Origin of the sequence: Cupriavidus sp. U2, from assembly GCF_009663685.2 — a bacterium.
GTDB classification, from domain to species: domain Bacteria; phylum Pseudomonadota; class Gammaproteobacteria; order Burkholderiales; family Burkholderiaceae; genus Cupriavidus; species Cupriavidus necator_C.
Genome location: NZ_RCOG02000037.1, coordinates 56,374 through 114,044 on the forward strand (window position 1 = coordinate 56,374; position 57,671 = coordinate 114,044).

At 67.3% G+C, this 57,671-nt stretch carries 43 protein-coding genes (2 of these 43 only partly in view); 22 read left to right on the forward strand and 21 right to left on the reverse strand.

Features of this window, described 5'->3' with window-relative positions; translation table 11 throughout:
• Positions 1–623, forward strand: partial view of an alpha/beta hydrolase gene (locus tag D9X30_RS29440; RefSeq protein ID WP_153949310.1) — the 3' portion only. The gene continues 262 nt to the left of window position 1, outside the view; only the last 623 of its 885 coding nucleotides appear in the window; its start codon lies beyond the left edge, outside the window; the stop codon is at positions 621–623.
• A 4-nt stretch (positions 624–627) separates the two neighbouring features.
• On the opposite strand, the gene D9X30_RS29445 is transcribed toward D9X30_RS29440, so the two are convergent.
• The 6 genes from D9X30_RS29445 to D9X30_RS29470 form a co-directional block, all read right to left on the reverse strand.
• Positions 628–1,701, reverse strand: a complete 1,074-nt coding sequence (locus D9X30_RS29445; protein WP_153949359.1) for a methyl-accepting chemotaxis protein — start codon at positions 1,699–1,701, stop codon at positions 628–630.
• Positions 1,702–1,800: 99 nt separating this feature from the next.
• A complete protein-coding gene (locus tag D9X30_RS29450; RefSeq protein ID WP_502799702.1) occupies positions 1,801–2,400 on the reverse strand; it encodes a vWA domain-containing protein in 600 nt (199 codons plus the stop codon).
• A gap of 80 nt (positions 2,401–2,480) precedes the next feature.
• Positions 2,481–3,512: a magnesium chelatase ATPase subunit I gene (locus D9X30_RS29455; protein ID WP_228771024.1), complete on the reverse strand. Its 1,032-nt coding sequence runs from the start codon at positions 3,510–3,512 to the stop codon at positions 2,481–2,483.
• The gene (gene cobN, locus D9X30_RS29460) at positions 3,509–7,291 is read right to left on the reverse strand and encodes a cobaltochelatase subunit CobN (RefSeq protein ID WP_153949309.1); all 3,783 of its coding nucleotides are present in this window, start codon (positions 7,289–7,291) and stop codon (positions 3,509–3,511) included. Before cobN ends, D9X30_RS29455 begins: the two co-directional genes overlap by 4 nt.
• Positions 7,292–7,320: 29 nt before the next feature.
• Positions 7,321–8,385 (reverse strand): cobalamin biosynthesis protein CobW, encoded by a 1,065-nt coding sequence (gene cobW / locus D9X30_RS29465; RefSeq protein ID WP_153949308.1) that lies wholly within the window; start codon positions 8,383–8,385, stop codon positions 7,321–7,323.
• A gap of 87 nt (positions 8,386–8,472) precedes the next feature.
• Positions 8,473–12,471, reverse strand: coding sequence for a cobaltochelatase subunit CobN (locus D9X30_RS29470; protein ID WP_153949307.1), 3,999 nt, complete (start codon positions 12,469–12,471; stop codon positions 8,473–8,475).
• Positions 12,472–12,963: 492 nt separating this feature from the next.
• On the opposite strand from D9X30_RS29470, the gene D9X30_RS29475 reads away from it, so the two are divergent.
• The 4 genes from D9X30_RS29475 (at position 12,964) to D9X30_RS29490 (ending at position 15,759) form a co-directional block, all read left to right on the forward strand.
• A complete protein-coding gene (locus D9X30_RS29475) occupies positions 12,964–13,266 on the forward strand; it encodes a hypothetical protein (protein ID WP_153949306.1) in 303 nt (100 codons plus the stop codon).
• Positions 13,267–13,353: 87 nt separating this feature from the next.
• Complete coding sequence (locus tag D9X30_RS29480) at positions 13,354–14,025, forward strand: alpha/beta hydrolase (RefSeq protein ID WP_153949305.1); 672 nt, start codon at positions 13,354–13,356, stop codon at positions 14,023–14,025.
• A gap of 94 nt (positions 14,026–14,119) precedes the next feature.
• Complete coding sequence (locus D9X30_RS29485; RefSeq protein ID WP_153949304.1) at positions 14,120–14,491, forward strand: hypothetical protein; 372 nt, start codon at positions 14,120–14,122, stop codon at positions 14,489–14,491.
• Between the two features lie 101 nt (positions 14,492–14,592).
• Positions 14,593–15,759 (forward strand): AAA family ATPase, encoded by a 1,167-nt coding sequence (locus D9X30_RS29490; RefSeq protein WP_153949303.1) that lies wholly within the window; start codon positions 14,593–14,595, stop codon positions 15,757–15,759.
• Between the two features lie 16 nt (positions 15,760–15,775).
• Here D9X30_RS29490 and mdtD read toward each other — a convergent pair whose 3' ends face one another.
• Positions 15,776–17,188, reverse strand: coding sequence for a multidrug transporter subunit MdtD (mdtD, locus tag D9X30_RS29495; protein WP_153949302.1), 1,413 nt, complete (start codon positions 17,186–17,188; stop codon positions 15,776–15,778).
• A 131-nt stretch (positions 17,189–17,319) separates the two neighbouring features.
• Here mdtD and D9X30_RS29500 point away from each other — a divergent pair, with 131 nt between their 5' ends.
• On the forward strand, positions 17,320–18,174 hold the full coding sequence (locus D9X30_RS29500; RefSeq protein WP_153949301.1) for a LysR family transcriptional regulator: 855 nt from the start codon (positions 17,320–17,322) through the stop codon (positions 18,172–18,174).
• A 57-nt stretch (positions 18,175–18,231) separates the two neighbouring features.
• Here D9X30_RS29500 and D9X30_RS29505 read toward each other — a convergent pair whose 3' ends face one another.
• On the reverse strand, positions 18,232–19,353 hold the full coding sequence (locus tag D9X30_RS29505) for an AGE family epimerase/isomerase (protein ID WP_153949300.1): 1,122 nt from the start codon (positions 19,351–19,353) through the stop codon (positions 18,232–18,234).
• 212 nt (positions 19,354–19,565) lie between these two features.
• On the opposite strand from D9X30_RS29505, the gene D9X30_RS29510 reads away from it, so the two are divergent.
• The 4 genes from D9X30_RS29510 to D9X30_RS29525 all read left to right on the forward strand — a co-directional run bounded on the left by D9X30_RS29510 (position 19,566) and on the right by D9X30_RS29525 (position 22,547).
• Positions 19,566–19,805 carry a hypothetical protein gene (locus D9X30_RS29510; protein WP_502799703.1) on the forward strand — a complete coding sequence of 80 codons (240 nt, stop codon included), beginning with the start codon at positions 19,566–19,568 and terminating at the stop codon, positions 19,803–19,805.
• 140 nt (positions 19,806–19,945) lie between these two features.
• Positions 19,946–20,221, forward strand: coding sequence for a hypothetical protein (locus tag D9X30_RS29515; RefSeq protein WP_153949298.1), 276 nt, complete (start codon positions 19,946–19,948; stop codon positions 20,219–20,221).
• A 314-nt stretch (positions 20,222–20,535) separates the two neighbouring features.
• Entirely contained in the window at positions 20,536–21,396 is an 861-nt protein-coding gene (locus tag D9X30_RS29520) for a ferritin-like domain-containing protein (RefSeq protein WP_194946577.1), read from the forward strand.
• A gap of 5 nt (positions 21,397–21,401) precedes the next feature.
• Entirely contained in the window at positions 21,402–22,547 is a 1,146-nt protein-coding gene (locus D9X30_RS29525) for a glycosyltransferase (RefSeq protein ID WP_194946575.1), read from the forward strand.
• Positions 22,548–22,579: 32 nt separating this feature from the next.
• Here D9X30_RS29525 and hpnA read toward each other — a convergent pair whose 3' ends face one another.
• Positions 22,580–23,560: a hopanoid-associated sugar epimerase gene (gene hpnA / locus D9X30_RS29530; protein ID WP_502799705.1), complete on the reverse strand. Its 981-nt coding sequence runs from the start codon at positions 23,558–23,560 to the stop codon at positions 22,580–22,582.
• Positions 23,561–23,799: 239 nt separating this feature from the next.
• On the opposite strand from hpnA, the gene ispH reads away from it, so the two are divergent.
• The gene (gene ispH, locus D9X30_RS29535; protein ID WP_153949296.1) at positions 23,800–24,798 is read left to right on the forward strand and encodes a 4-hydroxy-3-methylbut-2-enyl diphosphate reductase; all 999 of its coding nucleotides are present in this window, start codon (positions 23,800–23,802) and stop codon (positions 24,796–24,798) included.
• A gap of 33 nt (positions 24,799–24,831) precedes the next feature.
• The gene (hpnH, locus tag D9X30_RS29540) at positions 24,832–25,998 is read left to right on the forward strand and encodes an adenosyl-hopene transferase HpnH (RefSeq protein ID WP_092597627.1); all 1,167 of its coding nucleotides are present in this window, start codon (positions 24,832–24,834) and stop codon (positions 25,996–25,998) included.
• Positions 25,999–26,107: 109 nt separating this feature from the next.
• On the opposite strand, the gene D9X30_RS29545 is transcribed toward hpnH, so the two are convergent.
• Complete coding sequence (locus tag D9X30_RS29545; RefSeq protein WP_153949295.1) at positions 26,108–26,737, reverse strand: MlaC/ttg2D family ABC transporter substrate-binding protein; 630 nt, start codon at positions 26,735–26,737, stop codon at positions 26,108–26,110.
• A gap of 176 nt (positions 26,738–26,913) precedes the next feature.
• Between D9X30_RS29545 and hpnN the strand changes: the two genes are divergently transcribed.
• Both hpnN and D9X30_RS29555 read left to right on the forward strand, forming a co-directional pair.
• Positions 26,914–29,640: a hopanoid transporter HpnN gene (gene hpnN / locus D9X30_RS29550; RefSeq protein WP_153949294.1), complete on the forward strand. Its 2,727-nt coding sequence runs from the start codon at positions 26,914–26,916 to the stop codon at positions 29,638–29,640.
• A 96-nt stretch (positions 29,641–29,736) separates the two neighbouring features.
• Entirely contained in the window at positions 29,737–30,615 is an 879-nt protein-coding gene (locus tag D9X30_RS29555; RefSeq protein ID WP_153949293.1) for an MlaA family lipoprotein, read from the forward strand.
• 160 nt (positions 30,616–30,775) lie between these two features.
• Here D9X30_RS29555 and D9X30_RS29560 read toward each other — a convergent pair whose 3' ends face one another.
• From D9X30_RS29560 to D9X30_RS29600, 9 genes are all read right to left on the reverse strand, one after another.
• Positions 30,776–33,205 carry a CHASE2 domain-containing protein gene (locus D9X30_RS29560; RefSeq protein ID WP_249641126.1) on the reverse strand — a complete coding sequence of 810 codons (2,430 nt, stop codon included), beginning with the start codon at positions 33,203–33,205 and terminating at the stop codon, positions 30,776–30,778.
• Positions 33,206–33,291: 86 nt separating this feature from the next.
• Positions 33,292–33,993 carry a response regulator transcription factor gene (locus D9X30_RS29565; RefSeq protein WP_153949291.1) on the reverse strand — a complete coding sequence of 234 codons (702 nt, stop codon included), beginning with the start codon at positions 33,991–33,993 and terminating at the stop codon, positions 33,292–33,294.
• A 239-nt stretch (positions 33,994–34,232) separates the two neighbouring features.
• Positions 34,233–35,603, reverse strand: a complete 1,371-nt coding sequence (pelG, locus tag D9X30_RS29570; protein WP_153949290.1) for an exopolysaccharide Pel transporter PelG — start codon at positions 35,601–35,603, stop codon at positions 34,233–34,235.
• A gap of 1 nt (position 35,604) precedes the next feature.
• On the reverse strand, positions 35,605–37,206 hold the full coding sequence (gene pelF, locus D9X30_RS29575) for a GT4 family glycosyltransferase PelF (protein WP_153949289.1): 1,602 nt from the start codon (positions 37,204–37,206) through the stop codon (positions 35,605–35,607).
• Entirely contained in the window at positions 37,203–38,189 is a 987-nt protein-coding gene (locus D9X30_RS29580) for a tetratricopeptide repeat protein (protein ID WP_153949288.1), read from the reverse strand. Before D9X30_RS29580 ends, pelF begins: the two co-directional genes overlap by 4 nt.
• Positions 38,190–38,192: 3 nt before the next feature.
• Positions 38,193–39,701, reverse strand: a complete 1,509-nt coding sequence (locus D9X30_RS29585) for a PelD GGDEF domain-containing protein (RefSeq protein WP_249641127.1) — start codon at positions 39,699–39,701, stop codon at positions 38,193–38,195.
• A gap of 26 nt (positions 39,702–39,727) precedes the next feature.
• On the reverse strand, positions 39,728–40,276 hold the full coding sequence (locus D9X30_RS29590; protein WP_153949287.1) for an LpoB-related protein: 549 nt from the start codon (positions 40,274–40,276) through the stop codon (positions 39,728–39,730).
• Positions 40,277–40,318: 42 nt separating this feature from the next.
• A complete protein-coding gene (locus D9X30_RS29595; RefSeq protein ID WP_153949286.1) occupies positions 40,319–44,503 on the reverse strand; it encodes a tetratricopeptide repeat protein in 4,185 nt (1,394 codons plus the stop codon).
• The gene (locus D9X30_RS29600) at positions 44,466–47,387 is read right to left on the reverse strand and encodes a bifunctional glycoside hydrolase/polysaccharide deacetylase family protein (RefSeq protein ID WP_153949285.1); all 2,922 of its coding nucleotides are present in this window, start codon (positions 47,385–47,387) and stop codon (positions 44,466–44,468) included. Before D9X30_RS29600 ends, D9X30_RS29595 begins: the two co-directional genes overlap by 38 nt.
• 944 nt (positions 47,388–48,331) lie before the next feature.
• Here D9X30_RS29600 and D9X30_RS29605 point away from each other — a divergent pair.
• The 5 genes from D9X30_RS29605 to D9X30_RS29625 all read left to right on the forward strand — a co-directional run bounded on the left by D9X30_RS29605 (position 48,332) and on the right by D9X30_RS29625 (position 52,899).
• A complete protein-coding gene (locus D9X30_RS29605) occupies positions 48,332–48,535 on the forward strand; it encodes a cold-shock protein (protein WP_008650922.1) in 204 nt (67 codons plus the stop codon).
• Positions 48,536–48,783: 248 nt separating this feature from the next.
• Positions 48,784–49,197, forward strand: a complete 414-nt coding sequence (locus D9X30_RS29610; RefSeq protein WP_502799704.1) for a BON domain-containing protein — start codon at positions 48,784–48,786, stop codon at positions 49,195–49,197.
• Positions 49,198–49,283: 86 nt separating this feature from the next.
• The gene (gene hpnD / locus D9X30_RS29615; protein WP_249641128.1) at positions 49,284–50,132 is read left to right on the forward strand and encodes a presqualene diphosphate synthase HpnD; all 849 of its coding nucleotides are present in this window, start codon (positions 49,284–49,286) and stop codon (positions 50,130–50,132) included.
• A 74-nt stretch (positions 50,133–50,206) separates the two neighbouring features.
• On the forward strand, positions 50,207–52,207 hold the full coding sequence (gene shc / locus D9X30_RS29620; RefSeq protein ID WP_153949283.1) for a squalene--hopene cyclase: 2,001 nt from the start codon (positions 50,207–50,209) through the stop codon (positions 52,205–52,207).
• Positions 52,208–52,212: 5 nt separating this feature from the next.
• Positions 52,213–52,899, forward strand: a complete 687-nt coding sequence (locus D9X30_RS29625; RefSeq protein WP_283781027.1) for a phosphorylase — start codon at positions 52,213–52,215, stop codon at positions 52,897–52,899.
• 87 nt (positions 52,900–52,986) lie between these two features.
• Here D9X30_RS29625 and D9X30_RS29630 read toward each other — a convergent pair whose 3' ends face one another.
• Positions 52,987–53,652 carry a hypothetical protein gene (locus tag D9X30_RS29630; protein WP_153949282.1) on the reverse strand — a complete coding sequence of 222 codons (666 nt, stop codon included), beginning with the start codon at positions 53,650–53,652 and terminating at the stop codon, positions 52,987–52,989.
• A gap of 238 nt (positions 53,653–53,890) precedes the next feature.
• Between D9X30_RS29630 and D9X30_RS29635 the strand changes: the two genes are divergently transcribed.
• The 3 genes from D9X30_RS29635 to D9X30_RS29645 are packed head-to-tail and all read left to right on the forward strand — an operon-like array spanning position 53,891 to position 56,962.
• Positions 53,891–54,880 (forward strand): Bug family tripartite tricarboxylate transporter substrate binding protein, encoded by a 990-nt coding sequence (locus D9X30_RS29635; RefSeq protein WP_153949281.1) that lies wholly within the window; start codon positions 53,891–53,893, stop codon positions 54,878–54,880.
• A gap of 34 nt (positions 54,881–54,914) precedes the next feature.
• The gene (locus D9X30_RS29640) at positions 54,915–56,114 is read left to right on the forward strand and encodes a CaiB/BaiF CoA transferase family protein (protein ID WP_153949280.1); all 1,200 of its coding nucleotides are present in this window, start codon (positions 54,915–54,917) and stop codon (positions 56,112–56,114) included.
• A complete protein-coding gene (locus D9X30_RS29645; protein WP_153949279.1) occupies positions 56,111–56,962 on the forward strand; it encodes a citryl-CoA lyase in 852 nt (283 codons plus the stop codon). Before D9X30_RS29640 ends, D9X30_RS29645 begins: the two co-directional genes overlap by 4 nt.
• A gap of 28 nt (positions 56,963–56,990) precedes the next feature.
• Here the strand turns inward: D9X30_RS29645 and D9X30_RS29650 are convergent, their stop codons facing one another.
• A protein-coding gene (locus D9X30_RS29650; RefSeq protein ID WP_153949278.1) for an ImcF-related family protein crosses the window boundary here: on the reverse strand, positions 56,991–57,671 show its 3' end. It continues 2,838 nt past the right edge of the window; only the last 681 of its 3,519 coding nucleotides appear in the window; the start codon falls outside the window, past its right edge; it ends in the stop codon at positions 56,991–56,993.

The following is a 57,671-nucleotide window of genomic DNA, read 5'->3' on the forward strand; positions in this document are numbered from 1 at the left end:
CCCCGGCACTGGCCGTCTTCCATGGCGACGAGGAATGCCTGGCCGACTGGGCGCCCGTGCAGGCGTTGCTGCACGGGGCGGGCATCAGTTCGTTCGTGTTCGATTACAGCGGATACGGCGCCAGCACCGGCACGCCAAGCGTGAGCCACCTGCGGGAAGATGCGCTGGCCGCCTTCGCGCAGTTCCGCGCGACCGCCCCGCTGGCGGCGCGGCACTATGTCATGGGATATTCGCTGGGCAGCGGCGTGCTGCTCGATGTACTGGACGGTCTACGACCATTGCCCGACGGGCTGGTGATCGGTGCGGGCTTCTCCTCGGCCCGGGCGGCGGCCGTGGCCACCGGGCTGGTCCCGGGCTGGCTGGCCTGGGCGCTGCCGAACCCGTGGAACAACATCGCCCGGCTGCGGGCGTCGAAACTGCCCGTGATGCTGATTCACAGCCGGCGCGACGAGACCATCCCGTTCCGCCAGGCCGAGCACCTGGCCCGCGCGGCGCATGGCCCGAGCCGGCTGGTGGTCTTCGAAGACCTGCCACACAACGCCGCCATCGAAACGCCGTTCATGAAGACGTTCTGGGCGCCCGTCATCGCATGGCTGCAGGGCGGCCGGCTGCAGGACGATTGAGCCGTTACAGCTTGAACTCGCCCACCACCTTCTGCAGTTCCTGGGCCTGATCGGCCAGTGCCGCCGAGGCGGCCGCGGCCTGCTCCACCAGCGCGGCGTTCTGCTGCGTCACGTCATCCATCTGCGTGACGGCCACATTCACCTGCTCGATCCCTTCGCTCTGATGCTCCGACGCCACGGCGATCTCGCTCAGGATCTGGGTCACGCGCCGCACGGCCTGGACGATCTCCTCCATGGTCTGCCCGGCCTGGCCCACCAGCGCCGAGCCGCTTTCCACCTGGCGCGCCGAATCGCTGATCAGCACGTTGATTTCCTTGGCCGCCGCCGCGCTACGCTGCGCCAGCGTGCGCACCTCGCCCGCCACCACGGCGAAGCCACGTCCCTGCTCGCCGGCGCGCGCCGCTTCCACCGCCGCGTTCAGTGCCAGGATGTTGGTCTGGAATGCAATGCCCTCGATCACGGCAATAATGTCGGTCACTTTGCGCGAACTGACGCTGATGGCGTCCATCGTCTGCACCACGTCGCTGACGATGGAACCGCCGCGTTCGGCAATGCCCGACGCCGACGCCGCCAGCCCGTTGGCCGTGCGCGCGCGTTCGGTGTTCTGCTTCACCATGGCGGTCAGTTCGCCCATGCTCGACGCGGTTTCCTGCAGCGTGGCGGCCTGCTCCTCGGTGCGCTGCGACAGATCCGTATTGCCCACCGCGATCTGTTGCGAGGCCGACGAGATCGAATCGCTGGCACCCTTGATGCGCGTGACCAAGTCGGTGAGCATGTCCTCCATCTCGCCCAGGCCGCCCAGCAGCCGGCCGAAGTCGCCGCCGCGCTCGGTCTCGAAATCCTTGCTCAGGTCGCCCGCCGCCACGGTTTCGGCGATGAATTCGGCCTCCCTGAGCGGTTCCTCGATGGCCCGGGCCAGCCGGAACCAGCAAATCACGCTGAAGACCGGCACGGCAATGGCCAGCGTCCACAGCCAGCTGCGCGTGCTGCCATCGGCCACCTGGCCCAGCGCCAGCACCAGCATGGCTGCCACCAGCAGCACGATTACCCCAAATGCCGCACCCAACCGGGTGCGCATACTCAAGTTGTCCCAGGCCATGATCGGTTCCGCTCCTCGATATTTGCCCCAAGTTGCCCGGGGCTATCGATGGACTAACGGCTGGCCTGCGGCAAAACTTTAGGCCCGGATCTGCAGCGAACCGGCGGTCTGGAGATCGGCGCCCCAGGCTTGCGCAAGTTGCCGGCAGCGCCCCAGCGGCAGCGCCTGCCGCTCGACATCGACCACCACCACGTGGTCGGCCCAGGCAGGACGCGCCGGCGATTCCGTGCTGCGCCCATCGGTCAGCAGCCACAGCCAGCGTTGCTGGGCGGGCCGGCGCCGGGCCTGCCACGCCAGCAACTGGTCGGCGCGCGCCGTCCCCAGCGACAGTGGCGTGCCGCCGCCGCCCGCAATGGGCCGGATCCAGTCGTCATTCCACGGCCGGGCACGTGCCGGCGCCAGGCGCACTTCGGCGTGCTGCCCCGCAAAGCAGACCAGCGCGACATCGGCGCGCGCCTGATAGGCCCGCTCCACCAGCCGCGCCAGCACGCCCTTGGCCAGGGCCAGCGGCTCGCCGTGGGCCATCGAGCCGGAACAGTCGAGCACGAAACAATGCAGCACCCCGGCGCGCGCATCGGCACGCCGGAAGCGCAGGTGCGCGGCATCCAGCATCGCGCGGCGCTTGGCGGCCAGCGTGCGTGGCCAGTGAATACGTGCCCCGGACGTGCCGCCGTGCACGGTCTGCCGTGGGGATGACGGACGGATGGGTTGCCACCGATGGCCGCCGGTCCGGTCGGGCCCGGACGGCCGCCGGTGGCTCAGGCTTTTTTTGGTGGCAGCTTCCCGAACGGCTTCAGCGGCTTGACCTCGGCCATGCCGGCCGCTTGCGGCGGCGGCAAAGCGCCCCAGGGGTTGGCTTGATCCGTGGCCTGGGACTGAGGTTGCACAGCCGGTGTCTGGCCCGGCTGCGGCGGCGCGCCAGCATGGCGGCGGTGATGGAGCACAAGCTCGGCCACGGCATCCACATGGCCGATGTCGATATCCGCGGCGCCCTGCCATGCGGCCAGTGCACGCGCCGCGCGCAGCATCACCAGGTCGGCGCGCACGCCGTCCACGGCAGCCGCCAGGCACAGCGCGCTGACGCGGTCATGCACGGCGTCGCCGAACGGCAGCCCACCAAGCGCCGCGCGGGCACGCACGACCTGGCTGGCCAGCGCCTGCTGGCGCTGCGCCACCCGCGCGCGGAAGCCATCGGGATCGGCATCGAACGCCAGCCGGGCGCGCACGATCGCCTGGCGCGCGGCCGGGTCCTCGTAGTTCGAGAGGGCCAGCGCCAGCCCGAAGCGGTCCAGCAGTTGCGGCCGCAGTTCGCCTTCCTCGGGATTCATCGTGCCAACCAGCACGAAGCGCGCCGGATGCTGGTGCGAGACGCCATCGCGCTCCACCACGTTGACGCCGCTGGCCGCCACGTCGAGCAACTGGTCCACCAGCGGATCGGGCAGCAGGTTCACCTCGTCGACATACAGCACGCCGTCGTGCGCCCGTGCCAGCAGGCCAGGCTGGAACCGCACCTCGCCCTGCTGCAGCACGTGCCCCAGGTCCAGCGTGCCGGTCAGCTGCTCTTCGCTGGCGCCCAGCGGCAGCGTCACGAACTGGCCGTGCGGCAGCAATTCGGCCAGCGCCCGCGCCGCCGTGGACTTGGCGGTGCCGCGCGGTCCGGTGACCAGCACACCGCCGATGCCGGGGTCCACGGCGGCCAGCAGCAGTGCCTGTTGCAGGGATTCCTGCCCCACCAGGGCGCTGAACGGAAAGATCGGGCGCATGGCCGCGCCATCGGCAGTGTGGGTCATTGCATCCCTTCCAGACGCTGTTCGTTGTCGAGCAGATGATGGGCGATGCGCTCGCGCTGGTCGCCCGGTTCCTGCCAAAGTCCGCGCTCCATGGCTTCCAGCAGGCGCTCGCATATGCCCTGCAGGGCGCGCGGATTGTGCCGCGCCAGGAAATCGCGCGTGGCGTCGTCATGCACGTAGGCGTCGGCCACCAGCGCGTATTGGTGATCGCCCACCACGCGGGCGGTGGCGTCGTAGCCGAACAGGTAGTCCACCGTGGCGGCCATTTCGAACGCCCCCTTGTAGCCGTGCCGCTTCACACCATCGATCCACTTCGGATTGACCACGCGCGAGCGGATCACCCGGGCGATCTCCTCGCCCAGCGTCCGCACGCGCGGAGCCGCCGGGTTGGCGTGGTCGCCATGATAGATGGCCGGCTGCGTGCCGCCCAGATGGCGCACGGCCGCCACCATGCCGCCCTGGAACTGGTAGTAGTCGTTGGCGTCCAGGATGTCGTGCTCGCGATTGTCCTGGTTTTGCAGCACCACGTCGATCTCTGCCAGCCGCGCGGCAAACGTGTCGCGGGCCTCCACGCCATCGGCCTGCTGGCCGTAGGCATAACCGCCTGCGTGCAGGTAGGCGTGCGCCAGGTCGCCATCGGTCTGCCAGCGCCGCCCATCGATCAGCGCCTGCAGGCCCGTGCCATAGTCGCCAGGCCGCGCGCCGAATACGCGCCAGCTGGCGCGTTCCAGCGCGGCGTCGGCGTCCACGCCCTGCGCCGTCAGCGCAAGCTGTTCGGCCAGCACGCGGGCGCGGATCGGGTTGATGTCCTCGGGCTCGTCCAGCGCCGCCACCGCCCGCACGGCGGCATCGAAAATCGCCACCAGGTTGGCGAATGCATCGCGGAAAAATCCGGACACCCGCAGCGTCACGTCCACGCGCGGGCGGTTGAAGATCGCCATCGGCAGGATCTCGAAATCGACCACGCGATGGCTGCCATGCGCCCATTTGGGCCGTACGCCCAGCAGCGCCATGGCCTGCGCGATATCGTCGCCGCCGGTGCGCATGGTGGCCGTGCCCCAGACCGACAAGCCCACCGCACGCGGATACTCGCCGTGCTCCTGCAGGTGCCGCTCGATCAGCTGGTCGGCCGCGCGCAGGCCCAGCGTCCAGGCGGTGCGCGTAGGCACGGCGCGCGTGTCGACCGAATAGAAGTTGCGTCCGGTGGGCAGCACGTCTGGACGGCCGCGCGACGGCGCGCCGCTGGGCCCGGCGGGTACGAAGCGGCCCGCCAGCCCGCGCGCCAGTTGCAGCAGCTCCTGCGGCCCGCAGGCATCGAGCCGCGGGGCCACCTGCTCGCGCAGGCGCGCCAGCACGGCCGCCGATCGCGGCCCGACCGGCACGTCGTCGTCCAGCAGGCGCAATGCCAGCATTTCCAGCCGCTCACGCGTATCGCCGTGATGGCGCCACGGCGCGGCATCCACGGCGGCCAGCGCCTCGGGGCGGGGTCCGGTCCAGGGCGCGGCCCAGTCGGCGTCGAGCGGATCGAAGCCGTCGCCCAGTGACAGGTCCGCCGCCAGCGCGCCCAGCAGGCTGGCCCGTCCATCGCGCCCATCCCCCACCGGAAAGCGCGCCAGCGCAGCCAGCGTATCGCGGCGCTGGCGGCCCTGCGGCGATTGCCCGAACACATGCAGGCCGTCGCGAATCTGGGACTCCTTCAGTTCGCACAGCCAGGCATCGGTACGATTCAGCAGCGCGTCTTCCTCGTCGCCACTGGCCGGGGCGTCGATGCCGAGTTCACGATGCAGCTGCTGGCCGACGATCGATTTCAGGATCTCGCGGCGCAGCAGCTTCGCGCGGCGCGGGTCCACGGTCAGCGCCTCGTGGTATTCGTCCACCTGGCGCTCCAGGTCCTGCAGCGGGCCGTAGTTCTCGGCGCGCGTAAGCGGCGGCATCAGGTGATCGATGATCACGGCCTGGGTGCGCCGCTTGGCCTGCGCGCCCTCGCCCGGGTCATTGACGATAAACGGATACAGGTGCGGCAGCGGGCCCAGGATCGCATCGGGCCAGCAGGCCTCCGACAGCGCCACGCTCTTGCCGGGTAGCCATTCCAGGTTGCCATGCTTGCCGACATGCACCACGGCATCGATGCCGAAGGTGTGCCGCAGCCAGAAATAGAACGCCAGGTAGCCGTGCGGCGGCACCAGTTCGGCATCGTGATAGCTGGCGTAGTCGTCCACGCCATATGCCCGCGCGGGCTGGATGCCGACAAACACGTTGCCGGTGCGCACGCCGGCGATCATGAAGCGGCCATCTCGCACCATCGGATCGGCATCGGGGCTGCCCCAGCGGGCGGCGATGGCGTCCTGGTTGGCCTGCGGCAGCTGCGCCAGCCACGCCAGGTAGTCAGCCATCGCCACGCTCTGGAACGCCGGGCGCCACGCATGCTGCGCCACATCGTTGGTCACGCCGCGCATCAGGCCCTGCATCAGCGCGTCGCCATCGGCGGGCAGCGGCCCCACGGCATAGCCGGCAGCCTTCAGCATGGCCAGAATCTGCACGACCGACGCCGGCGTGTCGAGCCCGACACCATTGCCGATGCGTCCTTCGCTGGCCGGGTAGTTGGCCAGGATCAGCGCCAGGCGCTTTTCGGCGGCTGGCAGCGTGCGCAGCCGGCACCAGCGGCGCGCCAGTTCGGCGACGAAACCCCCGCGTTCGGCGTCGGGCCGATAGCGCACCACATCGACTTCGGTATGCGGGCACCGATACGCCAGCCCCTTGAAGCTCACCGCGCGCGTGATGATGCGGCCATCGACCTCGGGCATCGCCACGTGCATCGCCACGTCGCGCGTGCCCAGGCCCTGGCTGTCGGCCAGCCAGTCCTCGCGATTGCCGCCACTCAGGATCACCTGCAGCACCGGCGCGTCGTTGGCCAGCGGACTATCGGCTTCGCCAGCCGTGTCGAGCGACGCCACCGAAAACGCCGTGGTATTGAGCACCAGCGAGACGCCGTGCGCGTCGCACAGCCGCTGCAGCACCTCGCGGCAGATCGGCTCCTTGAGCGAGCTGACGGCCAGCGGCAGCGGACACAGGCCGGCATCGAGCAACGCCTGGGCCATCGCATCGAACACGTCGGTATTGCCGGCCTGCAGGTGCGACCGGTAGAACAGCAGCGCCACCACGGGCGCACCGGCCAGCCCGCGCGCCGCCCATTCGCGCTGCCAGTCTTGCACTGTGGCCACGCCATGATCGCGATGGTAAAGCGCCGCCTGCGGCAGCACCTGTGCCGGCAGCACCGGCGCCGTGTGCCCATAGGCATGCTGGCCCAGGCAGCGGAAGAACTGCTCGGCATTGGCCGCCCCGCCCTCGCGCAGATAGCGCCAGAGCTGGTGCGACAGCGCAAGGGGTGCGCTGCCAAGCCGCGCGAGGTTGTCGTCCTCGTCCAGGTCGCCCGACAACATCACCAGCAACTGGCCGCGTGCGCGCGCCAGTTCGGGCAGCCGCTGCAGCCCGTAGGCCCAGTCACTGGCTCCGCCCAGGTGGTCCACCACCACCACCCGCGCGTGCTGCAGCACGTCGTCGATATAGAGATCGAGCGACGCCGGCTGGCGCAGGTACATCTGGTTGGCCAGCCGCACGCTCGGATACTCGGCGCCCAGCCGGGGCACGGCGGCGGCCAGCAGCGACAGCGTGGTGTCGGCCGCGCTCAGGATGACGATATCGCCCGGCGTCTGCGCGATGCGCAGCACCACGGCGCTGTCTTCGACAAAGCCGCCGGGCCGGGTGGACAGCAGGTGCATCGCCTGGGTCGCTTCGACTGCGTCAGCGGTCAGCGCGCCAGCGCGGCATCCAGCGACGCCTGCAGCACCGCGCCGTCGAGTTCCTGGCCGATCAGCACCACGCGCGTGCCCTGCGGCTCGCCGGCACGCCACGCGCGGTCGAAATAGCTGTCAAAACGCTGGCCCACGCCATGCAGCACCAGCCGCATGGCCTTGCCCGGCAGCGTGGCAAAGCCCTTTACGCGATAGATCGTATGCGCCGCCACCAGCTTTTGCAGTGCGGCCACCAGTGCATCCCGGTCCACCGTGCCGGCATGGACCACCACCGATTCGAACGCGTCGTGATGGTGATCGGCATGGTCGGGGTCGTCGGCACTGCCATGATGGTCGGGGCGCAGGTGAATCGTATCTTCCGACGCGCGCTGCAGGCCCAGCAGCATGCCGACGTCGAGCTTGCCAGCCTGCGCCGGCACGATCTTGACCTCTGCCGGGATCTCGGGCCGCACCAGCGCTTCCACGCTGGCGATCTGCGCGGCGTCCATCAGGTCGGTCTTGTTCAGGATCACCAGGTCGGCGCTGGCCAGCTGGTCTTCGAACAGTTCATGCAGCGGCGACTCATGGTCCAGGTTCGGATCGGCGCGACGTTGCGCGTCCACCGCCACCGGATTGGCGGCGAACTGGCCGGCCGCCGCGGCCGGCCCATCGACCACCGTGACCACCGAATCCACCGTGAAGGCATTGCGGATGCTGGGCCAGTGGAAGGCCTGCACCAGCGGCTTGGGCAGCGCCAGGCCCGACGTTTCGATCAGCACGTGGTCGATCTGGTCGCGCCGCTCCAGCAGCTGCTCCATGACGGGGAAGAATTCCTCCTGCACGGTGCAGCACAGGCAGCCATTGGCCAGTTCGTACAGCTGGCCCGTGGGCTCGCCCGCGTCGTCGCAGCCAATACCGCAACCTTTCAGGATTTCGCCGTCGATGCCCAGTTCGCCAAATTCGTTGACGATCACCGCGATGCGGCGGCCATTGGCGTGATCGAGGATATGGCGCAGCAGCGTGGTCTTGCCGCTGCCAAGAAAGCCCGTGACGATGGTGGCCGGAATCTTGGAGGTTTGCATGGAGGCTCGGGCGGAATTTGCGAAGGCGATCAGGATACGGAGATCGGAAGGGGCTGTCTATTTGCATGTGAGGACGGGCTGCGGCCGCTAACGCCTGCCTCTGCGCCACGCGGCGATGGCACCGGCGCCGATCGTCAGCGCCGCCAGCATCAGCGCGAACGCCAGGTGCCGCGCGCGTTCGGCGGGCGCTGCCGACACCGGTACGGCCTGTGGCGCCAGCCGCTGGCCGGTCACGTGTTCCGTGTCCGACTGTGCGATGGCCGGCGCGGCAGGCACGACAGAGGTCGCGGGCACCGGATGCACCGGCGCGGCCTTCGTCTCCGATGGCGAAGGCCGCGCCTTGGCGCCCTGCCCGGCCGGCGCCACCACCGCATCGGCAAGTTCCCGGCCCAACGCCCTCATGTCGATCCGCGCGGCCTTGCCCTGCTGGGCGACATGCGCCATCAGCACCGGGTTGCCGCAGGTGTTGGCGGTGCATGACAGCCCATCGCGTTGCACGCTTTCCGCGTACTGGCGCAGCAGTTCGCGGCGCTCGGCATCGGTGAAGCGGTAGCTGCCCTGGCGATCCACTTCCAGCAGGCGCGCCAGAATGCCCTGCCGCGCGTGCGGATTGGCCGCGCGGAAGAACGCGTCCATGCCCATGCCAAGCTTGTCGGCCACATAGACGTCGTAGGTCTGCTGCCAGAATGCGCCCGGCATCTGCTCAGGCACCGTCGCCTGGAAACCGTACAGGTGCTCCACTTCCTTGTACATCTCGCGGGCACCCGCGTAGCCCGACCGCTGCATCGCGGCGATCCACTTCGGATTCCATTGCCGCGCGTTCAACTCGGTGGCCAGCCACGTGCGCGCATCGACGGTCTGCGTCTGCCCTTCCCGGCGCAGATTGTGCAGCCACAGGGGCGGCGCGGTGCCGCTGACCGCGCGCGTGGCGGCCGTCAGCCCGCCCGCGTACTGGTAGGTATCGTCGTTGTCCAGCGCCCCGTAAAGCGTGCTGGTGCGCGAGAACAGCACTGCCTGGTTCGATTTCAGATGGCCGGCCAGCGCCCCCGGTGCCGATTCGCCCCAGCCGTCGGCCGAATACGCGAAGTTCATATAGCGCAGGTACTGGCGGGCCAGGCCATCGGGCGGCCCCTGGGCGTCGCGGCTTTGCTCGACCATCTGCTGCACGCCGATCGCGTAGTTGCCCGGTTTCGCCGCGAATACGCGCGCCCGCGCCAGCCTGCCGGCCTGCTCCGGCCCGATGCCCTGCCGGGCCAGCTCCGCGGCGACGTCCCGGTCATGGCGGCTAATTGCATTATTTCCGGCAGCGGCGGCCAGCCGGGCGGCCTTGTCCAGCAGTGCGATCTTGTCGCCAAACCCGTCGCGGTAAATGCCGGACGTGGTCAGCAGCACGTTCACGCGCGGTCGGCCCAGTTCGGCATCGGGAATCAACCGCACGTCCTCGACATTGCCGCGCGCATTCCACACAGGTTCCACGCCCATCAGGTACAGCGCCTCGGCTTCCATGGCGCCCTGATGGCGTTCGGTCTCGCCATACCAGAGCACCATCGACACCGTTTCGGGCCAGTTGCCGTGTTCGCGCCGGAAGCGTTCCAGCGTCTGCCCGGCCATCGTCTTGCCCAGCGCCCAGGCGGCGCGCGTGGGAATCCGGGCGCCGTCGAAAGCGTGCAGGTTGCGCCCGGTTGGCAGGCTGTCGGCCACGCGCACGGGATCACCCAATGGCCCGCTGGGCAGATAGCGGCCAGACAGCACCGTGATCAGCCCATCCAGTTCGGCCTGGGGCGATGCACGCAAGTCCGCCAGCCATTGCCGGCCAGCGTCCAGCGCACGGCGCGCATCGTCGCCGATGCCCTCCGCCAGGGCCGGTTGGCGGCCTGCCACCAGATCGGCGGCCCAGGCGTGCAAACGCGCCGGATCGGTCCTGGTGCGGGCGCCCAGCATCATCGCCAGCGCGTCGGCCTGATCGGCGGGCGCGGGCATCTGGCCCAGCACGTGGATGCCCAGCGGCATCGGCTCGGCCTCCACCTTGTGCAGGAAGGCATGCACGACCGGCTCGATGGTGTCCCACGGTGCGTTGACGTCCAGCCCCAGTTGGCGGTCCAGCTTCAGTGTCCGGATCTGTTCCAGCGCCTGCTTGCGGTACTGCGCCGACAGATCGGGCGCGCTGTCCTGCGTGGCATCGGCCTGTTCGATGGCTTCGTCCAGCGATGCCAGCACCGGCGGCTGTCCGGCGGCAGCCAGCAGCGGCGCCAGGTGGCTCACCAGTACCGCCGCACTGCGGCGCCTGGCCTGGATGGCCTCGCCGCCGCCATCCTGGATATAGATATAGGCATTCGGCAGGTCGCCCAGCAGGACTTCGGCGGCCTCGTCGCCAGATTGGCCCACCTGCTTGCCCGGCAGCCATTCCAGGGTGCCATGGCGCCCGACATGTACCACGGCGTCGGCGCCAAACGCATGCCGGTACCACAGGTAGGCGGCCACATAGGAATGCGGCGGCGGCGTGATGGTGTCGTGCGCGGCGTCCATCGCCCTGTCGAAGGTCGAACGCAGCGGTTGCGGGCCGACGAACACATTGCCGAAGAACAGACCCGGCACCACGAAGGCCGGCGCCCCGTTGGCATCGTGCGTCCGCATCAACGGGTTGCGTTCGGGCGGCCCCCAGGCGCGCACCACCGCATCGCGGAACCTCGCCGGCAAGGTATCGAACCAGCGGCGGTACTGCGCCAGCGGCACCAGCTTGACGTGCCCGGCGCGCACCATGCGATCGAGTTCGCCGGGCGACCAGGTCTCCACGTTGCGGCCGTTGGCCTCCAGCAGCGCGGTCAGCGTGGCGGTGTCGGGCATGTCGCGCCCGGTGTCGTAGCCGGCGGCCTGCAGCCGCTGCAGGATCTGCGCAAGCGTGGGCAGCGTCGCCAGATAGCTCGCGCCAATGTTGCCGCGTCCCGGCGGATTGTTGTAGTAAAGCACGGCCACATGCTTGCGCGCAGCCGGTTTGTCCTGCAGCGCAATCCAGCGCCGCACGCGCGCGACCACCGCGTCCACGCGCTCCGGCACGGCGGCGCTGGCCTTCGCGCCGTCGTGGTCTTCCTGCGTGGCAAACAGCACCGGCTCGGTGGCACCGCTGCGTTCGGGCGCCCCCAGCAGCAGCGGCAGCCGCTCGCCGGCAATGCCGCGCACGTCGGCATGCCACGCCGCGGCGCTGTCGCGCGTGGCAATCAGGTTGATGGCATGCAGCCCATGGCGCGCCAGCCAGTCCTTGTCTTCGGCGCGCGGAATTGTCAGGTTCAGGGCCAGCAGCGCACGCAGCGGCGTCGTGCCGTCCTGCGTCAGCAAGGCATCCAGGCTCGACAGCGGCCAGCCGAACGCCGGCACGGCACCGATGCCCTGCCGTTCCAGCGCATCGACTAATGCATCGACGTGCGCCAGGTCGCGCTGGCGGTAGTTCGTGGCATAGAACGAGATGCCGACCAGCGGTGCATCATCGCGCACACGCCCCGTCGACCGATACCAGCGCAGGTATGCGGCCAGCGACGCGAACGGCTGCGGTGCGCGCGGATGGTAGATGCCGGCGGCCGGCGCGGGCTTGACCGGCGGCACGGCGATCGCCGTCACGCCGGCGGCACGCTGGTGCGCCGCGACGGCCGCCGCGAGCGCCGCGGCCAGATTGTCGGCACCGCCCGCGTCCCAATAGGGTTGGATCTCGGCATTCAGCGCGGCATCGGTGTGGAGGCGCCAGGCGGCTTCGGCCACGTCGGCGGGCGCGGCCGATACCAGCGCACCGCGCGACTGCGCCCGCTGCACGCCCGGTGCCATCTGCCGCAGCACCGCCGCCGGCACGAACCACGCCTGGATGACGTCGGCCTGCGCCAGGGTGCCGGCATCGGGTGCGGTCGTCGTAAAGGTGAATTCGGCCACGTCATTGCCATGCACGGCACGGAATGTCTCGGCGGCGGCCGGCAGCAGATGCGTTTGCGATGCCACCACCAGCACGCGCACCGGCGCGCCCCATGCCAGCATCGGCAGGATCAGGCACAGGCGTAGAAGGGATGGCAGCAGGCGCCGGCAGGCGGCAGAAAGCGCGGACACGTCGGAAGCGGACTGGGGGCGTGGAGAGGGCTTGAGTGGCGGCGCAAAAAAGGGACGCCGGCGCGGCATTCTACCCGCCAGGCAGTCCTGCCCGTCATACGGCTGTGATGTATCCGCCCCCGGTATCGTGTCGCGTTGCCCGGGCTGTTGCAGCGGGCTGACAGGATGTGGTTTTTTTACCGACGACAGATTTTAGCCATGTCCGACGCGGCTAACGCTCGCAAACGGCAGCTTTCGCCACAATCGGCAAGTTCGCCACCCGGTCGGCTGTAAAAAAGACAACGCCGGGACATGCCCCAAGGCGGCTCCCGGCTGATGGGCGGTAAATCTACCCCACCATCCGGGTGACGGCAATCATTCTTGTGGGGGAGCCCACATGATGCATGGTGACCCATCGTGTACGTTGCGCCGTATCGTCTATATTTGACCGCATGGCGCGCACACAACCGAAACGACTCACACGCCGTACGACAGCCCCGGGAGGTAACTGCCATGCGTTCGCTTGCAAACTTGTTCAGTCCGCCGACGCCAGAGAAGATCGCCGAGAAGGAACTGCAAGACATGAGGCTGACGCTTTTCCAGGCAGAACGTCGCCTGCTTGAAGCGCAGATGCAAGTCGATTATTACCGCAACATGATCGCCTTCCTCGAAGAGGTACACGCCACCGGCGTGGAAGGCGTGGCGGACCGGCGCTTTGCGTCGCCGCCGCAACCCGAAACGCCGCAGTTGCAAGCGGCGCCCCCTCGCAGCACCCCTGGCCTGGCCACGATTCCGATCGTTCCCACGGCCGCCTGACTCCGCCTGGAAGCCTGACAAGCCATCGCACGGACGCTCCGGCGCCCGTGCGATACTGGCCGCTTTCCCGCATCCACAGGAACGGCCATGAGCTTGCTGCCCGCCATTGAAATTGACACCGCACCGAATCCGACCCACGCCGTGATCTGGATGCATGGGCTGGGGGCGGATGGCAGCGACTTCGTACCCGTGGTGCCCGAGCTGGGCCTGCCCGACACGCTGGCCGTGCGCTTTGTCTTTCCGCATGCCCCGGCCATCCCCGTCACCTGCAATGGCGGCTACGTCATGCCCGCGTGGTACGACATCTATTCGCTCGACGAAGCCGGCCGCAAGGCCGACGTGGCGGGCATCGCGCAGTCGCGCGACGCCATCCGTGCCCTGATCGACCGCGAAACCGGGCGTGGCATTCCGGCCGCGAACATCGTGCTGGCCGGATTCTCGCAAGGCGGCGCCATTGCCTACACCACGGCCCTGACGCACCCGCAGACACTGGCCGGCGTGATCGCGCTGTCCACCTACATTCCGTCGCCCGAACTGATCGCGGCCGAAGCCACCCCGGCCAACGCCAACACGCCGGTCTTTGCCGCCCATGGCACGGCCGACGATGTGGTGCCCTTGACGCTGGGCACCCGCGCCCGCGATTTCCTCACCGAACGCGGCCAGCCGGTGACCTGGCATGCGTACGGCAACATGCCCCATTCGGTCTGCCTGGAAGAGATCGCCGATATCGGCACATGGCTGCAGGCGCGCTTGGGCTGACAGGCCTTTCTGGTGCTTCCGTTGCCAGGTGCGCTACCGGGTGCGCTACTGGTTGCGTTACCATCACGCGCCCCGCCTTTCAGGATGTTCGCCAATGATCCCCGCCTCGCCGCCGCCCCGCATCGATTTCAACACCCGCAAGGCGCTGATGTTCGCGCTGATGGCCGAACGGCTATCCGCGTTCTACGAACACGGCCAATGGATGACCGAAGCCCAGGGCGCCACGCTGGCCGGCAACTGGCTGTCGCGCTCGAAGCTGCAGCTGGCGCTGTCCGAGCGCCGCTTGCTGTCGGACCTGAGCGACCAGCTGGCCCGCCAACTGGCCGCCACGCTGTCGCGCGAAGCCGGCCTGTACGCATCGCACGAGATGATGGAAGCCCTGGACCCGAACTATCAGTCAGCCTTCGCCCACGACATGCTGGACGAATGCGACCGGATGCTGCGGGAGAATGGGGTGGAGGATTAATGTCGATTCAGCATCACTTTCTACGCCGCCTGGGGCCGAATTATTGACTTTTATCCCCGTTTCATTAAATTATCCAACTCAGGATAATTAAAGATAAACGGATGCGCTACTTCAGCAGACCGGAGCTTGCCTCCGAGCTCGCCGCCCAGTTGCAGGGCCTTGCGGTATTTGGCGACGCACAGAACGGGCTGTTTCTCGCGGCACCCCGACGCACCGGAAAATCGATGTTCTTGCAGTACGACTTGCGCCCGGCTCTTGAAAAGGCAGACGTACTGGTGATCTACGTCGATCTCTGGTCAGACCAGCGCAAGGACCCCGGCGAGCTGATTGCAGAAGGGATTGCGCATGCACTGGCCGAGAATCAGGGCGTGGTGGCCCGTACTGCGCGCAAGGCACGCCTGGAAAGCGTCACCATCGCGGGCACGCTGAAGATAGACACCTCCCGGGTGGGCAGTATCGACGGCGCGACGTTGCCGCAGGCCCTCCAGGCACTGCACAAGAAAACGGGCAAGCCCATCGCGTTGCTGATCGACGAAGCCCAGCATGCATTGACCAGCGAATCTGGCGAAACCGCCATGGCCGCGCTGAAGTCCGCGCGCGATCAGATGAACACGCCCGAGGCTATCGCGCTAATGCTTGTCATGTCCGGCTCGGACCGCGACAAACTGTTACGGCTGGTCAACTCCACCAGCGCCCCGTTCTACGGCTCGTCCATCCACCAGATGCCCACCCTGGGCAAAAGCTATGTGGCGCACGTCGCGACACTGATCGAGCAGCAACGCAGCGACTTGCGGCCGGTCGATCAGCCGGCGCTGCTCGAAGCGTTCCAGCTTTTCGGATATCGGCCACAGTTCTTCCATGCAGCGATCGGCGAATCGTTGAATCCGCTCGAAGCCGACAACGGCGAGCGGTTCGAACTGCGCGTACTTGCCGCCGCCCGCAGACGGCAGGCACAGGACACGGCACAGATGAAGTCAGACTACCTGGGCCTCAAGCCGCTTGAGCAGGCCGTGCTGGCGCGGATGCTGTCGATCGGCAGCAAGTTTCGGCCTTACGACGCAGAATCGCTGGCGTTCTACCGCCAGCACTGCCCCGGCATGACCGTTTCACCGCAAAAAGTCCAGGCGGCGCTGGAAAGCCTGCGTGACCGATCGCCGGCTCTGGTATGGAAATCGGCCCGCGGCGAATATTCCGTGCAGGATTCCACCATGCACGAATGGTTCAAGGACCTCAGCCAGCGTGACGGCTGGCCGCCGTCCGAAGGCTGAGGCCCCGTCCAGTTGTCTACGGCGCCTGTACCGCCGCCCGTTTTACGCTTTTCGGATTCAGTCGTTCGGCATCGAGCCGGCGGAACACCAGGGCGGAGAACAGCGTGATGATGCCCACCGACAGGAAGGCCAGCCGGTAGGCCGGCGCCGCGACACCGAGTTTCACCGAGAACAGACTGACGAGCCCGCCGCCGATGGTGACGCCCAGGCCGATGGCCAGCATCTGGACCATCGAGAACAGGCTGTTGCCGCTGCCAGCGTCCTCGCGGGTCAAACCCTTCAGTGTCACACTGTTCATCGCCGCGAACTGCATCGAATTGGCGGCGCCGAACGTGGCCAGCTGCAAGATCGACATGGCCAGCGGCCAGCCCGGCGAGATGGCCGAGAACGACGCGATGGATGCGCCGACAATCACCGTATTGACGAGCAGGAACGTGTCGTAGCCAAAGCGATTCACCAGCGGCACGATCCAGCGTTTGGAGATCGTGCCGGCAATGGCCACCGGCAGCAGCATCATGCCGGAGTGCAGCGGCGAATAGCCCAGCTGCAGCTGGAACAGCAGCGGCAGCAGGAACGGCACCGCGCCCGACCCGATCCGGCAGACCAGGTTGCCGATCAGGCCCACGCTGAAGTTGGGCTCGCGGAACAGCGCCAGCCGGAACAGCGGCGTGGCATGCCGGCGCGCATGGGGGATATAGAGCAGCGCGCTGCCGATGCTGATGGCAGCCAGCAAGGCACTCCACGGGCTATGCGCGCCGTTTTCCAGCGCCAGCGAGAACGCGACCATGCATAGCGACACCAGACCGCAGCCAAGCCAGTCGAACGGCGGCGCCACACCGGCTTCGCCCGCGGGCAGGTAGCGGCGCACCGCGAAAAGTCCTACCAGCCCGACCGGCACGTTGATCAGGAAGATCCAGTGCCACGACGCGCTCTGGACCAGCCAGCCGCCCAGCACCGGCCCGAAGATCGGCCCGACCTGCCCGGCAATCGACACGAACGCCAATGCGGCGATGTACTGCTCGCCAGGGATGTTGCGCAGCACGGCCAGCCGGCCGACCGGCAGCAGCATCGAGCCGCCCACACCCTGCAGCACCCGCGCAATCACCAGCTGCGTGAGCGTATGCGCCGTGGCGCAGAACACCGAACCCAGCACGAAGATCAGGATGGCGCTGAAGTAGACGCGGCGCGTGCCGAACCTGTCGGCCAGCCAGCCCGATGCCGGGGTCAGCATCGCCATGGTCAGCGTATAGGCCACCACCACGGGTTTCAGGTCGAGCGGCTTTTCGCCCAGGCTGTGCGCCATCGATGGCAGCGCGGTATTGACGATCGTGGTGTCCAGCGTCTGCATGAAAAAGCCGGCGAAGACAATCCACAGCATGGCCTTATGGGAGACGGCCTGGTTGGCGGCGGGGGCGGGGGCGGTATTCATTGGGAAAATCCTGCTGTCATGCCAGCCCGGGAGAAACCCGGACCGTGCAAGCATGGTACGCACCCGGCACCCCATCGGGAACCCCTCTGGATTTATTGACTGCCATCGGAAAATCCGATGACAATGCGCCGATGCTCAATCCCGTCTGGATTCACACCTTCGCCACGGTGGCCACCGCGCACAGCTTTACCGATGCCGGCCGCCAGCTTGGCCTGTCGCAATCGTCGGTCAGCGACCACATCCGCCGGCTGGAACAGCGCGTCAACCGGCGCCTGTTCGTGCGCGATACCCATTCGCTGGCGCTGACGCCCGATGGCGAGGCGCTGCTGGTACATGCCCGCCTGATCCTGGAATCGCTGGCCCGCGCCGAGCAGCAGTTCAGCGCGCCGCGCCTGCAGGGTCGCGTCCGGCTCGGTTGTTCCGAAGACCTGGCGCAAGGGCCACTGCCCAATGTGCTGGCGGCCTTCCGCGCCACGCACCCGGACGTGGAACTGGAAATCACGATCGGCATGACCAGCAAGCTGTACGAATGGATCGAGGCCGGCACGCTGGACCTGATCATCGGCAAGCGGCGGGAAGGAGAACGGCGTGGCGTGCCGCTGTTTCGCGGCCAGCTCGAGTGGCTGGCGCGGCCCGGCACCGTGGTCGATGTGGGCCAGCCGCTGCCGCTGATCCTGGTCAACGAGCCCAGCGTCACACGATCGGTGGTGCTCGATACCCTGGCCACGGCGGGCTGGCGCTGGCGCGTGGTCTGCACCAGCAGCAGTCACTCGGGCTGCATTGCCGCCGCGCGCGGGGGCCTTGGCATCACGGTACGGGCGCAGAACCTGACGGGCGGCGGACTGGTGCCGCCCGTCAATGTCGATGCCCTGCCCGCCCTGCCCGATGTCGAATTCATCACGCTGGCCGCCGGGCGCCTGTCCCGCCCGGCCGACACCCTGCTGCAGTTGATCCGCAAGAGCGACCTGCGGGCACGCGTGGACTGACGCGCCGATCCCGGCCAGACGGGCCAGAGGGACCAAACGGACCAGTCGGCCGGCGCGTCAGGCCGCCGGAAGCAGCGTGCGCAGCGCCTGCCAGGCCGTCAGCAGGTGGTACGGCGTGGTGGACGGCATTTCGGCCCGGATGACGGCGCCATCCGGCGCCAGGCACTCGTGCCACCCGCGTGCGTGCAGGAAGCGTGCGCGGAACCGGTCGATCCAGGCTTCCAGTTCGGCCAGCGCCGCGGCGTCCTGCTCCACCGATGCCTTGACCATCAACGCGCGAGCGAATTCGGTCTGGGCCCAGATCCGCTCGGTGGGGTCCTGCACCGCGCCGTGGCCGTCGAGCGCGGCGCACACACCCAATGTGGCATCGGCCACGCCATGGCGGCGGGCGAACGCAAACGCCTGCGGCAGCGATGCGGCCAGCGGGCCATCGGCAAACAGCGCCGGGGCCGTCATGACCAGCGAATACCACTCGAACTGATGGCCGGGCTCGATCCGGTTGCCCAGCGTGCCCTGCGGCAGTTCGGCAACGCAACCGTTGGCCGGGTCGACAAACCGGACGTGGACGGCATCGGCCAGCGTCTTCAGCCGCTGGGCCATCCAGGCGTCGCCTGTGATATCCAGCGCCGCCAGGTAGGCCTCGGTCAGGTGCATGATCGGGTTCTGCAGCACACCGCTTTCGTTGGGCCCGAAGTTCTGCGCCAGTGCCGCGTGATAGAGACCGTTGCCGTCGGCAAAGCGCGCCTCGATCACGGCGATGGTGCGTTGCATGGTCTCCAGCGCCGCGGCGTCGCCACTGGCCCGGTGGTAATGCGCGCAGGCGAACACCACGAAAGCGTAGGTATACAGATCGCGCGTGGCGTCGAGCGCCGCACCCTGCGCGTCGATGCTGTAGATCCAGCCCCCGGCGCCATCGCCAAAATGGCGAACCAGCGACTTGAACAGCGTGGCGGCATGCGGCAGATTGCCCATCGTCGCAAAGACATAGAGCTGGCGCGCGCAGGCCATGGCGCGGTAACGCTTGTCGGGCCACGGCTGGCCGGACACGCCGTCCAGCGCCTCGTGCGCGAGCGCCATCGACGGATTCCAGCCCGGCCCGGTCCAGGACGGCAGGACGGCGGTATCGAAATGCGCCAGCAGCGCGGCAATGCGGTCGGTAAGGGTCGTGGAAACAGGCATGGTAGAGGTCCGGTCTGCCGTCCCCGGGCGCGACATGGCCCCAGGAACCCAAGGCCGCACACGATATCAGGACCGATGCCCCCAGCATAGGCCGCGGACGCCGCACTGCGGCATTTCTGCTGGAAATGGCGCGGTGCGGTGCTATGTTGAAAGTCCACCGGGGCTTCTGCCTGGTGGTGAATCAAGGGAGTACCGTTATGCAGACCCATCCGATGTCCCTGTCCGACCAGCGCCGCACCCTGGTCATGCATGTCATGGAAGACCCGCCCGGACGCTACACCTGGCGCATCATCGTCGAGGAAAAATGCGGCGGCGCCGACTGCGACAGCACCATTGAGGCGCAAACCGACTATCCGTCGCACGCCGAAGCCGAAGCTGCCTGCTGGGTCGCCGGCAATGGCATGCTCGACGGCCGACGCACCACGGACGAAGTCGCCGGCACCCGACACTAGCCGAACCGAACGTGGCTGCAATGCGCGAATATGCGTGACATTACGTGACGATGCGACCCAATAGGCGCTTGAAGCGCCGCTGAACCCCTTGAACATGGCCGGTGGCCGCCATAGGCTGGAAGCCCGTAGGGAGAAAAGCGATGGAAAAGCCGACTGTTAGCCCCAACCGCTTTGTCGAAATCCTGAACGAGCGGCTGACCCAGCATCCCCTCTATCGCGAGGGGATGCATGTGTACGCCATTCCGGCCCATTCGGATACCCCGCGCAGCCTTGTCTGCGTCGGCCCACGTGGCACCGAGGGGATTTGCGCCACGATCGAGAACATCGTTCGCGGCGAGTGCGATGTCTTCCCAGATATCGCACAGGAATGGCATCGCCAACCACCGAGGCCGCAACGCGCGCACCACGCGCGCTGAGCGGCGCTGCATCCCAGGCCCATGGCCGGCATTGCGCCGGCCTGGCACACATCGCTTGCCGCCCGACCGCGCCCACTGGCTAGCCGGCTGGACTGTCTTTTTCGACACAATCCTGCACCAACCGCTCCGGCTGGATACAATGACTGCCGCTATCCCTGCCCGGAGCGCCGATGAAGAAAGCATTCGAAATCGAAGGCGCGGTAGACGGCTTGCCCGTTGCCCGCGTCCAGTCGATCCCGGAAACCAGTGAGGCCCGCGCCGCTGCCGTGGCCGCCACCGTGGCCCGCACGGCCATCGATCTGGCGGACCACGCCATGCGCAACTGGACCGACCCGCTGGACGGGCCGGTGCGCATCGGCTCGGCCGAACACCTGCGCATGTTCTGCAACATGTTGCTGCAGACCCACAACCCGTACAAGCCGTCGGTCATCGACTGGCCAAAACTGCCGCCCGACGCGCTCAAGCGCGTGACCTCCCTGCCCATCTGGGATATCGCCGTACAGACCGAAGGGCGCGCCTCGGTACGGGTGCACAGCTTTGCCGCCCGCCAGAAGGATGCCCTGCTGCGCAGCGCGCTGGAAATGGATGCCGACGAGGAAGCGCGCCACAAGGTGGTGCTCTCGAAGCTGGTACAGGCGTACGGCATCACGCTGGCGCCCGAACCCGAATACCTGCCGCCCGCCGACGCCGAATGGGGTTGGCTGGTCACCGGCTACAGCGAGTGCATCGACAGCTTCGCCGCGTTCGGCCTGTTCGCGGCAGCCAAGGATTCGGGTTTCTTTCCGGCCGAACTGGTGGAGACCTTCGAGCCGGTGATCCAGGAAGAAGGCCGCCATATCCTGTTTTTTGCCAACTGGGTGGCGTGGTATCGCAAGAGCCTGCCGTGGTGGCGCCGCCCGGCCTTCGCGCTCAAGGTCGCACGTGTCTGGCTGTTCCTGATCCGCGAGCGCATCGGCCTGGCCAAGGGCATCGACGTCAAGGCTGACGGCACCGCGCAGGATGCCAACTTTCCGATGAACGCCGCCGGATCGCTGGGCCAGACGCTGTCGGCGGGCGCCATGATCGATCTGTGCCTGGCCGAGAACGAACGGCGCATGGCGGGGTATGATGCGCGCCTTGTCCGGCCCACCACCGTGCCCAGGCTGGCCCGCCTGGCGCGGCGATTCATCAAATAAGACCCATGCTGCTGTTCGGATTGTCCCTGCTGACCCTGGTGGTCTGGTGCGTACTGGTATTCGCCCGCGCCGGATTCTGGCGCGTGCGCAAACCCGCTCCCTCCCCTCAACCGGCCCACTGGCCGCCCGTGATCGGCGTGATTCCGGCCCGCAACGAAGCCGATGTGATTGCCCGCGCCGTGACCGGGGTACTGAACCAGCAATATCCCGGCCGCCTGCAGCTCGTCGTGGTGGATGACCACAGCACCGACGGCACGGCCGATATCGCCCGGTCCGCCGCCGTTTCCATCGGCAAGGGCGAAGCGTTGACGGTGATCGGCGCGCGCGACCTGCCGGCCGGCTGGAGCGGCAAGGTCTGGGCGCAGTCCGAGGGGCTGGCCGCTGCCGATCAGCGCATGCCCGACGCCGGGTTCGTGTTCCTGACCGACGCCGACATCTGGCACGGCCCGCACACCGTGCGCGAACTGGTCGCCCGCGCCGAACACGAGCAGCGCGACCTGACGTCCCTGATGGTGCGTCTGCGCTGCGAATCGTGGTGGGAACGCATGATCGTGCCGGCTTTTGTCTTCTACTTCGCCAAACTTTACCCATTCCAGCGCGTGGCCGACCCGCACAGCAAGGTGGCCGGCGCGGCCGGCGGCTGCATGCTGGCACGGCGTTCGGCACTGGCCCGGATCGGCGGCTTTGCGGCGATTCGCGGCGAGCTGATCGACGACTGCAGCCTGGCGGCGAAGATCAAGGCAGGCGGTTCCATCCGGCTGGACTTGGCCGATGACAGCGTGTCGCTGCGCCCGTATGACGACTGGCAAAGCCTTTGGAACATGATTGCGCGCAGTGCCTATACGCAGTTGCACTATTCGCCCGTGATGCTGGCGGGTGCCACGCTGGGCATGATCCTGACCTATCTGGCGCCGCCCGTACTGGCGCTTGCCGGCGGCGCAGCGGCATGGCCGGCCTGGCTGGCCTGGGTCCTGATGGCAATCAGCTACCGTCCGATGCTGCGCGAGTATCGCCAGCCCGCATGGCTGGCACCGCTGCTGCCGCTGACGGCGCTGTTCTATCTGGGCGCCACGCTCGATTCGGCGCGCCGCTTCTATCTGCGCCGGGGCGGTCAGTGGAAGGGCCGCAATCAGGCGCCCGTCCGCTCCTGAGCACCCGGGGCCGTCGGGCCGCGCCTGGCCGGTTATTTCAAGTAACCGTTATCGCGGAACCAGTGCAGCGCATCGCGTAGCGCCTCCTGGTATGGGCGCGCGGTATAGCCCAGTTCGCGCTCGGCCTTGGCCGACGTGAAGAACATCCGGTATTGCGACATCTTCAGGCCGTCAACGGTCACGAACGGCTCTTTTTTTGTGAACTGGGCAACGGCTTCGGCCACCCGGGCAATCGGGTACAGCGGCCAGCGCGGCAGTTCGATGGTCGGCGCCTTGCGCCCGGCCATGCCGGCGATGTCGGCCAGCATCTGCCGCAGCAGCACATCCTGGCCGCCAAGAATGTAGCGTTCGCCGATGCGGCCTTTGTCCAGCGCCAGGAAATGGCCGTTCGCCACATCGTCGACGTGGGCCAGGTTCAGGCCGGTCTCGACGAATGCCGGGATCTTTCCCGTAGCCGCTTCGACGATGATCCGGCCCGTCGGTGTGGGACGCACGTCACGTGGCCCGATCGGTGTGGACGGATTCACGATCACGGCGGGTAGCCCCTCGGCCACCAGCCGCTCCACCTCGCGCTCGGCCAGGACCTTGCTGCGCTTGTAGGCGCCGATGGCCTCGTGGCCCGCCATGGCGGCCGTCTCATCCACGGGACCGGTGGCACCGGCCACCCGCAGCGTGGCGACGCTGCTGGTATAGACAATGCGCTCGACGCCAGCGTCCCGCGCCGCGTTCATCGTCGTGACCGTGCCGTCCACGTTGGCGCGGACGATTTCCTCGGGATCGGGCGCCCACAGGCGGTAGTCGGCCGCCACGTGGAACAGGTAGCGGACGCCGGCCATGGCGCGCGCCATGGCGGCTGGATCGCGCATGTCGCCTTCCACGACCTCTACCGGAAGCCCGGCCAGGTTGGCGCGCGGACTGGTGGCACGGACCAGCACCCGCACCTGGAAGCCGCGTTCCAGCGCCTGGCGCATGACCGAAGAACCCAGGAAGCCCGAAGCCCCTGTCACGAGAATGCAATTGTGAATTTCAAATCCCCTATGGGCGTTGCGGACGCGTTGAACGAGAATCCGCCGTTTATACCAAGACGCAGGGCCGCATTTTCACCGGAATGACCCTGTTGGCAACAGCCAACGCGGCGGCATGAAAATCCGACCCGGTATATAGTACCTACCGTGAACCGGAAAAGTGATGCCGGAATACCAAAATAACTGATGTGTTCGAATCTTCACAAGAGGGTCGGGGGGCCGTCTCCATGCAGGTGATCCTTGCCAAACCCAGGGGCTTTTGCGCGGGCGTGGTCCGTGCGATCGAAATCGTGGACCGTGCCCTGATCAAGCACGGCGCCCCCGTATATGTTCGCCATGAGATCGTCCACAACAAGCATGTGGTGGAATCGTTGCGAAAAAAAGGCGCGCGCTTCGTCGAGGAGCTCGACGAAGTACCGGGTGACGCGGTCACCATCTTCAGCGCCCACGGCGTGGCGCGCAGTGTGATCGCTGAGGCACAACGCCGCGATTTGCACGCAATCGACGCCACCTGCCCGCTGGTGATCAAGGTCCATAACCAGGGCCGCCAGTACGCCGCCGCCGGCCGCCACGTGATCCTGATCGGCCACGCCGGCCACCCTGAGGTCGAAGGCACGATGGGGCAGATTCCGGGCAAGGTGCTGCTGGTCCAGGACGAGGCCGAAGTGGCCGCGCTGGACCTGCCGGCCGACGCACCTGTGGCATATATCACCCAGACCACGTTGTCCGTGGACGACACCCGTAATATCATTGCGGCGCTCCACCGGCGTTTTTCCGATCTGGTGGGGCCCAGCACGCGCGATATCTGCTATGCCACGCAAAATCGGCAAAGTGCGGTACGGGAATTATCCGAGCGCGTGGATGTCATTCTCGTGATCGGGGCCACCAACAGTTCGAATTCGAACCGGCTGCGCGAAATCGGCACGGAAAGTGGCGTGCCGAGTTACCTGATTGCCGACGGCAGCGAACTGGATCCGGCCTGGGTCCGCAACGCCGACGTGGTTGGCATTACCGCGGGTGCTTCGGCACCCGAAGACATGGTGGAAGACGTCATTGCCGCCCTGCGACGCCTTGGTCCGGTCAACGTATCGGTCATGGAAGGCATCGAGGAACATGCCGAATTCCGCCTGCCGGCTGAACTAGCCGATGCAACGCTGGCCCCAGGGGCCAGAAGAACAACTGATATCAGTGACGCCCAGCTTGCCGACCAGACGGCGGCCGGCTGAACCGACACACTGAACCTGACAGGAAGCACCCCCTTGGCCATTCCGTTTCTCCAGGTCGCCCGCGTAGGCGCCTACATCGCACGCAAGCATCTGTCCGGGCAAAAGCGTTACCCGCTGGCCTTGATGCTCGAACCCCTGTTCCGCTGCAACCTGGCCTGCTCCGGCTGCGGCAAGATCGACTATCCGGACCCCATCCTGAACCAGCGCCTGTCGGTACAGGAATGCCTGGAAGCGGTCGACGAATGCGGCGCCCCCGTGGTGTCGATCGCCGGCGGCGAGCCGCTGCTGCACAAGGACATGCCGGAAATCGTGCGTGGCATCATCGCCCGCAAGCGTTTCGTCTACCTGTGCACCAATGCCCTGCTGCTGGAAAAGAAGATCGACCAGTACCAGCCGAGCCCGTATTTCGTGTGGTCGATCCACCTGGACGGCGACCGCGAGATGCACGATCACTCGGTCAACCAGGAAGGCGTGTACGACCGCTGCGTCGAAGCCATCCGCATGGCCAAGGAACGTGGCTTCCGCGTCAACATCAACTGCACGCTGTTCAACGATGCCAAACCGGACCGCGTGGCCCAGTTCTTCGACTCGGTCAAGGCGATGGGCGTGGACGGCATCACGGTGTCGCCGGGCTATGCCTACGAACGCGCGCCGGACCAGCAGCACTTCCTGCACCGCGGCAAGACCAAGCAACTGTTCCGCGACATCCTGGCGCGCGGCAACGCCGGCAAGAAGTGGGCGTTCAGCCAGTCGACGATGTTCCTGGATTTCCTGGCCGGCAACCAGACCTACAAGTGCACGCCGTGGGGCAACCCGGCACGCACCGTGTTCGGCTGGCAGCGTCCGTGCTACCTGGTCGGCGAAGGCTATGTGAAGACCTTCAAGGAACTGATGGAAGGCACCGACTGGGACGCCTACGGCGTTGGCAACTACGAAAAGTGCGCCAACTGCATGGTGCACAGCGGTTTCGAGGCGACGGCCGTGGCCGACACGTTCTCGCACCCGCTCAAGGCGCTGGGCGTGAGCCTGCGCGGCGTGAAGACCGACGGCCCGATGGCCCCGGACATCCCGCTGGACAAGCAGCGCCCCGCCGAATACGTGTTCTCGCGCCACGTGGAGATCAAGCTGGCCGAGATCGGCAACCTGAAGAAGGCGCAGGGCAGCCGCGCCGAGGCCGTGCAGGCCGCGCAGGTTCACTGAGCACCATGAAAAACGGCCGCCCGATCTTCGATCGGCGGCCGCTTGAAGAACGACCGGGACTGGGCGACCAGACCCGGTTTTTTTATGGCGGGTGCCCCGCGCCTGCCGGTTACGCGCGCGCGTTGTGACTGTTCAGGTACTTGATCAGCCCGTCGATGCCGTCGCGCGCCACGATGTCCGCGAATTGCTTGCGATACACCTCGATCAGCCACGCGCCCATCATGTTGATGTCGTAGATCTTCCAGCCGTCGGCGCCCTTCTGCAGGCGGTAGTCGATCAGCATTTCGTCGCCGTTATTCATCACACGCGTCGCCACGACCGCGTCACTGGCGTTATTGCCAGACTTGGCGGGCTTGTACGAGAACTTCGGGCTCTGTTCGCGCAGTTGCGACAGCGACACCGCATAGCTGCGCACCAGCAGTGCCGTGAACTGTTCCTGGAGCGTTTTTTGCTGCTCAGGAGTGGCCTGCTTCCAGGCATTGCCGACCGCCAGCCGCGTGGTGCGGCCAAAGTCGGTGTAGGGCAGGAATTCGCGCTGGACGACGGCGGTAATTTTTGCAAGATCGCCGGCGCGGGTTTCAGGATCGGACTTGATCTTCGTGATCACGCCTTCGACGGCGGACTGCACGAGCTTGTCCGGCGCGGCGCTGGTATTGACCTGTGCCTGCGCGGTAGACACGACGACCACCGCGGCGATCGGCGCGATGATGGCGGCGGGAAGGATTCCGTAACGGTTCATGACTCATCGAAGCAATACGGCCGGGTTGGCCAGTCGGGCCAGTATATAGCGGATCGCGATGTTGCCTCGCTGCCAGGCGCGCGTGGCGGCGGGTGCGGAATGCCCCGCTTCAACCGCTATACTCCGGGTGCCGCCCATGCGCCCCCGCCGCATCGGGCGCTGAAGATACAGGACTCATGATCAGACCGCTGCTGGTTCGCACCGTCAAATTCGCCACCGTTCACGCCTGGCTCGTGATCGGCATCGCCCTGCTGCTCACCCTCGGCAGCGGCGTCTATGTTGCTCGCAATTTTGCCATCAACACCGATATCAGCCGCCTGCTGGAATCGGACGCCCCGTGGGCGAAGAACGACGCCGCGATCAGCGAAGCGTTCCCGCAGCGCGACAAGATGATCCTGGCCGTCGTGCAGGCCCCGGCCAAGGAACTGGCCGACGCCGCCGCCAACGAACTGGCCGACGCGCTGCGCCAGCAGCCCAACCGCTTCAAGGCGGTGGGCCAGCCCGGCTCGGGGCCGTTCTTCGAACGCAATGGCCTGCTGTTTGCCGATACCGCCAGCGTCCAGGACATGGCCGGCAAGCTCGGGCAGGCCCGGCCGCTGCTGAACAACCTGGCGCACGACCCCACGCTGCGCGGCCTGTCCGACCTGCTCACCACCACGCTGAACCTGCCGCTGCAGCTTGGCCAGATCAAGCTGTCCGACATGGACCGGCTGCTGGGCGAAAGCGCCCGCACCATCGACGGCGTGCTGGCCAACAAGCCCGTGGCGCTGTCATGGGCAGGGCTGGTCGACGACAGCCTCAAACCCAATGCCGACGGCCGCGCGTTCAGCTTCGTCACGCTGTCGCCGGTGCTGGACTTCAGCGACCTCAAGGCCGGCTCGGGCGCCAGCGATGCCATCCGCGCCGCCGCCACGCAGCTGAAGCTGACCGAACGCTACAACGCCGTGGTGCGGCTGACCGGCCCGCAGCCGCTGGCCGACGATGAATTCGCCTCGGTCAGCGAAGGCGCCGTGCTCAACGGCGTGCTGACGCTGATCGTGGTGATCGGCATCCTGTGGATGGCACTGCGCTCCGCCCGCCTGATCACGGCCGTGCTGGTGAGCCTGCTTTCGGGCCTGATCATGACCGCCGCGCTGGGCCTGATGATGGTCGGCGCGCTGAACATGATCTCGGTGGCTTTCGCGGTGCTGTTCGTGGGCCTGGGCGTGGACTTCGGCATCCAGTTCGGTGTGCGCTATCGTGCCGAACGGCACGACCACGGCGACCTGGACCAGGCCCTGACGCTGGCCGCCCGCGATGTGGCCGGCCCGTTGACGCTGGCCGCAGCCGCCACGGCGGCCGCCTTCTTCTGCTTCCTGCCCACCGATTACCGCGGGGTGGCCGAACTGGGCAAGATTGCCGGCGTGGGCATGTTCATCGCCTTCGCCACTACGTTCACCATGCTGCCGGCGCTGATCCGCGTGCTGGCGCCGCCCGCCGAGGAAGAAATGCCCGGCTTCGGCTGGCTGGCGCCGGCCGACGCGTTTTTCGAGCGCCATCGCAAGGGCACGCTGGTCGGCGTGCTGGCCGTGCTGATCGGCGGCGCCCCGCTGCTGCCGCACCTGCGCTTCGACTTCGACCCGCTGCACCTGAAGGATCCACATTCGGAATCGATGTCCACGCTGCTGGCGCTGAAGGACGCGCCGCAGGCCGGCACCGACGACATCAAGGTGCTGGCGCCCACGCTGAAAGATGCCGAAGCCACCGCTACGAGGCTCAAGGCGCTGCCCGAGGTGGCGCGCGTGGTCACGCTGAAGACCTTCATTCCCGACGATCAGGCACCCAAGCTGGCCATCATCGCCGGCATGGCAAAGAGCCTGATGCCGGTGCTGACGCAGCCGACCGCCACGCCGGCCACCGACGCGCTGCGCGTGGCGTCGCTGCGCAATGCGTCGCGCCAGCTGTCGCTGGCCGCGCTCGATCACCCGGGCCCGGGCGCCGAATCGGCCGAACATCTGTCGCGCGCCCTCAAGCAGCTGGCTGACGCGACGCCCGCCGTGCGCGACCGCGCCGAGCTGGCCGTGGCGCTGCCGCTGCGCCTGGCGCTGGGCTCGTTGAAGAACGCGCTGCAGCCGGAACCGGTGTCGCAACAGACGCTGCCGCCCGAACTGGCGCGCGACTGGCTCGCGCCGAATGGACAGGCGCTGGTCAATGTGAGCCCGAAGCTGCCACCGCCCGGTGCGAAGAACGAAGCCGCCCGCGAGGCGGCGCTGAGCAAGTTCATTGCCGTGATGGCCCGAGTGCAGCCTGACGCCACGGGCGGCCCCATCGCCATCAAGGGATCGGCCGATACCATCATGAACGCCTTCATCCATGCCGGCATCTGGGCGGTGCTGTCGATCACGGTGCTGCTCTGGATCACCCTGCGCCGCGTGGGCGACGTGCTGCGGACCCTGATCCCGTTGCTGGTGTCTGGGCTGGTCACGCTGGAGCTGTGCGTGGTGCTCGGCATCTCGCTGAACTTTGCCAACATCATCGCCCTGCCGCTGCTGCTGGGCATCGGCGTGGCGTTCAAGATCTACTACGTGATCGCCTGGCGCCACGGCAAGACCAAGCTGCTGCAGTCCAGCCTCACGCACGCGGTGCTGTACAGCGCCGGCACCACGGCCACGGCCTTCGGCAGCCTCTGGCTGTCGCATCACCCCGGCACGGCCAGCATGGGCAAGCTGCTGGCGCTGGCGCTGATCTGCACGCTGGCCGGCGCCGTGTTCTTCCAGCCGATCCTGATGGGCCGCCCGCGCCGCGAACTGAACGGCCGTGCGGAACCCCTGGGACCGTCGCTTCCCCCTCTCACGGTGGCTACGACCATGGCACAATCTGCCGATAAATCTTCAGGGTCGGACGCTGGCAAGTCCCGGCGGTAGCCCGGGGCGCCCACCGGCGCAGTTCGGACGGACGTGTCCCGGCGCAGCCGGGTGCGCCGTCCCCACATCACAAGAAACGAAAAAGACTGTCTCGACATGCTCTCCCGTCTTTCGCTCCTGCGCGCCGCGGCGCCTGCATCGCCCCGGCTTGCCACCGCCCTGGCCGCCGCATCGCTGACCCTGCTGGCCACCGGCTGCGCCACAGGCCCCAATGCCAACCCGGCGGACCCGCTGGAGCCGATGAACCGGGTCGTCTTCACCGTCAACGACAAGGCCGACACCTACGTGGCCCAGCCGCTGGCCAAGGGCTACAAGGCCGTCACGCCGGAACCGGCACGGCTGGCCGTCACCAACTTCTTCAACAACTTCTCGGACGTCGGCAACTTCGCCAACAACGTGCTCCAGGGCAAGCCCGTGGAAGCTGTGGAAACGATGATGCGCGTGGCGGTCAACACGGTGCTGGGTATCGGCGGCCTGATCGACGTCGCCACGGCGGCCGGCATGCCGCGCCATTCCACGGACTTCGGCCTGACGCTGGGCACCTGGGGCGTGCCGACCGGCCCATACCTGGTGCTGCCGCTGTTCGGCCCCAGTTCGATCCGTGACGGCGTGGGCGTGGCGGGCAGCATCTTCCTGGACCCGGCGCACTACTTCGATACGGCCTGGCGCTATTCGATGTTCGGCCTCAACGTCGTGAACACCCGCACCAACATGCTGGGCGCCACCGACCTGCTGTCGCAGGCCGCGCTGGACAAGTACGCCTTCGTGCGCGACGCCTACACGCAGCGCCGCCAGTACCTGCTGACCGGAGGCGGCGACACGCTGCCGACGTATGACGAGGACGAGGAATCGTCGCCGTCCGCACCGGGAGGCAAGGCAGCGCCCAAGGCCCCGGAAGGCGAGGCCAAGCCCGACACGTCGACCAAACCCGAGACCCCGGCCACGCCGGCCCCGGCACCGGGCATGGCCAAGTAGGCGCCGCCTGCCAAAAAAACGCCCACGCCGGGGCACGGCGTGGGCAGCAAGACCACGGATGCGGTGTCCGTGGCCCGACAGATCGTAGGCAATTTCTTCAGAAGGGATTGCCAACAATTGTGTCGGCAAGCATTGCGACTTGATCGCTGGACGATCGCCGTCAGCCGGCGCGCGAGCGCAGCGGCAGCCAGATCGAGAATGTGGCACCCTCGCCCGCCGCACTACGCAGCATCACCCGTCCGCCGTGGCGTTCCGCCACCGTTTTCACGAAGACCAGACCCAGGCCGCTGCCCGACGGGGCATCGCTGGCCGGCGCATGCACGCGGCTGAACGGCCGGAACAGGCGCGCCTGCGCTTCAGGCGCAATGCCAGGGCCCAGATCGGTCACCTCGATGGCCATGTAGGGCCCGAGCCGTCGCAGACCCACCGTGACCGGCGCGCCGTCGGGGCTGAACTTGATGGCATTGCTGACCAGATTGGCGATGGCCCGCACCAGCAGCGCGGGCGCCGCGCGCAACGTCACGCCGTCGCCATCCAGGTCGAGCCGCAGCTCGATGCCGCGGGTCTTGGCCAGCGCCCATAGCTCGTCGGTGGCATCCAGCACCAGCGCCGTCAGGTCCACCTCGGCAAACGCCAGGCTTTGCGATTCGGCCTGCGCCAGCCGGATGAAATCGTCCGCAAGCGCCAGCGTGCGGTGGGCGTGCTCGCCGATGCGGCCCAGCAACTCTTCCTGTGACATCGCCCGCCCGGGCCGCGACTGCAGGTCGATCAGCGCCAGGATCGACGCCTGCGGCGAGCGCATGTCGTGCGACAGGAAGTGCAGCGTCTGCTCGCGCTGACGTTCGGCGCGGCGCACGGTCGTGATGTCGATCAGGCTGACGATGACGCCCGCCGGCCGCCCCGCCTCGCCGTGCAGCGGCGCGCCATGCAGCAGGTAGCGGCGGTCGTCCTCGGTAGCCAGTTCCACGCCATGCGAATCGGATGAAGACATCACGGGCGCGTCGGCATCCAGCGCACCGCACAGCGCATCCCAGTACGCCAGGCCGGGCCCGGGCACCGGGAACAGCGTCTCGATGACGTCCGGCAGCCCCGGGCGGTCGAGTCCGCCGTAGGCATCGGCATAGGCATCGGCGTAGGCATCGGCGGTCGGCAACTCACCCAGCCGGGCTGGCTGCGGGAGGTCGTTGATGCCCTGCAGCACCACCGGCACCAGCGCCACCGCACGGCGATTGGCCACCAGGATGCCCCCGTCGAGGTTGCAGATGACGGTGGCCTCGGGCAGGCTTTCCAGCCCGTCCGACAGAAAACGCCGCATGTCGCGCAGCCGGGCGGTCATGTCGTAGACGGCCTGCATGCGGCCATCGAGCGAATGGTCGACGCGGACCGGGGCGCCCAGCAGGCCAGGCTCGCGCATCAGGCGCGCCAGTTCCTCGGACAGGAACCGCAGCGCCGCCTCCTGGCGCCGCCAGCTCCAGAGCGGATAGACGAGCAGGCAGCCGAATACGGCCGCGGACGGCGCAAACCAGAGCTGCATGCTGCCCACGAGCATGATGCTGCCGCCGATCAGGGCGGCCACCAGCACGGCCACCGCGATCAACGCGTCACGCGGGGTCAGCATCCAGGCCGCCAGCGCGGCCAGCAGCACGGGCAGCAAGGTGGCGAACCATCCGGCCAGGTCAGGCACGCGCACGATGCCCGTGCCGTCGCGCAGCGCCTGCAGCGTGTTGGCCAGGAGCTCCACGCCGCTCATGCCGCGTCGGTCGCGCGACACCGGCGTGGCGACCATGTCGCCAATGCCGGTGGCCATCGCGCCCACGATCACGTCCTTGCCGCGGAAGAAGCCAGCGCCCAACTGGCCGGACAGCACGTCGAGCACCGACACGCGCTCGAAGGTGCCGGGCGGCCCCACGAATGGAATCCGCAGGCGGTCCTGGCTGATCCAACCCGCGCTGTCGATGCGTCGTGCTCGTTCGTGGCGGAACGACTCCGGCGACGGCGGCGACGGCTGCCCGTACGCGGCCATCGCGGCGGCGAAATGCCAGACCGGCGGCGAATCGCCATCGCCCTCGCGCAGATAGACAGAACGGGCCACGCCGTCGGCATCGACGCTCAGGTTGATATGGCCCTTGGTGGCGGCGAACGCTTCGAGCGGATGACGCATGACGGGGCCGGCCACACCCGCTTCCGCCACCACCGGCAGGATCACGTTGCGCGCGCGGGCAATGGCCTGGGCCAGTTCCATGTCGTCGGCCGGATAGCGGATGTCGGGCTCTGACAGCATCACGTCCAGGCCGATTACGCGCGGCTTGTCGGCCGCAATATGGTCGATCAGTGATGCCAGCACCGTGCGGCGCCACGGCCAGCGGCCGATGGCCCCGATGCTGGCATCGTCGATGGCCACCAGCACGATGTCGTTGCGCGGGGCATGGGGCTGGCTGGCGATGGAAAAGTCCAGCAGCGCCAGGTCGGCACGCTCGAACCAGTTGAAACGCGCCACCACCGCCGTGGCCACCACCACGGCGGCCAGCAGCAGCACCCACTCCACGCGGGTGCGACGATGAAAGAAGGCGGCGGCCCGGCTAGCGGACACCCGTCTCGACGCCACGGTTGCAACTGCCAGGCAGAATCAGGCAGGCCATGCTGCCGCACGGCGCCGCACACCCAGGCCATTGCGGGCTACGCATCGGCGGCCCCTGCGGCCTCGAAACGGTAGCCATGCGAATAGACCGACGTCAGCCGCACGCCGTGCTCGGGGCGCAGCGCCAGCTTGATGCGCAGGCGCGAGACGTGGGTATCGAGCGTGCGGGAGCCCGCATCCATGGCGCGGCCCCAGACCGCCTGCTCGATCACCTCGCGCGACAGCAGTCGGCCGATATTGCGGAACAGGAACAGCGCCAGGTCGAATTCGCGCGGCGAGAGATCGGCAATCTGCCCCGCCACCGCGATGCTGCGGCGGCGCGCGTCCACCACGTAGTCGCCCTGGCGGATCCGTTCGTCGTCGTGCACGGTGTCAGGGTAGGCACGGCGCAGCAGCGCACGGACGCGCGCCACGAATTCGGACGGGCGCAGCGGCTTGGCCAGATAATCGTCGGCGCCCGCGCCCAGGCCTGCCACGATATCGGCCTCGTCGATGCGGCTGGTCAGGAACAGGATGGGCGGCAGGCGGCCCGAGTGCTGGCGCACCCAGATGACCAGTTCGTATCCGCTGGTGTCGGGCAACTGCCAGTCCATCAGGATCAGGTCGAACGCCTGATCGCGCAACGCGCGCAGGAAGGCGGAGCCGGTCGGAAAGCTGGTGCAACTGAACCCGGCCTCTTCCAGCAGCAGCCGGATCTGTTCGGCCTGGGCGGCATCGTCCTCTACTGAGGCAATTCTCATTACATCCCTCTGATGACTGCGGCCTGTGTGTCGGGCACGGCGGCGTCATGTTACCGAAACGCGCCATGGCGCGTCGAGGCTACGTTAGAGGGGAGGCACCGCCGGGGGTGTTGCAGGCGCGCCGCAGGTCGTCGCCCTGCCTTGCGGGCGTAATGAAAACGTGGCCGGCCGCGAGGCCAGCGCGGCGGGAAGCAGCCGGGGCACTGCCACGCTGCACGGCGGCCCATGTACATGCCGGCTTACTGCAGCATGTAGGTTTCGTACTCGAGCCGGTCGAGCTTGCGGTCCTGCAGGTACAGCGACAGCGCCACGACGACCAGCAGCGACACCGCGAATCCATAGCCGTACCAGGCCGGCCCGAGCGACAGCGTCAGCCGCGTCAGCACGAAGTTCAGCACCACGAACGTGCCGGTCAGCATCAGCACCTCGCGGCGCCGGTCCAGGTAGAAATAGATGTTCAGCACGCCCAGCAGCACCACCTGCAGGCTGGCGCCGATCACGTCCACATAGAGCAGCGGCAGGTACAGCTCCGAGATGCCCAGCAGCCGCAGCAGCCAGCCCCCCACCACGAACAGCAGCAGCGACGCGATGGCCTGCACCTTGACGATCTCGTACAGGCCCAGGCGGATGGTCTGCACCATCGTATTGCGCATGTCCTCGATGTGCTCCAGCGAACTGCCGCCGCGCACCGCGTTGTAGAACGCGTCGTAGTACTCCACGAAATCGGTCTCGATCCGCACCAGGAACACGGCCATGCCCGGGATGATGGCCAGGTAGGCCAGGAACACCGGGATGTCATAGATGATCGACGCATGCAGCGGGCCGATCACGGGCTGGCCCGTGGACGGCGCGTACCAGAACATGAACTTGTCGATCCAGATGCCCAGGTTGTAGAACAGGCCGATGGCGATCAGGCTCGGGTAGGCAAAGCGGCGCTGGAAGACCTCGAACGACATGAACCGGTGGCTCGTGTAGTTGCGGTAGATCAGCGTGATCATGCCCACCAGCAGGCACAGCTGGCCGAAAACGAAGCCGCCCAGCAGCCCCTCCAACCCGTGCGAACGCAGCGCCAGCGCCGCCAGCACGGTGATCGTGTAGCCGACGAAGAACGTCCACACGATGGCCTTGTACTGCTTCATGCCCGACAGGAAGATGGCCGCGATCCAGATATTGCTCATGATCACGAAGCCGGCCATCATCTGCAGCCGGTACAGCACCGACTGTTCCGGGAACGCCCAGACCGCGCAGGCCAGGCCGATGGCGCCGGCCAGCGCCGTGCAGAGCAGCGCCACGGCGTGATAGTTCGACAGCACCAGGTCGGCGCGCTTCTCGAACAGGCGGTCTGACGTGAAGCGCGTGAACGACAGCTGCATCGGCCCGGTCAGTATCAGGCTGCACGCTATCAGGTACGTCACCGACACCTGGAACTGCGTGATCAGCGCCCCGGGAATCACCCAGCCGATCGACAGCAGGCCGATCAGCAGGATGCCCAGGATCGAGAGCACCCACGGGCCCGAGCTGATCACGCCCGCATACGCATACGCGCTGAGCATGCCCGACAGGCTGTCCCGCCGGAGCATCTTGCGAAGTTCGAATCCAATACCGGCCATCTCAGCGTCCTCCTGCCTGCGCGCCGTGGTGCACCGGGCACTTCGCGGGGCTGGCGCCGCCATGCGCGCGGCGCGTGTTGTCCGGCATCGCCATCAGCCCGGTATAGAGCGTGCGATAGCTGCCCACCATCTGCTCCTGCGTGTAGTACTTTTCCACGCGCGCAATGCCCGAGGCCTGCGCCGCGTGCCAGCGGTCCGGATGCTGCAGCAGGCCTAGCGCGGCGCCAGCCAGCGCGGCCGGGTCGGCAATGCGCACCACGTCGCCCGCGGCGCCCAGCGCGGCGTCGTCGCCGGGCAGGCCGAACACCAGTTCGCTGCACGATCCCACGTCGGTGGTCACGCACGGCACGCCGGCGGCGAAGCCTTCGAGCACCACCAGCGGCAGCGCCTCGGAGATCGAACTCAGCACCAGCACGCCCACCTTCGGCAGCAGTTCGTCGATCTTCTGGAAGCCCAGGAACCTGACCTTGTCTCCCAGGCCCAGGCTTTCGGCCAGGCTGCGGCATTCGCGCGCGTATTCAGGGTCCTCGTCCTCGGGGCCGGCAATCCAGCCTTCGGCCTCGGGGTATTCGCGCACCACGGTCAGCATCGCGCGAATAAAGGTCTTGATGTCCTTGATCGGCACCACGCGGCCGATCAGGCACAGCACCGGCGGCACGCCCGGCGCACGCTTCTCGCGCAGCGCGGACAGGCGCGGCAGGTTGATGCCGTTCGGGATATTGCGCGTGCGTTCGGCCATCGCGCCGTCCAGCACCTGGCGGCGGCGGTTGCCCTCGTAGAGCGCCGTGATCTCGTCGCCGGCCTCGTAGCAGACGCGCCCCAGCGTTTCAAAGAAGCGCACCCAGAGTTCGCGGAAATAGCTGATCTGGGAAATGTCGCGTTCGAAGATGTTGCGGTTGTCGCGGATCCACTGGCTCTGGAACAGGTCGATCTTGCGTTCCTTGGTGTAGATGCCGTGCTCGGACACCAGCAGCGGACGGCCGTTGCGGTGGCGCAGCATCGCGCCCAGAAAGCCGGCGTAGCCGGTGGACACCGTGTGGTAGACCCTGGCTGGGATCAGGCCGTCGGCAATGCGCACCAGCTGCCACAGTGGCTTGTGCATGATGCGGATGGTCCAGAAGTAGTCCGTGAACGACGGGTCCGTGCAGAACTGGCGGTACTGGCTCGTGATCGTGTCCCAGGCCCGCTTGCTGTACAGGAACGCATCCTCGGACAGCGCCCCGCCCTCGCGCAGCTGCGGCATCAGTTCGCGGATCAGCTCGCCGGCCTCGGCTTCCTTGCCCGGCTCGCGCAGCAGTTCGTGCAGCGTGTCCGACTTGTCGAACGCGCGCGCGTCGCCCGCCGTGCCATGCACCAGCGGTGGCGGCGGAAAGTCGTACAGGAAATGGGTCTCCAGATGCACGACGTTATCGGGCAGCGGGTAGGCCATGTCGCCATAGTCCTCGCGGCGGCTGCCAATGAAGACGATGCCGAACCGGATATCGGGAAACGCGCGGATCATCTGGTTGACCCAGCTCGACACGCCACCGCTTACATAGGGGAACGTGCCTTCCAGCAGCAGCATGACGTCGGCGGACGTTCCCTTGACCAGAATTTCGCTCATGATTGCCAGTACCGCAGCAGAGGCCGCACCAGCGGGAGCGGCGAAGGACTGTCGAAAGCCGCCATCAGGCGGCGCACCGCGGCGTAGTCGCGTTCCTGATAGGCCGCTTCCGCCAGCAGCGGCAGCACGCGCTCGCGCGCAAAGCCCAGCGTCTCGGCGCGGCCCAGGAAGTCGCGCGCCTCGCCTGGCGCATGGCGTGTCAGCGCCAGGCGGCCACGCATGTACCACAGGGCCGCATTGCTGTCGTCGATCTCCAGCGCGGCGCTGGCATAGCGTTCCACCTGGCTGGCCGTGTAGCGGTACACATCGCCCTGCACCAGGTTCTGGTAGATCAGCTCCCAGTACAGGTCGGCCAGGCGCTTGTTGATTTCCAGCCGTGCCTGCGGCGTATCGGCCGATTCCAGGCGCGGCAGTTCGGCCAGGATCTGCTGCGTCAACTGCTTTTCCGCGCCGTCCAGCATGCCGTAGGCCAACAGGCGGATGTCGTCCGTGCTGTCGGCCAGCAGTTCGCGCAGCACGGGGCTGGCCGTGCGCGTGGGCATCGATTGCATCGCCACGAGCGCCGTCATGCGTTCCGGCAGCGGCGCACGCGTGTTGCCCAGCTGGGCGCGCAGGCGCGCACCGCCGCCATGCGTCACGCGCTGGATCAGGTGCGTCACGAACTCGGGCAGCGCCACCGAGGCAATGCCGGCGCTGTCGCGCCGATGCGGGAACAGCTTCGAAAACAGCAGGCTGCCCAGGCAAACCAGCGTGCCGCCGAGCGGCACGAAGAAGCAGAACGCCGCCATGTACGCGTAGCTCCACCCGAACGGCGTACGAAAGCGCCGCGGCAGCAGACGCCACACCGCCAGGCCGAGCAGCCCGGCGGCGATGGCCTGCAGGCCCAGGAACGACAGCAGCAGCGGCAACCCCGTGCCGCCGTGAAACAGCAGGTACAGTGCCGCGATCTGCGAGGCGGTGCCGCCGATGGTCAGCTTGCCCATGCGTCAGCCCGCCTGCGTCTGTCCGGCCGACGCGGCCGCGCCCGGTCCGGGGGGGGCCGCCGGCTTGACGGTGCCATAGGTGCCGTCGTTGCCATTCTTGCCGTCCTTGCCGTCCAGATGACAGCGGTGCAGCAGGCGCACCAGCGCCTCTTCGGCACCGGCGGCCGGCACCGGCAGCGTGTAGACACCGATGTGCGCGCTGGCGAAATCGGTACCGAACTGCGCGCGCAGCATGTCTTCGATGCGCACCAGGTAAGCCGACACCGCCTGGCTGTCCGACAGCGGCATCAGCGTCAGCATGGCCCGCTGATGCACCCCGCGCGCCGGCCAGGCCACGTCCAGCGCCCGGCGGCTGCGCACCACCTGTTCGAACAGCGCGTCGCGCGCTTCGTCCAGGTCGAACACCAGCGCCACCACCGAACTCTGGATGCCGGTCTCGCGGCGCAGACGCGACAGACGCGCATAATCCAGCGCGAACGCGTACGGAATGGCCGGGGCCAGCTCCTGGATGCCGTGCGTGGCCTGGGCATGCTCCACGCCGTCGGCGTAGTAGCCCATCAGCACCATCAGCAGCTGCAGGTTTTCATAGGTCAGCGACAGGAACGGCATGCGCTCCACGACCAGCACGCCGATCAGGCGGTCCGATCCGGCCAGCAAGGGCGCCACGGCCACGTAGCGCGTCTCGGCGTCCTGCTGCAGGCCCGTGGTGCGCAGATGCGCGAGTTCGCGCGTCTCCAGGCAGTGGCGCACCAGCGGATCGTTGATGTCCAGTGCGAATTCGGGACCGATGGCGGCAACCGCCTCCGGCACGACGCGCTCGCCCGTGCACGCGAACAGCGCGGCCCCTTCGATCTGGCATGCCTGTGCCACCACCTGCAGCATCGGCTGGGCGCCGGCCAGCAGCTCGGCCTTGCTGCCGCGCGCGGCGTCCTGCATGGCCACGGCACGCAGCTGCGACAGCGTGTCGCGCAGCGTGGTCGGGCGGGCCAGCAGGTCGTTCTCCAGTCGGGCGTGCGAAATGCGCAGCAGGTAGTGGTTCTTGGTCAGCGCGGAGAGCCGCTCGTCCAGGTAGCGGTTCACGGCGCGTGCGCGCGCCAGGCGTGTGTTCCACACGTCGCCGAACTGGCCGGCCACCAGCACCAGCAGCAGGCCGCCCAGGAAGAACATGCGCGGGAACGCTTCGCCATGGCTGCCCATGGTGTCGAAGAAGAACCAGCCGCCCAGCAGCATCAGCACCGCCCCCACGCCCACCAGCGTGCCATAGCGCAGCGCCAGGATCACCGGCAGCAGCCATGCCCACGGAAAGCCCAGACCCAGCAGCAGCGGGTTTTGCGGCAGGATCGCCCAGGCGATGGCCATGGCCACCGCCATCACCACGATCATCTCCAGCACGGCGGCCGCGCCGCCTCCCGCGGGCGCCAGCCAGCGCGCATAGCGCCCGCCCAGGCCAATGCCCTGGCCCTGGCGGGTCGCCTGACGCTTGTTATCGGCGGTGTTAGCCACGCTTGTCACCCGTCCTTTTGTGTACCCGGTTCAACTCAACCCTGCATCAGCGGTGCCAGCAGGCGGCGCAGCAGCTTCTGGGCTACGCCCGACAGCGACTCGCGGCTCCAGCCGGCGTTGCTGCCCGTGGCCGACCACACCACCTGGCCGCTCGACACGTCGATCAGTTGCAGCGAGATGCCCACAGCCGGTTCGCCATCGACACCTACCTTGTAGCGCCATTCCTGCACGGCGCCCGTCAGCGCATAGCGTGCCCGTTCGCCGCGCGCCCATTCCAGCGCCTTGCTCACCGACTCCCGCTCGGCCGGCTCGAACAGCGTTTCGGGGTTCAGCGCCGCCGGATAACGCTTCAGGTTGGCCACGCCGCCCGTCTTCAGCAGCGACTCGGCGATGGCTTCGGCGCGCAGGCCCGCCTGCGGCGTTTCGGTGTAGTTCACGATCGGCAGCACGGCCACGGTGTCGCCGGCGGCCATCTGCGGCGCGCGGCCCACGTCGGTCACGGCGCAGCCGGCCAGCCACAATGCGGCGCCGGTTGCCGCCACCCATGCCATCAGGCGACCCGTGCGGGTATTGGTCTTGTTCATCTTCGATCCCCCTCGTTACCTTGAAATCCAGTCAAATGTTCATCAATAGAGCCAGCGATAACGCAGGCCGACTTCGGTCAGCGGCGTTCCCGTGGTGCGGGCCGCGGTGTCGTGCGAGACATACAGCGACAGATGGTCGTTGCCGAACACAGATCCCGCCACGCCCAGCTGCCCCCGGAAGTTGTGCCCCGCGCGCGTGTCGTACAGCGCACCGGCTTCCATGAAGGGCCGCCACTTGCGCGTGTAGTCGTCGATCAGGTCGGTGCCAAAACCGAACAGCACGCCGGCCTGCGTGAAGCTCTGCGGCATGTAGAACGCCGGCGTGGCCTCGTCGTCACCGGCCGGCAGCAGCCGCTGCATGGTCGACGACAGCGTGCCGCCATTGGCACTGTAGATGCCGCGCGTGCCGACGATGCGCACCGTGTAGTCCGGATACTGCGTGCGGATGCGATAGCCGGCCTCGACGTCGAAGACCATGCCATGGCCCAGCGCGGTGCGGTCCTGACCGTAGAAGTGGTTGTACTGGGCGCGGCCGCTGATGAACTCCCGCAGGCCCAGGCGCCACGTGGCGCCCAGTTCCACGACATCCTTCATGCCGCCCACCCGCAGCTGTGCCGATTCGTCGGCCGGCTGGTTGTAGCCAACCGTGCCCGTGTACTGGATGCGCCCTTCCTGGTTCCAGTTGCCGGACAGGCGTGCCGTGGTGAAGCTTTCCAGGCCGTCACGGCGGCCAATCCCGAGCAGCCAGTTCTTCTGGCTGTCGCGATAGCTCAGCGCCAGTTCGGCACGACGGTCCGATGCCGGCACGTTGTCCAGCTGCGTGCGGTCCGCGCTGCGCTGGTCGCGGAACACACCACGCAGGTTCACCGCATAGCCGTCCCACAGGCGCGCGCCGCCTGCCAGGCTGTACTCGTAGTATTCGAGCGGCTTCTGGCGCTGGAACGTGACGCGCGGCTCGATGGCCTGGGCGTTGAACAGCAGCGCATCTTCCAGCGTCTGCTGGAGCGTGTCGTCGGTACGGGCCAGCTCCTGCGTTTCAAACGCCTGGGTCTGGGCGGTGGAGAGGCGGTCCAGCTGGCGGTTGGCCTCGATCTGGTTCGCCACCGGCACGCGGCCCGCCTGGCGCTCCATGATCCGGTCGAGCTGGTCCATGTCGTTGCTGTCCAGCGCGATGGAAATCTCGGCATACGCGGGCCGCTGCATGCGGTCGGCATACTGCCGGGCCAGCCACGCCCGGGCCAGATCGTTCGATTCGGACGACATCGCCCAGGCCAGCGCCACCTCGCGGCTGGCTGCCGATATCTGGCTCTGGCGACGGCGCTGCGCGTCGGTCAGTGCGGCCGGCGGCACTGCGTCCAGCGACGGCAGCCCTGGCACATTGCCGAGTTGCGATGGCGACTTCGCATCGCCCGGCGCGGCGCGGCGTCCGGCCACTTCGGCGCGGTCGCGGCGCAGCATCTCGATGACGAGGCTGCGCGACACATCGCCCGACGCAAAGATCTGGCCCAGCGCCACGGTCTGGCGGCGCAGGTCGCCCCGTGCCGGACCATCCTGTGTGTCGTCTTCCGCGTCGCCGTCTTCATCGTCGCTTGCCGATGCATTGGCCCAGTGCTGGCCCCCCGCAGCCCACGCGTGGTGCAGGTCGATCCATGCCTGCCTGCGGATGCGCCAGGCCGTCGATGTCTGCCCGATGGCTTCGTACGCGTCGGCGGTCAGGCCCAGCCAGAGCGGATCGGCGTTCTTGCCCTGCTGCATCTTGCGCAGGTAGTGCAGCGCGGTATAGCCGTCCTGGAAGCGCATGGCACCCGCGGCATACGCGCCCCACAGGCCCGGGTCCTGCTCGGCACTGGGCTTCAGTCGCTGCATCACCGCGCGCACTTCGCTGTCGGTGCCATTGTCGACGAGCGCCCAAAGCAGCGCGCCGAAAGTCTCGCTGTCCGCATCGGGCTGCGCGGCGGCACGGCGCAGGTCGGCCAGCGCGCGGTCGCGGTTGCCGGTCAGGCGCCAGTATTCGGCGCGGCGCATCAGGAACGCCGCCGACGATTCGGCTTCGCTGCGCTGCTCGGGAGGCAGGTCCGCCAGCAGCTGGTCGATGCGGCGCCAGGCATGCGCGCGGGTGTAGTAGTACACCGCCAGCTGGAACTGGTCGAACTTGCCGTTCTTGCGCCAGCTTGCTTCGGCGATCCGGCCCGCGTCGATGGGCGAGCGGTCGTAGTACGCAATCAGGTTCGAATAGTCGGCCTCTACCGTGTCGCGCACCTCGGCAATGCAGTCGTTGCGGGCGGCACCCGGCGGAAACTGCATGCAGTGGTCGTCACGGGTCTCGGCCATGGCGAACATCATCTGGCGATAGCCGTCCTTGAGCAGATCGTCGCGTTGCGTCAGACGGGCCAGCTCGGTGTACGTGCGCCAGTACAGCAGGTCCTGCGGGCCCGCCTGCTTGCGCGCGGGCAGCAGCGCATCCATCGCCTCGTTCAGTCGGCCCCGCACAAACAGGATATTGGCGCGCTTGACCGCGTATCGCGGCCGGGCGCCAAAGCGTTTTTCGAGCTGACCGTAGAGGTCAAAGGCGCGATCGTCCTTGCCCGCGCGCTCGGCCAGTTCGGCATTGCGCTCCATCGCCTGGCGGCCAGTCGGGCCGTTTGCCAGCGTGTCCAGGAAGGCCATGCCGGCCTCCGGTTCGCCCAGCCGCTCGTAGGCAGCCACCACCTCGTCGATGGTCTTCAGGTCGCCGCCCGTGGCACGGTGACGCAGCGCAGCCAGGTAGGCGCGATCGTCGTTGAGGCCCGGCGCCAGGCGCATCACGTTGTTCCAGGCGCGCTCGTCGTTGGTCGCCTGCGCGTATTCGAGCCAGCTCTGCAGCGCGATCATCGGCTGGCGGTTCCATTCGGCTACCTGCGCCAGCCGCTCGCGCCAGACCGGCTCGTTCGGCAGCTTGCGCACCGCCGTCCGCGCCACGTCCTGGGCCTGGTCGAGCTTGCCCGCCGCCAGGAACACGCGGTAGGCCAGATCGTAGTCGTCGGCGTTGAACGCCTTGCCGGCCGCCACGGCTGCAGCCACTTCATCCTTGGCGGCGGCCTGGGCCTCGGCCTGCGTCGGATTGCCCGGACCCGGCTTGGGCGTGGCCTGGACCGGCATCGGTGCCGGCGCGGCCTGCACGTGAACGCGGCGCAGGCCGAAATCGCCCATCCGGTCGCGCATGGCAACGCCGCGCGGGCCATCCAGGAAAACATCGCCACGGGCCAGCCACGGCTCGGTGTCGGACACGCGACGCACGGCCGCATGCGCGGCATCGCGGCGCAGCGCCGCCAGCGCGATCTGCGCGGCGCCCGACGGTTTGCCGGCCGACAGCTTCAGCAGCCGCTCGACGTACTTCGCCGCCACGTCCGGCTTGTTGGCGGCCAGCGCCAGCCTGGTCAGGTAGCGCAGTACGTCGGGATCCTCAAGCAGCCTGGCGCCGCGACGCTCGGCTTCCACCAGCGCCTCATCCAGCAGGTTGCCCGCCTGCAGCGTCTGCAGCGCCTGCAGGAACAGCGTGCGCTGTTCGTACAGGTTCTTGCTGCGCGCCTGCGCGTCGAACAACGCCTGCGCGGAATCGCGATAGTTGCCGCCGGCCAGCGCGATGCTGGCCAGCTGCCGGTTGTAGAAATCGAGATTGGCGGGATCGCGCTTGCCCAGCGTGCGGAACAGCACGCTGGCCGCGTCGGCATCGCCGATCTGGCGCGCTTGCGTGGCCAGCGTCTGCAGGTCGGCCAGCGACCAGCCGCGCATGGCGCCGTCGGCGGTGGCCTGCCTGAGCAGGTCCTTCATCAGCGCCAGGCGCTCGGCACGCTCGGGCGATTCGGGTTGCGCCGCATAGGCGCGCTGCTGCGTGATCTCGATGCGCGTGCGCAGGATATGGCCGGTCATGTCCTGCCCCTGCACGGCCATCATGCGTTCGACCATTTTCTCGGCGTCGTCCAGGCGGCCGCTGCGCGCGTACTGCTCGGCCAGCACGCTCATGAAGCTCGTGTCGTTGGGGGCCACGCGCGACCACGCCTCGAGATAGGCGACGGTCAGGCCGTCAACCGTACGACCCTGGCCTAGCAGGCGTTCGCGCAGCGTTTCGCGCGGAAACATCAGCGCCAGGCCCACCCCCACCATCGCGGTAAAGGTCAGAACCAGCGCCGGCGGCAACAGCCGCTCGCGCTCAGGCGCCGCAGCGGACTTCGACTTGTTGCTGGACATGGATCGGATCATTCACCGCAGGGGTATCGAAACGCAGCGTGTTGTTCTCGCGCACGCCGCGAGCGGCCTTGCCATCGACGGTGACGCTGCACTGGCCGGCATTGGCAAGCCGGAAGAACGGCTTGTAGTAGCCGGAGAAAGCAAAGCGGGTGGTGCCCCCATCGCGGTGCCAGTCACGCACCAGGCCGTTGGCCTCGGGCAGTTCGGGCACAGCCTGCGTGGCGGCCGGCACAACGCTGAAGCGCGCATGGCCGCCGTCCAGGTGCACATACACGCCGCCGCCCGGCGCTGGCGACGAGCCGGTCACGCCTTGTGCCGTGGCCACGTCGGGCACGCCCGCACCAACCCAGCGCAGGTTGCGCAGGTTGCCGTCGCCACGCACCACCCATGCGCCGCTGGCCGGGGCGCCATCGGCGCCATCACCCAGTTCGCGTGCCACGGCCATGTCCTGCCAGTCGAGCACCTTGCGCACGTAGTCCGTGGAGTGCATCGGCAACACATTCTGCGTCAGCACGTAGTCGTACACCTTGCGCAGCGCCTTCAGCGACGCCGCCTTGGTGCCCGCGTAGCTGTGGTAGTAGATGTTCACGGCCTTGAAGCGATATGGCTTCTCGGTCATCTCGTAGGTCTCGATCACGCGCTCGAAACCGTAGTACGGGCCACGCCACAGGTTCGTGTAGACATTCTCGTTCTGGTTGGTCGCGAATACCTGGAACGTGTTGTCGGCCTTGTGGATACCCAGCGGCGCGATGGCGGTCCAGGTGGGATTGCTGCGCGTGATCAGCGTGTCGCCGCCGTTCATGTTCAGCACGCCGGCGGCATCGGTCAGCTTGATGGCTTCCGGCGGCGCCTGGCAGTCGCCGGGCCACAGCAGCATCTTCACCGGCTTGTTCGGCGACAGCACCTTGTTGATGTAGTCGATGGAGCCGCCGATCTCGCGGTTCAGGTCCATCTTGTAGCCGGGGATGGCCAGGTGGAATTCCTCGTCGCCCTCGGTGACCCGCGCGTCGCTCTGTTGACCGGGCACCGTGCGGCCCCACTCGAACGGGTGCGAATAGGTGTGGCTGGCCACCTCGACATACGGCTGCGCGAAGATCTTGCGGGCGATCGGCTCCAACTCGGCGGTCAGCTTCGGGTACATGCCCGACTTGCCGACCTCGCCCTCGATCACCGACATCGTCATCGGCAGGCGATAGCGGTCGAAGATTTCCCGGAACAGCACCTCGCCGGCGAAACCGCCGCCCGGGATCTCGGCCTTCGAGGCAAACCCGTCGCCGTCGATATGGATCGTCAGCAGGCGGCGCCCGCTTTCGGTGGTGGTGTCGGGCACCGGCATCGGACGCAGGCGCAGGGCCTCGCGCAGGAAATCGAGCGGCTGCACGATCCAGCGGTCCTGGTCGCTGGAGGAATTCTGGCGGATCGCGTAGCTCTGGCGAACGGCATAGGGGCCGGTCACATAACCGCCCCACCTGGTGATGGCCGCGGCGTCGTAGGTCAGCGTACCCGCGCGCAGGCGCAGCAGCGAGCGCGTGTTGGCAGCGCCATCCTGCACCTGCACGGCAACCGCCTCGGTGGCGTCGGGCGCCACGGGCTGTTCGAAGCCCATCATCTTGTCCTGCGACACGATCTGCACCGGGCTCGATACGCGCCCCTTCACAGCCTTCAAGCCCAGGCTGCGCAGCAGCGGGCTGTTTGCGGGCATGCCGAAGCCGTTCATGAATGCCACCGGCACGCCCTGTCCGCTCAGCTTCTCTAGCCAGGCCTGGTAGCGGGCCGCGTTGCGCGTGAAATAGCCGTTGGACCAGACCACCACGCCCGCATAGCGGTCGGGCGTGATCTCCGGCAGCGGATCGCGCGTCTCGGCAAACTCGACGCGATAGCCAAGGTAGTTCAGCGGCATCGACACGAAGCGCACGCCTTCGCTGTTGTCGATCGACACGCCCGGCTGGCTTTCCTGCAGCACCAGCACGCGGCGCGGAAGCACCTCGATCTGGCCCACCCCAACTGTCTGCAGGCCGGAATCGGTCATGTACGGCGTGATGCCGAGCGCGCGGATACGGCGCGCGGTATCGCGCTGGCACGTGCGGTCGGCCGGTGCGCAATAGTCGATCGAGATGACCGGCAGCTTGTACTGGTCACGAATGATGCGGGCCTGGTTCAACAGCCAGTCGCGGTCCTGCTGGCTGACCTCGGTATAGGCACCCTGCGCCTGGTTCCAGCCACGGAACAGCGATTCGAATACCACGCCATAGGCCAGCGCATGCACCTGCGGCAGGATTTCGAAGCCGCGGTTGAACAGCAGCTTCGCATCCGGATAGCGGGCCTTGATGGCCTGGATCACCCGCACCATGCCGGCTTCCTGCCTGGCGCGCTCGGCGTCGGTCCGGGCCACCAGGTGGTACGAGTCCATCGTGTCGATGAAGAAGCCGCGGTAGCCGCGATCCCACAGCGGTGCGATCACCTTGTCGACGTAAAAGGCGGGCCAGCCATCGGCGGCCTGGTCAACCACCCGGGCATTCCAGGCGTCATTGCTGCCGGTGAGCCATGACGGAGGGATGTCCTTGAAGTACGCGCGGCTGGGCAGCACTTCGCCGAGGCTCACGTAGGAAAACCATGCCGTATTTGGGGTCTTCGCCTGGCGCGGATCGAAACCGCTGTCGGGCTCGACCACAGCCACGTCGAATGCCTGCAGCAGATCGACGGGCGGCTTGCTGCCGTAGTGGAAGGCGACGTTCGGCGCGGCGGGCGTGCTGGCTGCCCGGGCGGCCTGGGGCGCCACAGGGGCCTGGGCCGGCTCGGCTGCCTGGGCCAGCGCATCGGCCGACGGCGTCAGCGCGCCAAGCATCAAGGCACCCGCCGATGCCACGACGGCCACGGCCAGCATCGCATGCCGGCAAACGCGCCCCACGGCGCGGCGTGGCGCATCGCTGCCAACTTCATGGAAAAGTCCCCGGATTAAACGCTGCAATGGCTTCACTCGTTGTTGTCCGCTTTTTCTTTGTTGGTTTGGCGCGCGGTACGTCGCCGCGCGTCCGCCGCATCCGCTTCCTGGCGTCGCGGGCCCCGCATTATGCCGTCGCCCCGTCGGAACTAGTGTTTTTACTAATTCACGGGCAGGTCGGATGCTAGGCCATTCGCCGGACCGAGATTGTCAAAAATTGTGCCGACGCCGTCCTGTCATGCGGCCGACACAGGCGCGTGCCACCCTGCCCGGTTTTGGCATGGCATGGGCCTGCTTGAACGAACGACGCGGCAGGAAAATGCGGCAGGAAGACGGCCGGCACGAGGCCGGCAGCGGGCGCGGCAAGGCCCGCGTGCCAAGGACTGGCTAACTATGTGGTGACATCTGATTCCCCGTTCACGGATCCGGTGCCTGGTGCCCCGGGATTTTTTCCGGCTCGCGCGCATCGCTGCGGCAACCGGTTTTTGGTATGACGCGCATTGTCACGGCATCATCCATTGGTAGCCATAGTCCATATGGAGTAGCGTTGGCGGAACGGTTTTGTGGCATATATGGCAGCGTGGTGCCGCCGGGGGTTACGGCTGCGTACCAACTGTCGATACCACAGATACGGAAATGCGTGTCATACCGCCAGGCGATTCAGTCTGATGTCAGACAAACCCCCAAATGATCTAGAAATCTCTAATATCTGCTGTTCGCATGCCGAAATACCGTTAGGGGGATAGTCTGATTGACACGCGAAAAAAAACCGTCAGAATGGCTGCTCGCATGTGCACCGGCCTGTAGCGTTATTGCTCCGGTTCGTTGTGGGCAACATGCTTGGTCGGGCAATCACGCTCATTTGAAATTCAAGGTTGGATAGATATATGGAAACCGGTACCGTTAAGTGGTTCAACGACGCCAAGGGCTTTGGCTTCATCACCCCGGACGCGGGCGGCAACGACCTGTTCGCGCATTTCTCGGCGATTGAAGGCAATGGCTTCAAGTCGCTGAAGGAAGGCCAGAAGGTCCGCTACGTGAAGGCCATGGGCCAGAAGGGCGAGCAGGCCACGAAGATCCAGGCCATCTAAGCCTGAACGCCGGGCCAATTATCTGGCCTGGGAAGCCCCGCTTCGGCGGGGCTTTCTGCTTTTATGCCGCCGATAATGTATTGCCTTGCTGACGTTTCGACCGGCTGGTCGATTAATAGGCGAATGGTATGGATTGTCGCGATTCCGTTTGTCGCGCTATTTATCGTCGCGACAAAAATCGTGCATGCTCAATCGCTGCGCAACTATGGCAATGACCCGTTCGTGCGCGTTTCAAGTGCCGTTCCGGGTTGTCCCGAACCAGCCGGCCACGGATTTCCGAGGACGACTGGAAACGCGAGGCACACCATCGCATCGAGGAAGGCAACCACTGCTATGCGGAAGGCCGCTGCCGGCTGGCCAACGCATACCAGTACGACACGGAAATCGCCGAATCGCTGCAACGGCGGTTGCAGGACCTGCGCCGCACGCTGCCTGCCTGGCAAAACAGTTCGCTCTGGATCATGGTGCGCGGCCGTTGGCTGACGGTGCAAGGCTGCGTGGGAAAGGATTTCGACCGGCCGGCCTTCGTGGCCGCCATGCGTGAAATTCCCGACGTGGAAAAGGTGATCGACCAGACCACGGCGACGCCATCGCGTGGCGTTCCCTACGCGCTATACCCCGCTTCGGGCGCCTCAACCGTCACAAATACCCCGAATCGGTGATGTTGCTATAATCGCCCGACCCTGAAAACCCCTAAACCGGGCGGCTTGCCATAGACCGCCTGATATCTAGCGTGCCGAGGAAACCCGTGGCCGGTTCTGAAATCGCAACGCCTGGCGCTCCGCTCGCCGGACCCGCCGTGTCTTCCGGTAGCTCGCTCCATACCGCCATGCGGATTCTGCCGCCGTCGCAGCGTCAGGCCATGTTCGAGATCTACGCGTTCTGCCGCGCCGTGGACGACATCGCCGACGGCGACACCCAGCACGCGGACCGCCTGGCAGCCCTGGAAGACTGGCGCGCAGACATTGCGGCCTGCTACGCGGGCAACGCGCCCGCCGCGCTGCGCTCGCTCGACGAGCAGATCAAGGCATTCAACTTGCAACAGCAGGACTTCCACGCCGTCATCGACGGCATGATCATGGATGTCGTCAGCACGATCGTGGCGCCCGATGCGGCCACGCTCGACCTGTATTGCGACCGCGTAGCCAGCGCGGTGGGCCGCCTGGCGGTGCGCGTGTTCGGCCTGGAGGAACAGCCGGGCATCGCGCTGGCCCACCACCTGGGCCGCGCCCTGCAACTGACCAACATCCTGCGCGACCTGGACGAAGACGCAGAAATCGGCCGGCTCTACCTGCCCGCCGAGGCGCTGGCCGCCGCCGGCATTCCGGCCGGCACCCCACGCGCCGTGATCGATCATCCGTCGATCGATACGGTCTGCCGCGGCATTGCCCGCGACGCCCAGGCACATTACGACGCATCGGCCGCCATCATGGCGCGCTGCCCGTCGCGCGTGGTGCGCTCGCCGCGCATCATGTACGAGGTCTATCACGAGATCCTGACGCGCCTGCTGACCCGTGGCTGGCTGGCCCCGCGCACGCGTGTGCGCGTCAACAAGGCCAAGCTTGCCTGGATCGTGCTGCGGCATGCCATTGCGTGACCGCATGTTTTCTGCCGATGTGATGCACGCGGCCGTGGCCGCCGCATTGCCATGAGAGAAGTGCCCCCGAATTGATGAACCAGGCTGCAACCATCACCCGCCCTCATGACGACGCGCTGAACCGGCGCTCCGCCGAGGCGTCCCTGCCCGACCCGCTCGACGACGGCATCGCGCACGCCGTGGATGCGCTGCTGGCGCAGCAGCAGGCCGACGGCCACTGGGTCTACGAGCTCGAAGCCGATGCCACCATCCCGGCCGAGTACATCCTGATGGTGCACTACCTGGGCGAGACGCCCGACCTGGCACTGGAAGGCAAGATCGCCAATTACCTGCGCCGCATCCAGAATGCCGACGGCGGCTGGCCGCTGTTCCACGCGGGCGGCTCCGACGTCAGCGCCAGCGTCAAGGCGTACTTCGCCCTGAAGATGGCTGGCGACGATCCCCAGGCCGAGCATATGCGCCGGGCACGCGGCCGCATCCACGCGATGGGCGGCGCCGAGGAAAGCAATGTCTTCACGCGCACGCTGCTGGCGCTGTACGGCGTGATGCCGTGGCAGGCCGTGCCGATGATGCCAGTGGAAATCATGCTGCTGCCCGAATGGTTTCCGTTCCATCTGTCGAAGGTCTCGTACTGGGCGCGCACGGTCATCGTGCCGCTGCTGGTGCTGAACAGCCTGCGGCCGCAGGCGCGCAACCCGCGCAATATCGGCATCGATGAACTGTTCCTGCGGCCCTGCCAGGCCGCCCGCCTGCCGCGCCGGGCGCCGCACCAGAGCCCGATGTGGGTGGGCGTGTTCCGCGCGCTGGACGCCGTGGTACGCGTGGTCGAACCGCTATTTCCGCGCAGCATGCGCCAGCGCGCCATCGAGCGCGCGCGCGCCTTCACGGTCGAGCGCCTGAACGGCGAGGACGGCCTGGGCGCGATCTTCCCGGCGATGGTCAACTCGGTGCTGATGTTCGACGTGCTGGGCGTGCCGCCCGACGATCCCGACCGCGCCATTGCCCGCAAGTCCATCGACAAGCTGCTGGTGGTGCGCGATGACGAAGCCTACTGCCAGCCGTGCCTGTCGCCGGTGTGGGACACCTCGCTGGCGGCCCATGCCCTACTGGAAGTTGGCGAGCCGCGCGCGATAGCCGCGGCATCGCGCGGGCTGGACTGGCTGGTGCCCTTGCAGGAACTGGAACTACGCGGCGACTGGACCGTGCGGCGCCCGAACGTGCGGCCCGGCGGCTGGGCCTTCCAGTACAACAATGCGTACTACCCCGACGTGGACGACACGGCCGTGGTGGCCGCCGCGATGGACCGCGCCGAGCGCGGCGACTGCTCGAACCGGTACACGCCCGCCATCGCGCGCGCCTGCGAGTGGGTTATCGGCATGCAGAGCAGCAACGGCGGCTGGGGCGCGTTCGAGCCCGAGAACACGCATCTGTACCTGAACAATATCCCGTTCGCCGATCACGGCGCGCTGCTGGACCCGCCCACCACCGATGTGTCGGCGCGATGCCTGGCCATGCTGTGCCAGCTTGGCCAGATGCCGGCCAATAGCGAACCGGCGGCGCGCGCGCTGCGCTACGTGCTCGACGAGCAGGAGGCCGACGGCAGCTGGTTTGGCCGCTGGGGCACCAACTATATCTATGGTACGTGGAGCGCCCTGTGCGGCCTCAACGCGGCCGGCATCGGCGCCGACGCGCCCGAGATGCAGCGCGCCGCGCAGTGGCTGGCGTCGATCCAGAACGCCGATGGCGGCTGGGGCGAATCGGGCGACAGCTACAAGCTCGAATACCGCGGCTACGAGAAGGCCCCGAGTACCGCATCGCAAACGGCCTGGGCCATGCTGGGCATGATGGCCGCCGGCGCCGGCGATCACCCGGCCGTGGCGCGCGGCGTGGAATACCTGCTGCGCACCCAGGCCAGCCACGGCTTGTGGGACGAGCCGTACTTCACGGCGGTAGGCTTCCCACGCGTGTTCTATCTTCGTTACCACGGCTATTCGCGCTTTTTCCCGCTCTGGGCGCTGGCGCGCTTCCGCAACCTGTTACGCGACGGCAACCACGCCGTGGCCTGGGGGCTGTGAGCGCCGTGGCATCCCCGCCATCGCCGGTACTGGTGGTCTGCGGCATGGATTTCGAAGCGCGCATCGCGGCCAGCCCCGATGTGCAGACGCTGTACGGCCAGCGCGGCGTGATGCTGGCGCGTGCGCTGGACATCCGCCTGATGCAGGGCTGTGCCGGCGTCATCAGCTTTGGCGTCGCTGGCGGCCTCGATCCCACGCTGCCGCCGGGCGCCGTCATCGTCGCCACGGCTGTGCGCAGCGGTCAGACGTCGTACAGCACGGCGCCCTACTGGACTGCCGCATTGCGACGCGCCCTGCCCAACGCCGAAAGCGGCCTGCTGGCCGGCTCCGACACACCGGTGCTGACCGTAGCCGACAAGACGGCGCTCCATGATTCGCACGGCGCCCTGGCCGTCGACATGGAATCGCATATCGCCGCACGCGCCGCCCAGACGCTGGGCATCCCGTTCGCCGCGCTGCGCGTGGTGATCGACCCGGCCGACCGCGCCGTGCCGCCGCTGGCATTCGCCGGCATGGCCGAAGACGGCAGTACCGACGTTGGCGCGGTCGTCCTCGGACTGCTCAAGGCGCCGCACCAGCTCGGCGGCTTGCTGCGGCTGGGCCGCGACGCTTCGATTGCGAAGAAGGCATTGGCGGAGGCGCGTCGTGCTGTTGGCGCCGGCTTTGCGCTGCCGGCTCCCGTGGCTGTTTGAGGCGGCGTTTCGAGCCTGTTCCCAGAAGTCGGCGAGCCAAGGGGTAACACCGTTGGGCGGCGCACAGAAGACCGCCGTGGGCGCTACTCACATAAGACTCATGTTCGCACCCGAGAAATACCACAGTAACCCTAGTGGAATCGCGGCCAGGAGAATGACACCGTCAGCTGCCACGGTCAGCGGCGTCAGAAGAATCTTTGCCTGCTTGACCCCTCGGGACCATTCCACGACCGTGATTTCGTAGGATCGGTTCAGCTGCTTGAGATTGGCCGGCAATTTGAAGTCGCGCGCAAGATATCGTTCGCCCGAAATTTCGTAACGCTTGCTGGCCTCAGTCTTTGGCCCCTTGAATCCAAGCGATAGCGCCTTGGCATACTCCTGATCGTCAGGATCGTTCAGCGTCAGCCAAACGGTGCCGGACGCGATGCCGCCCGGATGAATATCGAACGTAGAGAACCGAGCACTGAGCTTCCGGTGCAGTGGTAAACGCAGAAGGTCGGAGAATTCCGGCTGCACGTCGAAGATGTAGTGGTATGTGGGGGCGATCACTACGAGCTTCTTGCCATCTACGGTCAACATGACCTGGTCGATAACCTCTTTGTACTCGCCCCTGCGTTCCAGTCGGACCGCATCGGACAACATCGCACCGGTACAGCCCGACACGCCAGGCAAAGACAGCATGGAGAGCATCAGGATGCGTCGGCTTCTGGAGACTTCAAGACGGCTGGGTGACGGCAGGATCGGACGTTGCATGATTGGATAGCCCCTTCAAGGTGAGCGCCGTGATGAACGCGGCACAAGGAAAGGCTATCGAGACTCCGCCCAAAGTTCGATCGGCAAACAACGAAATCGCGCACCTCGTTTTCAGCCCGACTGCAACGGCTACGGCAAAGCCCGCCGCTTGACAGCCCTCCCCATCGCTCCTATTCTCACGATCATTCCTTCTTTAAGATCGTTGTTCTGTACAATAGAACACAAAACGGAGACAAGCATGACCCGTCTGCCCTTGCGCCGCAAGCTTGCGTACACGTTGCTGGCCCTCGCCGCCGCCCCGGCGCTGCTGTCCGCGCCCGCCATCGCCGCCGACGCCTACCCCGCGCAGCCCATCCGCCTGGTGGTGCCGTTCCCGCCGGCGGGCGGCACCGACGTGCTGTCGCGCCTGGTGTTCAACAAGGTGGGCGTCGCCACCAAGTGGACCGTGGTGGTAGAAAACCGTGCCGGCGCGGGTGGCAATATTGGCCTGGACCTCGTAGCCAAGGCGAAGAACGACGGCTACACCATCGGCATGGGCCAGACCGCCAACCTGGCGATCAACCCGACGCTGTACCCCAAGATGCCCTATGACGCGGTGAAGGACTTCACGCCCGTGGCGCTGGTTGCCGCGCAGCCGGTGGTGCTGATCGTGCGCCAGGACGCGCCGTACAAGACGCTGGCCGATCTGGTGAACGCCGGCAAGACCAGGCAGCTGTCGATGGCATCGGCCGGCACCGGCACCGTGGGCCACCTGACCGGCGAGATGTTCCAGCGCCGCGCCGGTATCAAGGCACTGCACGTGCCGTACAAGGGTGCATCGCCCGCGTTGACCGACCTGATGGGGGGCCAGACTGATTTCTACTTCGCCACGCCGCCCATCGCCATGCCGATGATCAAGGCCGGCAAGCTGCGCGCGCTGGCGGTGACGTCGGCCAAGCGCGTGGCGCTGCTGCCCAACGTGCCGACCGTGGCGGAACAGGGTTATGCCGGTTTCCAGGCCGAGGACTGGAAGGCACTGGTGGCACCGGCCGGCACGCCGGCCGACGTGGTGGCCAAGCTCAACGCCGAAGTCAACAAGGCGCTGAAGGACAAGGACACGATCGCCAAGCTGCATGACGAAGGCAGCGAGCCGCGCGGCGGCACGCCGGCGGAACTGGCCACCTTCATCAAGAGCGAGAACACGCGCTGGGGCGCGATCGTCAAGGAATCGGGCGCTCGCGTCGATTGATCCGCGCCGACTAACCATTTCCTGGCAGAACCGTATGCACAAGCCGCTTCGCAATATCCGCGTGCTCGACCTCACCAACGTGCTGGCCGGGCCCTTCTGCTGCCACCAGCTGGCCCATATGGGCGCCGAGGTCATCAAGGTGGAAACGCCGGGCACCGGCGACCTGGCGCGCCAGCTGGGCGCCGACGCCGAACTGAACCGTAACCTGATGGGGGTGTCGTTCCTGGCGCAGAACCCCGGCAAGCGGTCGATCACGATCAACCTCAAGCACGCGCGCGGCAAGGAAGTGTTCCGCAAGCTGGCGCAGAGCGCCGACGTGGTCGTGGAGAACTTCCGCCCCGGCGTGATGACCCGGCTTGGCCTCGGCTACGACGACCTGAAACAGGTGAATCCGCGCCTGATCTACTGCGCGATTTCGGGCTTCGGCCAGGACGGCCCGCTGTCCGACCTGCCGGCCTACGACCAGATCATCCAGGGCATGTCGGGCGTGATGAGCATCACCGGCGACAAGGACAGCGCGCCGCTGCGCGTGGGCTATCCGGTCTCCGACACCATCGGCGGCATGACAGCCGCGTTTGCGATTGCGGCGTCGCTGGCCGACCGGGACCGCACACAGGGCTATTTCCTCGATGTGTCGATGCTCGAAGCGACCATGGCCACCATGGGCTGGGTGGTGTCGAACCACCTGGTTGCGGGCAAGGACCCGGTGCCGATGGGCAACGAGAACATGACTGCCAGCCCTTCGGGCACGTTCCGTACCGGGGACGGGCCGCTCAACATCGCGGCCAACAAGCAGGAACAGTTCGAGGCCGTGTGCCGCGTGGTGGGCCGTCCCGATCTGGCCGGCGACCCGCGTTTTGCCGAGCGCCAGTCGCGCCTGGCCAATCGCGCCGCGCTGACCGCCGAACTCGAAGCCGAGCTGGCGAAGATGCCGGCCACCGAATGGTGGCAGTTGCTGAACGAGGCCGGCGTCCCCGCCGGCCCGGTGCTGAAGGTGCCCGACGTGCTCGCGCATCCGCAGGTACGCGATCGCGGCATGATCGGCGACTTTGCCAACGTGCCCGGCGTGGGCCGCGACATCCGCCTGGTCCGCACGGGCTTCAAGGTCAATGGCACGGCACCGTCGGTGGATACCCCGCCGCCGCAGCTGGGCCAGCATACCGACGATATTCTTGGTGAACTCGGCTACGCGGCCGACGACATTGCCACCCTGAAACAGGAGCGCGCACTATGAGCGAAGCATTTCCGATGGACGCGGGGCGGCAGGCCTCGCAGGACTGGTGGCGCACGAAGATCATCGACATGAAGCCGGGCGAGATCCGCTACAGCGGCTACCCGATCGAGCAGCTGATCGGCAACGTGTCGTTCGCCCAGATGATCTGGCTGATGCTGCGTGGCGAACTGCCCGACAAGCGCCAGGGCGAATTGCTTGACGCAGCCCTGATGGCCGCCGTCGACCACGGTCCGCAGGCACCCAGCATCGCCATCGCCCGCATGGCCGCCACTTGCGGCGTGGGGCTGAACAACGCGATGGCTTCGGCCGTCAACGTCCTGGGCGACGTGCACGGCGGCGCCGGCGAGCAGGCCGTGGAACTGTATCAGGACATCGCACGGCGTTTCGACGAAGGCGTGCCGTTCGACGACGCCGTGGCCGCTGGCCTGGCAAACTACCGCGACCTGCACGGCAAGTTCGTGTCAGGCTTCGGTCACCGCTTCCACCCGCTGGACCCGCGCGCCCCGCGCCTGCTGACGCTGGTGGACCAGGCCGCCGACGCGGGCGTGGTGTCGGGCCGCTATGCCGCCATCGCGCGCGCCGTGGAAAAGAAGCTCGGCGAAGGCCGCGAGAAGCCGATCCCAATGAACATCGACGGCGCCACCGCCGTCATCTACGCGGAACTGGGCTTCCCGGCACCGCTGGCGCGCGGCCTGTTCTGCCTGTCGCGCTCGGTGGGCATCCTGTCGCACGCCTGGGAGCAGACCCAGCAGGGCGGCCGCAACAAGGGTCCGATCCCCCGGCAGTTCCTGTGGACATACGACGGCCACCCGCAGCGGGATGTGCCGACAGGAGACCCTGCGGCCTGATGGCCGCATGACGACCGCCTGACGGCCACTACGCGCGGGACGCCGGCGCGCCCCCCGACGCCGGCGCCTGATCCGTGAAGATGCGCGAAGGCAATACGAAGTTGCGCAGCCACAGCATTTCCAGCGGTCCATGGCCGACTTCCGAGCGCAGCAGGTAGCGAATCGGATACGTCATATCCGCTGGCGCCGCCACACGCGGCAGGCGGGCGCTCAGGCTTTCATTGTCACCACCTCCATCGCTGCGCACGCCGGATTCGGCCACCGAACGCACGGAAGGAGCCGGCGACAGGGGCGACGCCTGGGCGTCCGCAACGGCCTGCCAGCTCAACTGGAAAGTTGCGCTATCGACGGGCGTAACGCTCGCCCGCTCCAGCATCCGCACGAACCCCCAGGCGCCGGCAAACTCATGATTCTTGCTCGTTCCAGCCGTCTCGGTCTGCCACTGCAGGCGGGTGCCAGGGTCCTGCAGATTGTCGGATGGCCAGCGCATGGACATCCAGGATTCCTTCTGATTGAAGTAATGCAGCGGCCGGTTGTCGACGATCAGTAGCGTATCGGTCAGGCCCGGTGTCGGGATCGGCTTGAGATGGAAGCGGTAGCGCGGTTCCCCCTGTGCAAGCATGTGCGTGGCGATGCGCTGCAGCGTGTTGATACGCCGCAGAAACTCCGGATCGAATGCGAGCGACTGCCCGCCTGTCGTGGTAGGCAC

Bases quoted from the DNA above. Each gene is read 5' to 3' on its own strand.
- D9X30_RS29600 (WP_153949285.1), bottom strand. From the start codon at position 47,387: ATGCTGGCCGTGGCCGTCGTGGCATCGGCGGGTGCCTTGATGCTTGGC.
- D9X30_RS29485 (WP_153949304.1), top strand. From the start codon at position 14,120: ATGATCCCCGCCTCGCCGCCGCCCCGCATCGATTTCAACACCCGCAAG.
- D9X30_RS29605 (WP_008650922.1), top strand. From the start codon at position 48,332: ATGGAAACCGGTACCGTTAAGTGGTTCAACGACGCCAAGGGCTTTGGC.
- D9X30_RS29445 (WP_153949359.1), bottom strand. From the start codon at position 1,701: ATGCGCACCCGGTTGGGTGCGGCATTTGGGGTAATCGTGCTGCTGGTG.
- D9X30_RS29510 (WP_502799703.1), top strand. From the start codon at position 19,566: ATGTCCCTGTCCGACCAGCGCCGCACCCTGGTCATGCATGTCATGGAA.
- D9X30_RS29505 (WP_153949300.1), bottom strand. From the start codon at position 19,353: ATGCCTGTTTCCACGACCCTTACCGACCGCATTGCCGCGCTGCTGGCG.
- cobN (WP_153949309.1), bottom strand. From the start codon at position 7,291: ATGCACCTGCTGTCCACCCGGCCCGGCGGCTTTGTCGAAGACAGCGCC.
- D9X30_RS29525 (WP_194946575.1), top strand. From the start codon at position 21,402: ATGCTGCTGTTCGGATTGTCCCTGCTGACCCTGGTGGTCTGGTGCGTA.
- shc (WP_153949283.1), top strand. From the start codon at position 50,207: ATGAACCAGGCTGCAACCATCACCCGCCCTCATGACGACGCGCTGAAC.
- hpnN (WP_153949294.1), top strand. From the start codon at position 26,914: ATGATCAGACCGCTGCTGGTTCGCACCGTCAAATTCGCCACCGTTCAC.
- D9X30_RS29590 (WP_153949287.1), bottom strand. From the start codon at position 40,276: ATGAACAAGACCAATACCCGCACGGGTCGCCTGATGGCATGGGTGGCG.
- ispH (WP_153949296.1), top strand. From the start codon at position 23,800: ATGCAGGTGATCCTTGCCAAACCCAGGGGCTTTTGCGCGGGCGTGGTC.
- pelF (WP_153949289.1), bottom strand. From the start codon at position 37,206: ATGAGCGAAATTCTGGTCAAGGGAACGTCCGCCGACGTCATGCTGCTG.
- D9X30_RS29555 (WP_153949293.1), top strand. From the start codon at position 29,737: ATGCTCTCCCGTCTTTCGCTCCTGCGCGCCGCGGCGCCTGCATCGCCC.
- D9X30_RS29520 (WP_194946577.1), top strand. From the start codon at position 20,536: ATGCGCAACTGGACCGACCCGCTGGACGGGCCGGTGCGCATCGGCTCG.
- D9X30_RS29565 (WP_153949291.1), bottom strand. From the start codon at position 33,993: ATGAGAATTGCCTCAGTAGAGGACGATGCCGCCCAGGCCGAACAGATC.
- D9X30_RS29640 (WP_153949280.1), top strand. From the start codon at position 54,915: ATGCACAAGCCGCTTCGCAATATCCGCGTGCTCGACCTCACCAACGTG.
- D9X30_RS29500 (WP_153949301.1), top strand. From the start codon at position 17,320: ATGCTCAATCCCGTCTGGATTCACACCTTCGCCACGGTGGCCACCGCG.
- D9X30_RS29635 (WP_153949281.1), top strand. From the start codon at position 53,891: ATGACCCGTCTGCCCTTGCGCCGCAAGCTTGCGTACACGTTGCTGGCC.
- D9X30_RS29490 (WP_153949303.1), top strand. From the start codon at position 14,593: ATGCGCTACTTCAGCAGACCGGAGCTTGCCTCCGAGCTCGCCGCCCAG.
- mdtD (WP_153949302.1), bottom strand. From the start codon at position 17,188: ATGAATACCGCCCCCGCCCCCGCCGCCAACCAGGCCGTCTCCCATAAG.
- pelG (WP_153949290.1), bottom strand. From the start codon at position 35,603: ATGGCCGGTATTGGATTCGAACTTCGCAAGATGCTCCGGCGGGACAGC.
- D9X30_RS29645 (WP_153949279.1), top strand. From the start codon at position 56,111: ATGAGCGAAGCATTTCCGATGGACGCGGGGCGGCAGGCCTCGCAGGAC.
- D9X30_RS29595 (WP_153949286.1), bottom strand. From the start codon at position 44,503: ATGTCCAGCAACAAGTCGAAGTCCGCTGCGGCGCCTGAGCGCGAGCGG.
- D9X30_RS29630 (WP_153949282.1), bottom strand. From the start codon at position 53,652: ATGCAACGTCCGATCCTGCCGTCACCCAGCCGTCTTGAAGTCTCCAGA.
- D9X30_RS29580 (WP_153949288.1), bottom strand. From the start codon at position 38,189: ATGGGCAAGCTGACCATCGGCGGCACCGCCTCGCAGATCGCGGCACTG.
- D9X30_RS29515 (WP_153949298.1), top strand. From the start codon at position 19,946: ATGGAAAAGCCGACTGTTAGCCCCAACCGCTTTGTCGAAATCCTGAAC.
- D9X30_RS29475 (WP_153949306.1), top strand. From the start codon at position 12,964: ATGCGTTCGCTTGCAAACTTGTTCAGTCCGCCGACGCCAGAGAAGATC.
- D9X30_RS29480 (WP_153949305.1), top strand. From the start codon at position 13,354: ATGAGCTTGCTGCCCGCCATTGAAATTGACACCGCACCGAATCCGACC.
- D9X30_RS29455 (WP_228771024.1), bottom strand. From the start codon at position 3,512: ATGACCCACACTGCCGATGGCGCGGCCATGCGCCCGATCTTTCCGTTC.
- cobW (WP_153949308.1), bottom strand. From the start codon at position 8,385: ATGCAAACCTCCAAGATTCCGGCCACCATCGTCACGGGCTTTCTTGGC.
- D9X30_RS29545 (WP_153949295.1), bottom strand. From the start codon at position 26,737: ATGAACCGTTACGGAATCCTTCCCGCCGCCATCATCGCGCCGATCGCC.